The organism is Agrobacterium sp. MA01, assembly GCF_009650195.1.
In the GTDB taxonomy this organism is placed as follows: Bacteria; Pseudomonadota; Alphaproteobacteria; order Rhizobiales; family Rhizobiaceae; genus Allorhizobium.
In genome coordinates this window covers 2,542,521-2,598,562 of record NZ_CP045854.1, presented here as the reverse complement: position 1 = coordinate 2,598,562, position 56,042 = coordinate 2,542,521, and the positions used below count along the sequence as shown (strand labels likewise).

The window sequence follows — 56,042 nt, the reverse complement described above, 5'->3', positions numbered from 1 at the left end:
ACAGGATTCAAACTTGACCCTATGACCGAAAATACGCTCGTTAGTTGTCCGGGGTCTTTTATGCGCCGAGCTGCGGCTTTCCCCTTGGCGACCAAAAGAATGTCGTTGGCTTCCGCCTCTGTGATCATCTCCGTCGAGTGTGTTGCGAGTAGTATATCTGGCCCAATGGATTTCAATATTTCTAATAACTGCCTCTGCAGTTCCGCATGAAGGTAAATGTCTGGCTCATCGATGAGGAAAAGTGAAACGTCCTTTGATTGTATAATGTGGGTTAGCATCTGGCACCAAACTTGGAATCCGAAGCCTGCCCAAAACAGCTCTCGAGGTTTCCGTTCTTCGGGGCGGTACATATGAAGTCGCGGCTTTTGATGGGTCCTGTCAATTTCTGGTGGATTGATGTCCATCCCTGGCCACGTTTGTCGAAGTAAATCTCTAAACTCCTCAAATCGTTCTGGGTAATGGTGCCATATATTGCGAAAATTTCGCGCCGCTGTGTAGCTGAATAGCGCTAGGCGTGCGGCTTCCTTCTCGTATAGCTGTTCGTGGTGGTCTACAGGGCCAAGAATTGGAACAAAACTAATTGGGCAGTTAAATTGCTTCGGGAAATTTGTGGGAGATCCGTAGGGCTTGCCCTGGGCGTCGGGTATCAACAAGCATACACCCTGTTCAGGAAAGTATAACGTTAAAGCGTTTCCGTTGGATAATTGAAATGTAACTGTTGCTGCCTCATCATCATCATAATTGTAAAAAATGTTCTCTTCAGCCACGGATATTGTCGAAAGCTCTATGTCGTACCCTAGAGTCAGACCGCCGGGGCCCTTCACGGCTGTCGCCTTTCGGGCATTCGCTTTGCGCATCGCTGCCGCAAGTATACGGAAGGCCGCTAGTATCGTGGATTTCCCAGCGTTATTCGGGCCCACCAGTATATTGAAGTGCCCAAGTTTCAGCGTAAATCGTTTGAATGCTTTGAAACGGACGAAGTCAACTTGCGTGAACTGATGCATGTTTGAGCCACAGTTTGTTGCATTATCCGTCGAAGGTAGTCGATGCTCGATCTGACGACAACCTGCGGGCGTTGGATTCGAGTGACGTATCGAACCTGGAAATAGCGCAAATCTTCACTTCGTTCCCAAGTTGGTGCGGCCCAAGGCTTCAAGCTCCGTGGTTTGCCTATCAAGGAAGGACGGCTAGGGGCGGCCCTACCTCCCCCCATGCGGGGGAGGACGGAAAATCGAAGGCTTAGGCGAGCGTAAGTCGCCTAAACTTCAGATTTTCCTGGAGAGGGGCACAGTTTCGTTGGTACTGACATCACCGAGCCCCCCTCTTGCGATTTCAGATGTTTAGGCGGCTTGCGCTCGCCTAATTCATCGAAATCGCTTTCTCCCCCGCAAGGGGGGAGATAGGCGTCGCGCAAGACGCCATTGCCCCTTATCCCAATCACTTCAGCCCCTCATCCGCCCTTCGGGCACCTTCTCCCCGCATGCGGGGAGAAGGCCAGAACGGCCACCGCTTGCGCCTCCCTCTCCCCGCCTGCGGGGAGAGGGTAGGGTGAGGGGCAAAGCCACAAACTCGGCATTTCCCGCAAAAAGGGGGATGAATCTCGAAAATCCCTCAACAAAATCAACAAAACAAATTTTTTTCATCCCCGCCCATTTCCCCTGTTTTACCCTAGTCCCCGTCCCGCCCTCGGATACACCTGACGATGCGATGTCAGGCGAGGCGGGGCCTGCGCCGGGGTGGCGTGCTCTCGCAGGCACAAATCCCCGGCCCGCTGCAACGGTCTCCCTCCGGACGAAGGGGTGGAAGTGATGGCGGACGGTCGGATGCCCGACGCCTGAAACCCCTGATCGGAAGGACGTGCCTCAGAGGCACACAGACAAGGCGCCAATGCTGTCGCGAACATCCAGACAGCGGGGCGAATAAAACGGCGGGGATGCGAGCCGAGGTCGATGACCAAGGCTTCATCCCCCGGGCGAGGGTCCCGGTCGGAATGGTGCACCATCCGGCGGGAACCTCCCGGGCCACCGGCCAGGCTATGGCAGACATTCCCTTGGGAAGACGCTGCCAAAGCCGGACCCGCGCCCGGTCATTCCTCGGGACGCAAGTTCCAAGGACCGTCGCCGCCTTGCCAGAGAGACGCATGCAGCGGGAATAGACGCCGAACGAGGCGCCGGAAGGAGCCACATAAACTACTTAGACAGGTTGCTTCTGGCGCCTCGTCCGAGACAAGCATGACCGACCCGGAGGGAGTTGATCCCGACCGGTGGCCGAGCATGCGTATTTTGACAGTTCAGTTCCTGGAGGGGGGAGAGCGGGCCGCAAGCGCGGAGGCCATCTCCCCCTTGGTGGGGGAGAAAGCGATTTCGATGAATTAGGCGAGCGCAAGCCGCCTAAACATCTGAAATCGCAAGTGAGGGGGGCCGTTCGTCGTGCCACCATCACCGATCCCCTCACCAACAAAATCTGAGGTTTAGCCCTGATCGGGCTAAGCCCTCGATTTTATATCCTCTCCCACAAAGGGGAGAGGAGAATTCAAAAATCATTTGTTCTCCCTTGAACAAATGGGCGTAAACTGCCCATCTTGAGAGAGACGAAAAACGAGAGGAAACCGCCATGGACGGACAGGTATCGCCGAAATCCGAGATCGCGGATCCCGCCGCGCGTATCGCGTCCCTGCTTGCCGTCCAGAAGGCGGCCTGGGCGACGGATGTCACGCCTGATCATGCCACCCGCGACGATCGGCTAGTGCGGCTCGACCGGATGGTCGAGGCCTGGCAGGAGCGTTTTGCCGCGGCGATTTCTGAGGATTTCGGCAATCGGCCCGCCGTCGTTACCACGCTCACCGATATCGTGCCGGTGCGGGCCGCGATCCGCCATGCGCGCAGGCATCTGAAACGCTGGATGCGGCCGCGTCGCGTCTCGCTCGCCTGGACCGGCAAGCCGGCCTCGGCGGTCATCCTGCGCCAGCCGCTCGGCGTGGTCGGGATCGTCGCCCCCTGGAACTATCCGCTCAATCTGATGCTGTCGCCCTTGGTCGGCGCCCTTGCTGCCGGCAATCGGGCGATCCTGAAACCGTCCGAGTTGACGCCTGCCTTTTCCGAGGTGCTGGCAAAAGCCATCTCCGAGACGTTCTCCGAGGACGAGGTGGCTGTCGTGACAGGCGGGCCGGATGTAGCGACCGCCTTTACCGCTGCACCCTTCGACCATCTGATCTTTACCGGCTCGACCGCCGTCGGTCGCAAGGTGGCGGAAGCAGCGGCGAAGAACCTGACGCCTGTTACCCTCGAGCTCGGCGGCAAGTCGCCCGCCATCCTCGATCTCTCCGTGCAGTTCGACAAGGCCGTGCCGCGTCTCGTCTGGGGCAAGCTTCTGAATTCCGGCCAGACCTGTGTGGCGCCCGATTATGCGCTGGTGCCGCGCGAGCGGGTCCAGGATTTCCTCACCGCCGTGAAGGCAGAGGTTGCGCGGCAATACCCTGGTCTGCCTGCCAATGCCGATTACACCACGATCATCATCCCCCGGCATTACGAGCGGCTCACCCGCCTCGTCGAGGAGGCGCGCGAAACAGGCGCCGAGGTGGTCGAGCTTGCCGGTCCGCATGATCCTGACGCCCGCGTGTTTTCGCCGGTCGCGGTAATCGGTGCGCCGGATGAGACGGCGGTGATGTCGGAGGAGATCTTCGGGCCGATCCTGCCAATCGTTGCCTATGACACGCTGGACGATGCGATCGCCTATATCAACCACCGCGACCGGCCGCTGGCGCTCTACTGGTTCGGCGAAGACAAGGCGGCGCAGGAGCGGGTCTTGGCCGGCACGATTGCCGGTGGCGTCACGGTCAACGACACGATCCTGCATCTCGCCCAGGACGATCTGCCCTTTGGCGGCGTGGGTGCCTCCGGTTACGGCGCCTATCACGGCGAAGTGGGGTTCCTGGCGCTCAGCAAGGAGAAGCCGGTGCTGAAGCAGTCGGCGATCTCTGGCGTGAAGTTCCTCTATCCGCCTTATGGGCGGATGGCGCAATGGATGCTGAAACTGCTCGGGCGCTTCGGCTGACTGATCAGGCTTGTCGGTCAGCCGGCAGCAAGGCGGGGGGACTGCCGTTCGGGGGCAAGCGCCGGCTTCGGCTTCGGGGCCCGCACCGCAAGCTCGAAATCGGCGAGCGGCATAGGCCGGCCGAAGAGATAGCCCTGGAAGAACCGGCAGCCGGTCGTCTCGAGAAAGGCGAGCTGGGCCGGGGTTTCCACCCCTTCGGCCACGGTTTCGAGGCCGAGATCGGTGGCGATCGCCCTGATCGAGCGGACGAGGGCGGCATCGCGGTCGTTTTCGGCGACGGCTGCGACAAAGCTGCGGTCGATCTTGAGCTCGCTCACTGGCAGGCGGCGCAGATAGGCCAGCGAGGAAAAGCCGGTGCCGAAATCGTCGAGCGAGAAAGTGAGGCCGAGCCTCTTCAGGGACACCATTTTCTCCGCGACGGGTTCGAGCCCGGCGATCAAGACGCTTTCGGTGAGTTCAAGCCTCAGACGTGTTGGATCGATGCGGTGGCGGGCGAGCAAGTCCTGCAGCGTGGTTTCGAAATCGCCCTCGTTGAACTGGCTGGCGCTGACATTGACCGAAAGGGTGAGGCGCCCGAGCCTCGGATCGGCCTGCCAGCGACCAAGTGTCGCCAAGGCCTCTTCGAGCACGAAATTGCCGACGAGCGTCATCAGTCCGACTTCTTCGGCGGCTGGGATGAAGGTGGAAGGCGGTATCGGGCCCTTGGCTGGGTGGTGCCAGCGCAGCAGGGCTTCAGCACCCATGATCTCGCCCTTCGCATCGACCTGCGGCTGGTAGGCGAGGCTGAGCTCGCCATGCCGGAGGGCTGCCACCAGATCTCGGGCGATGCCGCCTGGCGCCGAGAGCCGTTGCTGCAGGGCGTAAATGGCAGTGCAGAAGATGAGGGCGGCCATGGTCGGATTGAGCCAGACGCCGATGCGGTGCAGATCCGGGGGAACCGGCTGGGCAAAGGGGAGCCTCAGATCGGCCGCATGCAGGACGACGAAGGAGACGAGGCTTGCGGCGATCACCGAAAGCTGGAGACGGGATGGTCGGCGCAGATAATTGATGTAGGCGAGCATGCCGAGCACAGGCAGGAAAAGATGCGTCACGCGCGGCGCGCCATTCTGCGGTACGTCGAACATCAGGCAAAAGCCGATGACAAAAATGAGAAAGCTGATCTGCGCGACAAGGAGGAAGAGATCGAGCCGGCGGCGGGTGACGAGCGCGAAGCAGACAAGGGCGGCGAGAACCGGAAAGAACTCGGCCAGCGCCAGCAAGGTGTAGCCCTTGACCAGAAATATCAGCGACCAGAACAGCGCGACGCCACCCACGGCAAGCGTCACGGTCTGATAGACCCGGATGACACGATCCGCCTTGTCCTCCTGATTGGCCTTGCCGAACATCATTCGCCAAATCGTCCCTTCGGGGCCCCGGTTAGGCCTCTCTGGCACGGTGATCCAAGTGCGTCCGGAGGCTGAAATTCAGAATACCCTAACTTAGCCCACTAAAGAAACCATGTATCTCGATCATCAAGTCTTTCTGTTCGTTGCGAAGCCTGTCGGGCCGTAGAAGGTGCGGGGCGGCCCATCTGCCGATGAACCGCCCCTTTGGACCTTAACGGTCCAACCTCCCCCCGGAGACTATTCAGCAGGATTGTTCAGCCCGCCTTGGCGACCTTCATCACGTCGGGATCGTAGACGCGGCCAAAGCGGTTGGCGAGGAAGGCGGGAAGGTCGATCTCTTCCTGGCGGACGAAGCCTGCCTGGGGCAGGGTGCCGTCGGCGAGCAGGTCAAGCACGGTGCAGATGCCCGCAGCCGTGGTGATCTGGATGGCGCTCATCTTCTTGGCAGCCACCACGCCGGCATAGACCTTGTTGGCATAGGTTTCCTGCAGGTAACGGCCATCCTTCCAGCCGCAGACCGTGACGAAGACGACAACCACGTCCTGCATGGTGGCCGGCAGGGCGTTTTCGAAGAGGTCCTTCAGTACGTCGCGGCGGTTCTTCAGGTTGAAGTCGTTGAGCAGTGCCTTGATGATCGCCTGGTGGCCGGGATAGCGGATGGTGCGGTAGTTCATCGTGCGCACCCGGCCTTCGAGCGTCTTGGCCAGCGTGCCGAGACCGCCGGAGGTGTTGAAGGCCTCGTAGGTGACGCCGTCGAGCGAGAATTCCTCGCGCTCTTCCATGGCCGGCACGACAGTCAGCTTGCCTTCGACGATCGCCTCGCAGGGCTCGATGTATTCGTTGATCAGCCCGTCGGTCGACCAGGTGAGATTGTAGTTCAGCGCATTGGACGGATATTGCGGCAGGGCGCCGACGCGCATGCGGACCGTATCCAGCGTGTCGAAATGCTTGGTCAGGTCGTTGGCGACGATCGAGATGAAACCGGGGGCAAGGCCGCATTGCGGAATGAAGGCGGAGCGTGCGCCGCGGGCGAGCTCTTCCACCTTGCGGGTCGTCGCCACGTCTTCCGTTAGGTCGAGGTAATGCGTCGCGGTGCGTGCGGCACTTTCGGCGATTGCGCCGGTCAGGTGGAAGGGAGCGGCGGAGAGGACGGCGAACTGGCCGGAAAGGGCCGCGTCGAGAGCGTTCGCGTCTGATATGTCGAGTTCGAGCGTCTTCACGGCCGTATGTGCATCGAGCTTTGTCAGCTGTTCGGCGCTGCGGTCCGCGACTGTGACCGCGTAGTCGCCGGTTTCAGCGAGCATCCGGGCAATTGCGCCGCCGATCTTGCCCGCGCCGATGATGGTGATGTTCTTCATGGTTGCCCCTCGCATGCCTGATGTCCGCAATTCGGACGAGATGTCATTTGTCAAAGCAGTTTGCGGGCGGAGCCTGTCGATTCCAAGTGACGATCTGATCAGATTGCGGTATCAATACGAACGTATTGACGAGCAAAGTGGACGAAATGCAGATCACGGACAAGGATCGGGAGTTGCTCTCGCTGCTCTCGGAGAATGCGCGGATGCCGGTGGCGGAACTCGCGCGGCGGCTCAATCTGTCACGCACCACGGTTCAGGCCCGGCTGGAGCGGCTGGAAGCGCAAGGGGTGATTGCCGGCTACCAGGTGCGGCTCTCCGATGCCTATCAAAGCGGGCTGATCCGGGCGCATGTGATGATCACCATCGCGCCGAAGGCGCTGACCGCGGTGACCGGAGAGTTGAACGCGATCCGCGAGGTGACCGCACTCTATTCGGTGAACGGTCCCTACGACCTGATCGCCATTGTCGCCGCCCCGTCGATTTCCGAGCTCGACCGATTGATCGACCGGATCGGCGAATTGTCCGGCGTCGAGCGGACACTGTCGTCGATCATTCTGTCGACGCGGATTTCGCGATGAAGACCGCAACCACTCTTTCATCTGTAAACCCTTAATAAACCATATTTCGTTATCTTGTCTTAATCGTTCTGGGGGTTGGGATGGGTATTGTTACACTTCTGCTTGCATCGGTTCTCTGGCAGACCGGCCTGCCTGCAGCGCGAGCCGCCGAGGAGGGCGCGCCCCTCGAGATTGCAGGGGGCACCTCGACATGGATCAGCCGACACGGTTCAGTATTGGTCCTCGATCGCGAGCGTGACGGGGTGTTGCAAGGCTATCTCATCAACAATTCACCGGGTAAGGGTTGTCGCGGCCTTCCTTACGCGCTTCACGGACGCATCATCGAGCGGACGATCACCTTTCAAGTTACCTGGCGAAACGGCGTTGAGGATTGTCCGAGACAGACCGAATGGCGTGCCGAGATCCGGTCGCTGGAGAATGGTAGCTTTGAGCTCCGTGCGGAGTGGGAGCAGTTTTCGACAGTCATCGCGATCGGGCTCAATCATGATGAGGCACGAAGAGGTAAAGACCTCTTCACCTTGCAGATGAGCAACGAGCCGCCGCAGAGCAATGGGTCAGAGGTTTCGGTAATTCCCTAACTGGGTTTTGGCTACGCCGCCTTCAGCTCCGCCCTTGCCAGTGCCCGTTCGAGTGCTGCGATGCAGGTTTCGTCATGGTGGCGGCCGGCCCCTTCCCAGAGGATGGCGAGTGCCTTTTCGACCGGCATGGCGGCGCGATAGGGGCGGTCGGCGGTCAGTGCATCGAAGACGTCGGCGGTGGCGACGATGCGTGTCTCGAAAGATATCTCGTCGCCCTTCAGGCCGCGCGGATAGCCGGAGCCATCGAGTTTTTCGTGATGGGTGCCGCCAATCAAGGCGAGATCGGCGAAAGCGGCGATGCGCGAGAGGATGGTCTCGGAGAATTCCGCGTGGCGCTTCATTTGCTCCCATTCCTCGCCTTCAAGGCGGCCGGGTTTGTCGAGCACGCTGTTGGAGACGCCCAGCTTGCCGATGTCATGCAGCAGGGCTGCACGCTTCAGGCGGCGTCGTTCCGGCAATGCCATGCCCATTTCCTCGGCGATCAGGTCGGTGAAGAGGGCGACGCGATCGCTGTGGCCTGACGTGTAGGGGCTCTTCGCATCGATGACGCGGGCAAAGCCTGCGGCGATATCATCGAGATAGCACTCGTCGGCCATCACCGCCTGGCGGCCCGGTTCGAGCGCCAACACATAGGCTTCGAGATTCTCGGAGCCGAGTTCGGCAAAGAACACCGGGGTGGCCAATGCTTCGAAGATAGTGACGAGTTCCGGATCGAACCAGCCACCGGCGCGCTTCTTTACCTCGATAAGAGCTGCTTCCGGGCCCTGATGGACGAAGAAGACGTCGATCACCTGCGCCATGAGAGCGATGCGAGCAAAAAGGTGGATTTCTTCGCCCTTCAAACCTTGAGGCAGGCCGCCGCCATCGACATGTTCGTCGAGATCCAGAATGCCGCGTGCTACCTCTTCGGAAAAGCGCATCTGGCGGGCGATTTCCGCGCCGCGCTGGCAGCGGGTCTGGATGAGGCTGGTCGAGATCTCGCCGCCATTCTTGAAGATGTTGAGAATGCCGCGGAAGCGTTCGGCAAGCCCCGCTTCCATGCCGGTGTGGGAGAGCACGAATTTCAGAATCTGCGGGAAGGAGCCGTCGACCAGTTTGAAGTCGTGTTTGAACTTCAGGTCATCGGCCAGATAGAGCTCGCAGATGCGGGCGGCATTGGACGAGCAGCCGAGATCCTTCAGGAGCAGGGTGTAATAGAGATCGCGCAGCGCCTCTTCGCCAAGACCGAGCGCCTGGCCGATCCGCGTGCCGATGAAGCAGCAGCGCACGCAATGGCCGGCGGGCTGACCTTCCGTCATGTCGAGCGCGTGACTGAGTGCCTCGATCAGTTCCGCAAGCCTGATGGTCTGGGTCATGGCGCCTTCTCCTCCCGTTAGACCAATTCCGGCGAAAACGGAGTAGCATCCATGCCCTATCCTCTTGTTTTCTTGCAATTCCGGAGGCAAAGCGCGCTTCGCGCTTTTGCTTTGACTGCTCCAGTCTGAAGGAATGGGATTAAGAACGGGTATCGCTGCGGCGGTCGCGCGATCACGCAGCCGCGAGGGCGTTGTCCCGGGCGACTGCGCGTTCGAGGGCGTCGACGCAGAGCGGGTCGTGATGCACCCCTGCGGTCTTGCGGATGACGGCGAGTGCTTCTGCCGGGGTGATCGGAGCCCGGTAGGGTCTTTCGGCCGTCAGGGCATCGAAGACATCGGCGGTGGCAACGATGCGGGTTGCGAGCGAGAGCTGGTCGCCAGTGAGCCCACGCGGATAGCCCCTGCCGTCGAGCCGCTCGTGATGGGCGCCGCCGACCTCCGCCAGTTCCGCGAAGGCGGGTATTTGCGAGAGGATGCGCTCGGAATGCGCTGCATGGGCCTGCATTTCCGTCCATTCCTCGGGATCGAGACCGGAGGGCTTGTTCAACACCCGGGCCGAGACGCCGAGCTTGCCGATGTCGTGCAGCAGGGCTGCCCGACGCAGGCTCCGGCATTCGGACGCAGAAAGGCCGAGTTCTTCGGCGATCTTCACGGTGATTTCCGCGACGCGGTCGCTATGGCCGGCGGTGTATGGGCTTTTTGCGTCGATGACGCGGGCGAAGCCCTCCACGATATCGTCGAGATAGTCGTCGTCTGCCAGGATGACCGTCTGACCCGGCTCTGCTGCCAGCACCTTCAGCTGGAGATCCGGCGCCTTCAAATCGTCCCAGACGCCAGGTTGTGCCAGCACGGCGAGGCAGGCATCGACGACTGCGGGATCGAGCCAGGTGCCCCGGCGGGCGCTGAGCTGACGCAATGCCTGTTCCGGGCTGCCATGGCTGGAATGAACATCGACCACCTGGGCTGCCAGTGCGATGCGGGCGAAAAGATGGATCTCTTGCCCTTTGAGGCCGTCTGGTCGGCCGGTGCCGTCATAATGCTCGTCGAGCTCGCGGATGCCGGCTGCGACATCCTCGGAGAACCGCATCTGGCGTGCGATTTCCGCACCCCTGTGGCAGCGGATGCCGACCAGTTCTCCCGCATGTTTGCCTGAACGCAGTGCCTTAATGACAGCCTTGACCTTGCCCGCAACACCGCGACGGGCGCCGGCGTGGCGGAAGACCTGTCGCAGCAAGCTGGGCAGCGTGCCATCGACGCGGCGGAAGTCGCCCTTGAAACTGGTATCGTCCGTATCGAAGATCTCACACATGCGCACCGCATTGGCCGAGCAGCCGAGATCCTTCAGCATCAGGGTGTAATAGAGATCGTGCAACTGCTCTTCCGGCAGGCCCAGGCGGCGACCTATGGCCGTACCGATATGGGCGGTGCGAATGCAGTGTCCGGCAATCTGTCCGCCGGTCAGGTCGAGTGCGTGGCTGAGGGCACCAATCAGTTCAGCGAGGCGTATCTGTGCGAGCATGTGTATCTCCGTCGCTGCCAGATTTAACCCTTAAGAGTTAAGGGGTCGTAGATAATTCGGATATCCTCACATACGAAACGCCTGTGATGGCAACCTCCTGTTCACTCCTTCCATGCTTGTCTTTTTCCCGCATTGTCTTAAGCCATGAGACGCACTATGTGCGGATAAGCCAAACCAACGAGGACTGTCCCCTGTGATGAACGAAGACGAAGACGACAAGAGCAAGGAACTGCCGATCGGCAAGGAAACGGAAGCGAACCTCTTCAAGTCGCGTTCGATCTTCATCTATGGCGGCATCACCATGGAGCTGGCGCAGAAGGTCTGCACGCAGCTCGTCGCGCTTGCTGCTGCCTCGGATGAAGACATCCGTGTGTTCGTCTGCTCGCCGGGCGGCCATGTCGAAGCCGGTGATGCGATCCACGACATGATTCGCTTCATCAAGCCGAAGGTCTTCATAATCGCGACCGGCTGGGCCGCCTCTGCCGGCTCGCTGATTTTCGTAGCGGTTCCGAAGGAGCGCCGTCTGGCCCTGCCGAACACCCGCTTCCTGATGCACCAGCCGTCTGGCGGCACCCGCGGCATGGCCTCCGACATCGAGATCCAGGCCCGCGAAATCATCAAGATGAACGAACGCCTGATCAAGATCTATGCGAAGGCCACCGGCCAGAGCCAGGAGAAGATCGCGAAAGACATTGACCGCGACTACTGGCTCTCGGCCGAAGACGCCGTCACCTATGGCCTGGTCGGCCGGATCATCGAGAGCCACGCCGACATCGGCTGAGGCTTTCGCCTGAGATTGACCTGAAAAAGCCGCCGGAGCGATCCGGCGGCTTTTGTCGTTTTAGGCTTTTCGATCAAATCAGCGGGCAACCGCGGCGATTGGCAAAACGCAGCTGTTCAGGCCCGCGACGGGTAAAGCCACGCACCGTGATGCTGCGATCGGTGACGCGCACCACTTCGGCGCGGCGCAGACCCTCTTCGGTCGCCGCACGCTGGGCTTCACGCGGGCTGCAGCCGCGATTGCGGTCGCGGCGGTCACGCTCGGGTTCGCGCTCGCGAATGATCGGGCGCACACCATCCGGGCCGATGCGCAGTTCAATCCCTTGCGCGGAAGCCGGGGCGGCAAAGGGGGCGGCGAGCGGAAGGCCGGCGAGGGCGAGCGTGGTGACGAGCGCTGCGCGCAGGAACTTGGCGGACATTATGGGGCTCCTTTGATGTCTTGGCGAGGAAAGTCGCACGGAGCCCGAAAGTTCCCTCGTCTCAGGCGGATGAGCCGGCTTTCAGCGCCACTCGTGCAGCCTGTCAGCCATCAGCGGCCTGGATGTCACCAGCGGCAGGGTACCCTCCGCACGCTCCGCATAGGCGATCGCATCTGCCTCGTCGTTGAAGCCGATAAAGATCATCGACAGCGACTTCGCCTTCGGCGCGCCCTTCTTGCGATAGGCGAGCTTCACCGCGCAATGCGGAAAAGCTTCGTCCAGCACAGCACCTTCGGGAAGCGCATCCGACAGCGCCAGATGGGCGCCGAGGCCGAGGAAACGATCGATGGCGGCAAAGGCGGTCGCGTCCGGCAGCTGCCTGTTCTCGGTCGAGCCGGGCGCGCGGCCCCAGAACAGGCTGTCGACCAGCCCCTTGGCCCGCTTCGACTTCACCACGACGAGACCGCCGGCCGCGACAAGCTCCAGATGGGCTTCCCAGGTCTGGAAGAGGCCCGGAGACTGGTGGAGTTCGGTGAGGAGAGGGCGGAGGGCGGCGGTGAGGTCGGTGTGGAGGGCAGGGGGCATGGGCGGGTGTCTCGGCGAGTGTGGGATGGTGTGTGGCGGCCTCGTAGCATGGTGAGGGCGGGGTGGATATGCTCAGTTCGGCTCTGGCGTCAGATCGACACGGCTTTCCTTGCCATCCGGCGTCTTGAGCACGAGTTCGACGCCGCCGCCGATGGAGCGCATGTAGCGGACCACGGAGGAGAGGAGCACGTCGTCGGCGCGTTCGATTTTCGACACGGTGTTCTGCGTCATACCGGCCCGGGCTGCGACATCCTGTTGGGTGGCCTGCATGGCCTTGCGGACCTCGGCCAGTGCCTTGCCCAGCCGCCGCTCGTTGCGCTTGGCGTCGAGGCGTGCGCGGACGTCGTGCGGCAGTTCGGCGCGCAGTGTTTTCCAGTCAGTGTCCATTGCGTTTCTCCTTCAGCCAGGCTGAAAACCGGGTATCGGCCTTGCGGATCAGGGACTTGTAAAACAGCGTCTGACTCATGCCCTGCTTGTCGCCGCCGCAGAGGATGATGGCGCTCTGGGACGGATCAAAGGCGAAGGCGAAACGCCAGACCTGTTTGCCGAACCGCACCCGGATTTCCTTCATACTAGTGCAACATGGGTATCTAGTTTTCAGATTGCATTCACTCTAGATTTGCAATCAAAAATCGATTTTGCAGATCCGAACAACAATCATTTCGTGGAGGGGGAATGCCAGTTCTCGATCAAAAGATTCTTATCCTCTGTAAAACTTATCCCTCGCCTAGCGGTAGGTACGCCGAACTGTCCTGTGTTGCCGGGATGCTTGAAAGTGGAGAGTTCATCCGACTTTTCCCAGTTCCTTTTCGCCATATTGCAGAAGAGCATCAGTTTCGTAAGTGGCAGTGGATTGACGCTAAAGTTGAAAAGGCGCGGAGTGATCATCGTCCGGAAAGTTACTCGATCAAAGTTGAAACTATCGTACCGGGCGCGACGGTGCCGACAAAAAATGAATGGGCTGCAAGACGTAACTTGCTTTCCCGTCTAAAGCTTTTCTCTTCTTTTGATGACGTTCGATCCCATCAGGCAGAAACAAAAAGCTCAATAGCTCTTTTGAAGCCATCCCGAATTTTGGGTCTCGATATCGAACCTGTTTCCGAACCGGACTGGACAAAAGATGAGATTGCTAAGCTCGAACAAGCGCAGAAACAAGCAAGCTTGTTCGATGAAGACAATCAATCGGTTCGGCGGCTAAGGAAGCTACCCTTCGACTTTTACTACCGATATGAATGCGCATTGCCGTCCGGAATTCTATCTTTTCGTCACAAATTGGTCGACTGGGAAGTCGGTGCCCTGTTTTGGACATGCAGGAAGAATTATGGGAACAATTGGGAGGAGAAATTCCGCAACAAGCTAGAGGTCTCTATTCCCTCAAGTGACCTTATGTTTCTGATGGGTAACCAGCATCGCTTTCAGGATCAGTGGCTTCTAATTAGCCTCATATACCCACCTCATGCAAAGCAAGGCCTTCTGCTTTAACCGCAAGTCGATCTCTGTTTCGAACGTACCGATTTGGATCGTCGGCATAGAGATGCATCATCTGATATCCAAACATCGCCATTTTCTCACCCACTATAAGGCGGTGGCATGTCTTAGGATCGCGCTCGAAGCAAAGTAGGCAGGTAATGCTGTCGTCAGCTTTGTCGGCTAAATCTTCAACTACGGAAATGACATTGGGTTGATCAATATAGGCAGAATAGATTTTCCGGAATAGCTCGTAGTTGCCAGCCTTTGCTGCTTCTCGCCCTGCTTTCGGATCTCCGAGATCTTGCATCGGCAAATACGCAATACCTTCTTGCGCAAGCCGATCTCGAAGAACGTTTTTTGAGAATCCTTTCTTTCTAGAGAGAGGGACAGCGCGAACGTCGGCAACGGATTGAACGCCGACCGCTTTAAGCGTCTGAACGAAGCGATCAATGTCGGTGCCCTCATAGCCGATGGTATACACGGTCTTCATGTTGATCTTTCCCATTTTGCATCACAGCATAACATGTGTGATCTGGCGTGACGCTTGCCATTTTGACGCCGCTAAACCCATTTGCGTAACTGCAGAAACTTGTAACCCCGCCGAATTTCTCCGGCGGGGTCCGCATTCCCTCAATCCTCAAGCGCTATCCGCGCTCTTAGAACTCCACAGCCCGATCGCCATCCTCGTCCTGAATGCGGGTCGGCAGGCCGATCTTGTTCAGGAGGTTGATGAAGGGCTTGGGCGGCAGTTCTTCGACGTTGGCCATCTTCTTCACGTCCCATTCGCCGGTTGCGACCAGCATGGCCGCAGCAACCGGCGGGACACCCGCCGTGTAGGAGATGCCCTGGCTTCCCACTTCGTTATAGGCTTCCTTGTGGTCGGCGACGTTGTAGATAAAGACGGTCTTTTCCTTGCCGTCCTTGAAGCCCTTCACGTAATCGCCGATGCAGGTCTTGCCTTCGTAGTTGGGGGCAAGCGAGGCGGGATCCGGCAGGCAGGCCTTGACGACCTTCAGCGGCACCACTTCGGAACCGTCGGCGAGCTTGATCGGCTGTTCGGAGAGGAGGCCGATCGACTTCAGGACGGTGAAGACGTTGATGTAGTGATCGCCGAAGCCCATCCAGAAGCGCACGTCGGCGCCGTCCATGTTCTTGGCCAGCGAATGCACTTCGTCATGGCCGCAGAGATAGGCGCGGCGCGTGCCGACGACCGGCAGGTCGTAGTCCTTGCCGATCTCGAACATCTTGTTGACCTGCCATTCGCCACCCTGCCAGGAATAGACGACGCCGGTGAATTCGCGGAAGTTGATTTCCGGGTCGAAGTTGGTGGCGAAGTACTTGCCGTGGCTGCCGGCATTGATGTCGACGATGTCGACATCGGTCACCTTGTCGAGATATTCGTCCTTGGCGAGACGCGCATAGGCGTTGACCACGCCCGGATCGAAGCCGGCGCCGAGGATGGCGGTGATGCCCTTTTCAGCGCATTCTTCCGCACGCTTCCACTCGTAGTTTCCGTACCACGGTGGGGTCTCGCAGATCTTGTTCGGCTCTTCATGGATCGCGGTGTCGATATAGGCCACACCTGTGTCCATGCAGGCGCGCAGCACCGACATGTTGAGGAAGGCAGTGCCGACATTGATGACGATCTCAGTGCCCAGCTTCTTGATCAGGGCCTTGGTGGCTTCGATGTCGAGGGCGTCGAGCGCATGGGCTTCGAGAACGCCCTCCTGCTTCATCGCCTTCTTTTCATGAACCGAAGCGATGATCGCGTCGCACTTCGCCTTGGTGCGTGAGGCGATGTGGATGTCGCCGAGCACGTCGTTGTTTTGCGCACATTTGTGGGCAACCACCTGCGCGACGCCGCCGGCGCCGATGATGAGCACGTTCTTCTTCATAATGGGACCAACTCCTATGTCCAATCGTCAGAACCTGGGCTTGAAGGATTTCAAGACAGGCTTTGTTCGTAGTCCGTGTAGTCGAACTCACGGACCGTCCTGAGGCTGCCATCCAGTTCGCGGATGGCGATTGCCGGCATTTGCACGCCGTTAAACCAGTTTTTCTTGACCATCGTGTAGCCGGCGGTGTCCTGCAGCGAGATGCGGTCGCCGATGTTCAATTCCTGTTCGAAATTGAACTCGCCGAAGATATCGCCAGCAAGGCAGGACTTGCCGCAGACCTGGTACCGGTGCGGTCCCTGGTTAGGGTGGACCTTTGCGCTTTCCCGGTAGATCAGGAGATCGAGGAGATGCGCTTCGATGGAGGAATCCACCACGACAAGGTCCTTGCCGTTATAGAGCTTGTCGAGCACGGTGACTTCGAGCGTGGTCGACTTGGTGATCGAGGCTTCGCCGGGCTCCAGATAGACCTGGACGCCGAACTCGCCGGAGAAGCGCTTGAGGCGCTCGGCGAACTTCTCCAGCGGATAGTTCTCGCCGGTGAAATGGATGCCGCCGCCGAGCGAGACCCATTCGGCCTTCTTCAGGAGGGGACCGAACTTCTGTTCGATATCGCCGAGCATCTGATCGAAAAGGTCGAAATCGCCGTTTTCGCAGTTGTTGTGGATCATGAAGCCGGAGATCAGGTCCATGACCGGCTCGACCTTCTTCAAATCCCATTCGCCCAGCCGCGAGAAGGGGCGGGCAGGGTCTGCGAGGTCGAAGGTCGAGGAGGAGACGCCGGGGTTCAGCCGCAGGCCGCGGATGATGCCGGAGGACTGGCTCTCGAAACGGGTCAGCTGGCCGATCGAGTTGAAGATGATCTTGTCGGCGTGGGAGACGACCTCGTCGATCTCGTAATCGGCGTAAGCGACCGAGTAGGCATGGGTTTCCTTGCCGAAACGCTCGTGGCCGAGGCGGACTTCGTTGAGCGAGGAGGAGGTCGTGCCGTCCATGTAATCGCGCATGAAATCGAAGACCGACCAGGTGGCGAAGCATTTCAGCGCCAGAAGCGCCTTGGCGCCGGAAAGTTCGCGCAAGGTCGCGATCTTTTCCATGTTCTGGAGCAGCTTGGACTTGTCGATCAGGTAATAAGGAGTCTGGATCAAGGCTCTATCCTTCGTGAACCCAGCCATATCTGGCGGAAGTGAACGGGACGCCCCGAATGCGTCGGAGGGGTCCCATAGGCAAAAGGGGGTCAAAAGGCAAGCATATGCTCAAGGGAATCTCCCCCGTTCCTCCTGTTTGCCTTGACATGGTGAAACGGCGATGACGATCAACCCGGCCGTTTCACAAGGCCGTCTTGCGTGGACGGGAATGCAGCCATGCGTGAGGCGGCGGGCTTCGTTCAGCAATCGGCAAGCTTTGCGTTGCTAAGCCAGGTTGTATCGGTTCTGCCTGGACGCCTCATGCATCTCGACCTCGCCACCATCCTGATCCTGCATCCGCTGTCGCTGACGGTCGGCGCGCTGTGTTTCCTTTATCTGCGCTTTGGCTCGCGGCGCGGCCATGGGCTCGGCAAGATGGCCGTCGCGTCCCTCGTGCTTGCTGTCGCCTCGGTACTGGCGGGCGCCTCCGAGCAGGGCTTCGTCGCTTACGAGACCTGGACCTATCTCACGACGATCGTCACCCCCGTTGCCTATGTTCTGATGCTTGTGGGGCTGAGCGACGTGATCACGGAAGACCGTGCGGGCAGGCTCTGGTGGGCGCTGCTCGTGCCTGCTGGCATCGCGGTCGCTGCCCTCGTGACCGCGTTTCCGCTGGAAAGGTTCTACCGCGGCGCAGTTTTCCTCACCTGCATGGGCGGCTTTTCGGCCGCCTCCGCTGCACTGGTGATGTGGGATCCGAAAAGGCAGAGGCTGACGAGCCGTTTCGGGCTTGCGGCAGCCTTCGGCGCCAAGGCCGTCACCGCTGCCGTAACCTTCGTGGCGCTCGTCGTGCCTGATAGCGTCCAGATGACGCCGGCGGCGGCATTTCTCGTGCTGATCCTCGCCCAGTTTGCCATCGCCATGTTTGTGCTGATTCTGGTGCAGGAGCGGGCAGAACAGAGACTGATCGCCCTCACCGAAACCGACAGCCTGACGGGCATCCGCAATCGCCACTGGATGATGGACCGTCTGCCGCGCGAGGCGCCGGTCGGCAGTGCCTATGTGATCATCGACATTGACCACTTCAAGCAGGTGAATGATCGTCTTGGTCATCTGGCGGGTGACGAGGTGCTGACATCGGTGGCGCAGGCGATGACACGACAGCTGGGGCGCAATGCCATCCTGGCGCGTATGGGGGGCGAGGAGTTCGGCCTCTATCTGCCGGCTGCCAACGAGGCTGATGCCATGCAAACGGCGCAGCAGTTGTGCGCCTCGATCGCCGCGCTGACCATTTTCCACGAGGGGACGAAGATTGCGGTGACCTTGAGTGCCGGCGTGGCTGTGGCGCCAACGGCAATGTCGATCATGCAGCTCATCGGCCGCGCCGACGAGGCGCTTTACGCCGCCAAACGCGGCGGCCGCAATCGGGTCGTTCTGGCGCGATTCGAGACCGCGGCACATGATATGCGCCTCCCGGAGGTCGATATGCCAATGGTGGCAAAACCCGTCTGAACCGCGGGAGGGCGAACGCTTTTGCCGTAGCGGCGGCTTGCCACAGCGACCGTAATTTGATTGGCCTTGGATCCATCCAGGTTCGTTTTTTGGCGAGTCCATCATGCTCAAAGACTTTTCTCCCCAGGCGGCCTTCATGGGCGTGCTCGTCGCCTTTGTCGGTTTTGCCAGTTCGTTTGCCGTCGTGCTCCAGGGGCTGAAAGGCGTCGGCGCGACGGATTACGAAGCGGCCTCCGGGCTGATGGCGCTGTCGGTCGCCATGGGGCTCTGCGGGATCGTCTTGAGTGTGTGGACGAAGCTGCCGGTCTCCGTTGCCTGGTCGACTCCGGGTGCTGCGCTGATGGTGACGGCGGGGATTCCGGTCGGCGGGTTTCCTGCGGCGGTCGGGGCGTTTCTGGTCTGTGCGGCGCTGATCGTGCTCGCCGGCCTCATCCGGCCCTTCGGGCGGGCGGTTGCCGCCATTCCGGCGCCGATTGCCAATGCCATGCTGGCGGGTGTCATTCTGAATTTGTGCTTCGCGCCGTTCAAGGCGGTCGCCTTCGATCCTTTGCTCGGTCTGCCGATACTCGTGGTCTGGGCGGTGGTCGCGGCCTTCAAGCGGCTTTACGCGGTGCCGGCTGCGCTTTTGACCTTTGTTGTTGTCATCGTCTTCGGCGTGGACTTGCCGGAGGGGGCTATGGCCAGCTGGGCGGCATCGCTTGCGCCGCCGGTGGAGTTCGTGTTGCCGGTCTTCACGCTGCCGGCGCTGGTGTCGATCGCACTGCCGCTGTTCATCGTCACCATGGCCTCGCAGAACATTCCTGGTATCGCGATCCTCAAGGTCAACAAATATGACCCGCAACCGGGGCCGATGTTTGCCGTGACCGGTCTTTTTTCGGCACTCGCGGCACCTCTCGGCGGCCATGCAGTGAACCTTGCGGCAATTACAGCGGCAATGTGTGCAGGCGAGGACGCGCACCAGGACCCGAAGCGGCGCTACTGGGCGGCGATCATTGCTGGGATCGGCTATGTGCTGCTCGGGCTGGCCGCCGGTGCCGTCACCGGCTTCGTGTCGCTGGCGCCCCCGATCCTCATCCAGTCGGTGGCGGGACTGGCGCTGATCGGGGCCTTTTCGGGGTCATCGGTTGCGGCGTTCCAGGTGCCGGAGACGCGGGAGGCGGCGGCGGTGACGTTTCTTGTCACGGCATCGGGGATTTCGATCCTCGGGATTTCGGGGGCATTCTGGGGGCTGATCGCCGGGGTGGCGATGCTGGGGCTGGTCAAGCTGGCGAGAAACCGCACGTGAGACGGCTGCGCATCAAAGCCATCATCTTTGTGCTCTTTGCCGGTTTCTTCGGCTATGTCTTCTACACGCGCTACTGGATCTGGCGGGACTGCATCGCGGCTTCGCAATCGAGTTGTGTCACGCCCGATGGCAGCAATGTTACCGATGGCGGGATGGTCTGGGGCGTGATCGCGCTCGCCTTCCTGGCTGCGGCCGTCATTGCCCAATTCGGGCGGCGGTGATCTGGGTGTGCCGGATCTGGTGCAGTCGTAAGGGTTGCGCTAGGTTTTGCGCATGGAGTTCGAATTCGATCCGGTCAAAAGCGAGGCGAACAAGGCGAAGCACGGAATCGATTTCGTGGCGGCGCAGGAGTTGCGGTATGATCCTTAGATTTGAATGCTGGGTATGCTGCCGAACCAAGGCGGATCCGAATAGGCCTGATCTTTGGTCTCTTGTGGGCAGGTATCTACGTTCTGCGTGACGAGCGCGTTCGGATCATTTCCGTTCGCCGGGCAAGAATTCAGGAAAGGCGTTTCTATGAAGACAATCAGCGCTGAAGAGCTGGATCGCCTGTTCGATGAGGGCGAAGAAGATGTGCTGCAGTACTTCAACCTGGCCACGGCCAGACGTCCCAATCTCGAACCGGTTGAGCTGACCGTGACGGTCATGTTGGGAACGAAGCTTAGGCTGGAGCGTCAAGCAAAGGAACTCGGCGTATCCGTTGACTCCTTGCTTGAAGACTGGCTGCGCGAAAAGCTGGACGAGGCAAGTCCATCCGCCGCCGAATAACACCCTTGCGCGATTCAATTCATCGCGTTATTCCTGACCCCATGAAGATCAACGGCACGACCATTGCTGCGACTGAAATGACGGCCCGCACTGCGGCCCGCTTCGTCGCGTCGGTGCCAAACTCGCTTCTTCTTCTCGGCCTTATCCGCGGTTGCCGGGTCCATTGAGGAGCGCCCGGCGGCCGGGTCAGCCGTTTGGCGATTGCTCCTCGAAATCCCCTTTTGTAATGCAATCCATCCCTTGAATAGGGCCTGTTCGGACGTGCCAAAGCTCCGCTGATTTGTTATCAGCCATGGCAGCCGCCAGGGACGAGAAGAGACGAAGACGATGATTTTGAAGACCCATACCGTGAAGCAGGGCATGCCGGACGCTTCGCAGAAGTACCGCGCCTATCCGCAAATCGCCATTCCGGACCGCACCTGGCCGTCGAAGGTGATCGACAAGGCACCGATCTGGTGCTCGGTCGACCTGCGCGACGGCAATCAGTCGCTGGTCAATCCGATGGGCCATGACCGCAAGGCGCGCATGTTCCAGCTGTTGCTCGACATGGGCTTCAAGGAAATCGAGATCGGCTTTCCCTCGGCCTCCCAGACGGACTTCGACTTCGCCCGCTGGTGCGTGGAAGAGGGCGGCGTGCCCGCCGATGTGTCGCTGCAGGTGCTGGTGCAGTGCCGGCCGGAGTTGATCACGCGGACGTTTGAGGCGCTGGAAGGTGCCAAGAACCCGATCATCCACTTCTACAACTCCACCTCCGAGCTGCAGCGCCGCGTGGTGTTCGGCAAGGACGTCGCTGGCATCAAGCAGATCGCGGTTGATGCGGCGAAGATGATCATGGACATGGCGGCGAAGGCTGGTGGCGGTTATCGCTTCGAATATTCGCCTGAGAGTTTCACCGGCACCGAGCTGGAAGTGGCTTTGGAGATCTGCAACGCCGTTATCGCCGAAGTGAAGCCGACGGCTGACAACAAGCTGATCCTGAACCTGCCTTCGACCGTCGAGATGGCGACGCCGAACATTTATGCCGACCAGATCGAATGGATGTGCCGCAACATCGACAACCGCGAAAACGTGCTGATCTCCTTGCATCCGCATAATGACCGCGGCACGGGCATCGCTGCGACCGAGCTGGGCCTGATGGCCGGTGCCGACCGCGTCGAAGGCACGCTGTTCGGCAATGGCGAGCGCACCGGCAATGTCGATATCGTGACGCTGGCGCTCAACATGTTTACGCAAGGCGTCGACCCGCAGCTGGATTGTTCCGACATCGAGCGGATCAAGGCGGTCTATGAATATTCCAACGAGATGGTCATTCCCGAGCGCCATCCGTATGTCGGTGAACTGGTCTATACGGCCTTTTCCGGCTCGCATCAGGATGCCATCAACAAGGGCATGAAGGCGATCAAGACCGCCAATCATCCGGTGTGGGAAGTGCCTTATCTGCCGATCGATCCGCAGGATGTCGGCCGCACCTATGAGGCGATCATCCGGATCAACTCGCAGTCGGGCAAGGGCGGCATCGCCTACATCCTGCAGGAGGATTACGGCATCAACCTGCCGCGCAACCTGCAGATCGAGTTCCGCGAGGACATTCAGCGGATCACCGACGAAGAAGGCAAGGAACTGCCGTCGAAGAAGATTTACGACCGCTTCATCGAACGGTACGTCGATCAGACCGGCGCGCGCATCAAGTTCGTCGATCACCACACCTATCCGGCCGGGACTGACCAGAAGGGTATTCGGGTGGTTGCCGCCGAGATTACCGACAATGGCGAGACAAAGCGGATCGAAGGCAAGGGAACGGGCCCGATCGACGGCTTCGTCAACGCGCTCTCGACCTATCTCGGCATCGACCTCTCGGTGCAGGATTATTCCGAGCACTCTTTGCAGCATGGCTCGAATGCAGCTGCCATCGCCTATGTCGAAATGACCCATGCTGGCGGCAAGTTGTTTGGGGCTGGCATCAACACCAACATCGTGACGGCCTCGCTGGAGGCGATCGTCTCGGCCGCCAACCGTGTGTTGGACGAGCAGAAGAAAGCCTGATGAGATGACGCTCTTCGCCGAGGTTCGACATCCGTCCTCGGCGAAGGCCCCACTTGCGTTGCTGCATGGTTTTGGCGGGATCGGCGCCTCCTGGGCGCCGGTCATCGAGCGGCTCGAGCCACACCAGCCGCTTGTCGTCTATGACCTGCCGGGGCATGGGCGCTCGCTTGATGCCGAGGGTGTCGGGCATGCCGGCGTGATGGCCAAGGCCATGCTGGCGGATCTCGACCGGCGCGGCATTTCGAGCTTTCATCTTTGCGGTCATTCCATGGGTGGGGCGATTGCCAGCCTGATTGCGCTCAGGGCGCGGGATCGGGTGGCATCCCTAACACTTGTGGCGCCAGGTGGCTTTGGTCCTGAGATCGATCATCAGGCCTTGCGGCGTTATGGTTTGGCCGTCGAACCAGACGAGTTGGCTGTCGGGTTGGCCGCAATGGCTGCCCAGGGTGTTGCGTCTGAGGCAGCGGCTCTCGATCGGCTCGCGACTGCTCGACGGATTGCCGGGGCGACGGATCGACTGATGGAGATCCTCCAATCCTTCCTCGTGGAAACCGACGAACGGATCGGGCAGGGGACGTTGCCGCTCTCTTCATTCTCCGATCTCGGCATTCCAACGCGATTGCTCTGGGGAACGGCCGATCCGATCCTGCCGGTCGCGCAGGCAAAAAACATCTGGGAGGGCGCGGAGGTCACGCTGATAGAGACTGCAGGCCACATGCTGATCGACGAGGCGCCGGATAGGGTGGCTGTGGCGATCCGGGCGGCGATGGCTGAAGGATAGAACATTTCCGGCGGAATTAGAATCGCCTGAAATGCTCTATCTCTTTGCTTTGACGCAATTCCGATCGCAAAACCGGTTCCCACTTTTGCTGGAATTGCTCTAGCGGCTCAACCGAGCAGCCGTTCGCTGTGATCGAGCTTGAGAGGGGCATCTTCGCTCTCGATCTTGTAACGTTGCCAGTCGAGACGCCAGTTTCCGGCTTCGCCATCCACCGAGAACAGATTGTAGCCGGCGGCCGGTTTCTTCGCGCCGGGGCCCTGACTTGCCGAGGCAATGCCGACGACGGGGACCTTCTTTTCGCGGTCCGTCAGCCAGTAGAGCGTGTTGAGATGGGTGTGGCCGTGCAGCACGAGCTCGGCGCCGCCGGTGCGGATCGCGGCGGCGAAACGGCGGATGCCGATCATCCGCTTGTGCTGGGGAGCCGCTCCCCGGATTGGCGGGTGGTGGATCATCACCACGCGGAAAAGACCTTCCTCGCCGGCGGCCTTTAGAAGTGCTGCGGTCTCGCGGGCCTGGCGACCGCTGAAATAGCCCTGGGCGGAGAAGGGTGGGGTGGCGATGGAGGTCGAGCAGCCGATCAGCGCGACCGGGCCACGCCGGCGGATATAGGGGAAGAGCTTGTGAACGTCCTGGAAGATCAGCGGATCGTCGTCGCCGCGCATGTAGTCGTACCAGGCCTGCACGACGCGCTCGTGGGCGCCAGGCACATAGGCGTCGTGATTTCCCGGCACAACGGATGTATCGAGCGGTGCACCGGCTTCCTTCAGCCATTCGGAAACGAGCTTGACCTCAAGCTTTGAGGCGAGGTTCACGAGGTCGCCCGTTATGGCAAGGTGATCCGGGTTTTCGGTACGAAGCGACTCCAGGACCATTTCCAACGCATTGGGGAAAAGGTGCTTGCGGCGGTTGCGATGCCAGTTCACATAGCCCGTAATCCGCTTAGAGGCCAGTTCCCGGATCGTCAGGTTCGGCAGCGGGCCGAGATGCACGTCGGAGATGTGGGCGAGCTTGAACATGGCGCTTCTCTTAACGACGCTGAAACCGAGGGGCAAGGAAAATGACGCCAGCGGGTGGTGCCGGGACGGGTGCCGATAGCGAAAGGCTCGGATGGCCGAAGAGGTTCCTTGTTCGCCTTCTGCATGTCTATTTCGCCATCAATCGTGGCATGACGCTTGGTGTTCGTGCCGCCTGTTTCGACGACGTGGGGCGGATCTTCCTGGTCCGCCACACCTATGTGCCCGGTTGGCATATGCCAGGCGGCGGGGTGGAGCGCGGCGAGACGGCGATCGAAGCGCTTTTGAAGGAAATGCGGGAGGAGGGTAATCTTGAACCCGTCGATGCTCCCGCACTCTTCCATGTCTACTTCAATGCCCGGATCAGCCGGCGTGACCATGTCTTGCTTTACCGTGTCAACGTGCGGCAGACGATGGTCCGCCCCGCAGACCGGGAGATTGCCGAGGCTGGCTTCTTCCACTTCGACGCTCTGCCGGAGGGCGTGACCCAGGCGACGCGGCGCCGGATCGCGGAACTGCGCGGGGAAATCTCCCCGGCGCATCACTGGTGAGGGTCAGGCGCCGAGCTTTTCTCGACCGTGCGGCGCCATCAGGTCCTCATGAGGGCCAACCGGCACGACCCCGGTCGGATTGATCATGGTGTGGCTGCGGTAATAGTGATGCTTGATGTGGCGCATCTCGACCGTCTCGGCCACGCCCGGCGTCTGGTAGAGGTCGCGCAGATAGGCCGACAGGGCAGGATAATCGGCGATGCGGCGGATGTTGCACTTGAAGTGGCCGACATAGACGGGGTCGAAGCGCACCAGCGTGGTGAACAGACGCCAGTCGGCTTCCGTCATGCCGCTACCGAAGAGGTAGCGCTGATCGGTCAGTCGCTTCTCCAGCCAGTCGAGTGTCTCGAAGAGCGGATAGACGGCGCTTTCATAGGCTTCCTGGGTTGTGGCGAAACCGGCCTTGTAGACGCCGTTATTGACCGTGTCGTAAATGCGGGCGTTCACCTCGTCGATCTCGGAATGGAGATCTTCGGGGTGCATGTCGAGGCCCGAGCCGGTCAGGCCGTCGAAGGCCGAATTCAACATGCGGATGATCTCGGAGCTCTCGTTCGAGACGATAGTGTTCTGATGCTTGTCCCAGAGGACCGGTACGGTCACGCGGCCCGAGAAGGTCGGGTCGGCTTTGACATAAACTTGCCAGAGGAAATTCGAGCCGAAGAGATGATCCGGCGTGGCGCCGTCGCGGTCGTGGAATTCCCAGCCGTTCGACAGCATCAGCGGATCGACCACGGAAACCGAGATCAGGTCTTCGAGGCCCTTCAGGGCGCGGAAGATCAGGGTGCGATGCGCCCAGGGGCAGGCATAGGAGACGTAGAGGTGGTAGCGACCTGCCTCTGCCTTGAAACCGCCCTTGCCGGAAGGGCCGGCGGAGCCGTCTGCGGTCACCCAGTTGCGGAAGCTCGAGTCAGCCCTCTTGAAGTGCCCCGAGGTCGATTTCGTGTCGTACCAGACGTCCTGCCAGACGCCATCCACCAGTCTACCCATGGTCGCTTCCTTCTCGTTTGAACTTGACCCGGAAGATACGGCTGTCGGCTGCAATTGCGAGGGGCGATGGGTTGAACAGTGCGTTTTCCGTTGGACGGACAGAAATTTTGCTGCTATCGGAACAACACTCAAGATTTAAAGGCCCCGATGACCCTCGCACGGAACCCACGACGACGCTGAAGCTCTCGAACGCACGATATTCGTGCGCGTGAACCCTATCGCTGTCTGTCTATTGGTTTCGGTCATCCATGTTTCACTCCGGCCTTGTCTACCTCACCGAGGATGCGTCGCACGACGCTGTCATTGAACTCATCAACGAAGAAGCTTTTGGTCCCGGCCGGCACACCCGTGCGGCAGCGCGCATCCGCGAGCAGGGGCCGCATGACCGGTCGCTTTCCTTCATCTGCGCGGATAATGGCGAGACGATTGCCTCCGTGCGCATGACGCCGGTTCTGGCCGGGGATGTGAAGGGGCATCTGCTGGGGCCGCTTGCGGTTCGTCCTTCCCACAAGAACCGGGGCATTGGCCGCGAACTCGTGCGGATCGCCATCGAGGCGGCGCGGCGCAAGGGGTCGGAAGGCGTCATCCTGATTGGTGATCCGCCCTATTACATGCCGCTCGGCTTCGAGAAGGTCGCCTACCAGGCGCTCGACTTTCCCGGTCCAGTCGATCCGAACCGGGTGCTGGTCGTGCCTTTGGTGGGCGACGTGCATGACCGTTTGAAGGGTGTGATCGCCTGGCGGGACGCAAGTCCCGTCGAGGCCGCGGATGCGGCCGACGGTTCGAAACGCTACGCCTCCGCCTGACGCGGCGACTGCTCCCAGGGAAGGCACGGCCGTTCGCGCATCGGGTGGACGCTTTCAACCTCACGTTCGAGACAGGCACGAATGTAGACCCGGTTCACCAGTTGCATCAGCAAGGCAGTGAGCGGTGTTGCCATGGCGAGCCCAATCAGGCCGAAGAGCGTTCCGAAGACAAGTTGCGACGAGATCACCAGGACGGGAGGAAGAGACACTTTCTGCTTCTGCACGATCGGCGTGACGACGTAACTCTCCAGTGTCTGGACGAACATATAGACGGCAAGCACCATCAGCACCGCATTTGTCCCATCGGGTACGGCGAGCAGCAAGCCTGGGATCGCGGCGAGGATGGGGCCGACATTCGGGATGAAGGCGAGCAAGCCGGCGATGAGGCCAAGCGCCAAGGCGAGCGGTATGCCGATCAGCCAGAGACCGAGACCGGTCAGAATGCCGACGACGGACATCGATATCAACTGTGCCGACAACCAGCTCTGCAGCGTCGCGATGCTCTCGTCGATCACGTTGCCGGCCTCAGGACGGAGCGACGGCGCAAACAGGCGCAGAAAGCCTCTTCTGTAGGTGCCGGGATCGAACGCGCCATAGAGCGCGATAAAGAGCAGCAGGACACTGTTGCCGAGATAGCCGAATGCGGAACCAAGCGCCTGCGTGGCGGCGCCGCCGAACGCGCCGGACCAGAGATCGGTCTGCTCCATGCGATCGAGGAGTTCGCGGCCCCAGGCATATTGCTCGATGCGCTCGGCAAGGCTCTGTGCCGCTTCGGGGAGCTGTCGCCACAGCTCGTCGATCTGCGTCGATACGGCGGGCGCTGCGACCGTGCCGCCAATTGCAAAGCCGCCGACGATCAGCAGGAGGAAGATCGCCACACCCCATGCCGGGCGCAGCGACAGATGCCGGGCAATCCAGAGCCCTCCAGCCCGAAAGAATACGGCGAGCAGGAGCCCGGCAAAGATCATCAGCAGCGTTGCGGGCAAAAGAACCAGGAAAAGGATGAGCGCCGCTGCGAGGACGCCGAGTGACAGGACGCGCATCGAGACGCCTCTATCCCGCGCTTGATTGCGGCCTGATGCTCTGTCCGTTCGGTTCATGTGAATTGCCCCTTGTTCGCCAAAAGTCGCTGGGGCCATGCCGGCACCCTAGACTGGGAACAGTGGGGAGGGCTCGATGTTCCGATCCATTCTTGGCCCGCATGTGCTGGCGGTGATCCGAACAATGGGCGATCGGGCGAAGCAGAAGCTCAGAAGCGCTTGATCAGCCAGCAGATATCATAGCCCTTGGCAAAATCCTCGATGCGGCCGAAGACGTGGTAGCCGGCACGTTCATAGGCACGGCAGGCAGCCGGGTTGATCGTGTCGATATAAGCGCCGATGCAACCGCGCGCCTTCGCCTCTTCTTCGGCGAGTGTCAACAATCTGCCGGCCATGCCCTGACCGCGCAGGCGCTCAGGGACCGAGAGCAATTCCACATAAAGCCAACCGCGACCGGTATAGCCGACGAGGCCACCGTCGACGGAGCCGTCGTCTGCCTGAATCGGAATGAAGAGATCGCGCCTATCGGATGGGCCGAGCAGGGTCTCGTTGTGGGCCTTGATGCTGGCGAGGATCGCGTCGCGGGCGGTTTCGGGGACGGTGTCGGCGGGAGGGAGTGATGGAGGCATGGGCGAAGGTTAGGCTGCGTTGGCTTCATTGTCCACGTGCTGGTCGGCTGGCCCACATCGGTCATGGGGGGATTCCGAGTGACCACAGCCGCAAAGTGCCTGTTTCCTCAGGGGGCTTGGTCGACGATGCATCGTTGGTCCGCCGTCGAATATGCTAGATCTGGTCCGCCCAGCTACCGATTTTGCAGTGAGAATTCCGATGCATCCGATACCGACATTCACAACAGGTCGCCTCGTTCTACGCGCCATGCGCAAGGAGGACTGGCCTTCGTACAAGCAGCTGATGGCGTCGGAACGGGCGCAATTCATGGGTGGCCCGTTCCTGGATGCTGCAGCCTGGGGCATGTTCTGCAGCGACCATGCCCAATGGGACCTGTTTGGTTGCGGGGCGCTGATGATCGACGATCGGGCGACCGGTGCCTGTGTGGGACAGGTGGGGATCAATGCGGGGCCGCTGTTCCCGGAGTTCGAGTTGGGATGGTTCGTATATCCTCAATTTGAAGGCAGGGGCTATGCCCATGAGGCGGCTGAAGCGCTGCTCCATTGGGCGAGAGAAGTGCGGCAGTTGCCGAGCCTCGTCAGCTATGTCGATCCTGAGAATGTGAGGTCAGGGAGCCTTGCCATGCGGCTCGGCGCCGTGCTGGACCGGACAGCGGCTCGGCCCGCGCCAGAGGATCTGGTGTATCGGCACTATCCAAAGAGAGAGGGTTAGGCGGCGTCAGCAAGTAGCAGAGGGCGGGTGGTGCTACCGCCCCTCGCGCCACCACATGGCCGAGACTGCCAACAGCAAGATCCCCAAGCCAGCAAAACCGGCAAACAGGGGCATTGTGTTGACGCCCTTGAGCACCGTTTCGTCCGTCAGCTTGATCAGCATGCGGCGGTCGTCGGCGACGCGGACTTCGCCGCGCACCGGCAGGATGTCGGGGATGCGGACGGAAGCGTCGCCGTCGTCGAGGCGGGCGGTCAGGCCGCGGGTTTCCTCGCTGATCGGCGACAGCGTGTCCGTGCTGGAGATCATTGCGCGGAATTCGGGGGCGTCAACGGCGCCGACATGGACGAGGCTCGAGAAGTCGCCATTGGTGATGGTGAACAGGCCGGTCTCGGTCATGCGGCGTTCGCCGCGATAGAGGCCGGGCTGGATCTCGTTTAGGTTCAACGCAATCGTTTCGCCTGAGGGCGTGGTGATCGTCGCGGGGCCGGGGGCGTCGCCGATGGTCTGGCGGGTCACTTCCAGCGTGCGACCGGTGGCGCGCGCCTTCAGTGCCTCTTCCTCGAGCTCCGGCTCCTTCATCAGCCAGTGGGCGATGCGGCGATAGAGCGACACATGCGGGCCGCCGCCTTCGAAGCCGCGGGCCCAGAGCCAGCCCTGATCGGAGAGCAGCATGGCGACGCGGCCCTCATTGGCGCGGTTGAGCACGAGCAGGGGACGGTCGCCGTCGCCCGTCATGACGGTTTCGCCATCGGTACGGCCGACATCGACGCTGCGGAACCAGCGGCCCCATTGTGGCGGCTCCACGGCGGAGCCATCGAGGCCACGGGTGACGGGGTGGCGTTTGCCCTGCTCCGAGATGCGGGGATAGAAGCCGGCCTGATGGACATCGCCGGTCGGGGTGGCCGGAAGCACTGACTCGAGCGGTGTGAGGGCGATCGAGTCCTGTCCGGCATGTTCCGGGCCGGCGGCGATCAGCAGCGCGCCGCCATTCCTGACATATTCGGCGATGTAGTCGTAATAGAGGATCGGCAGCACGCCGCGATGCTGGTAGCGGTCGAAGATGATCAGGTCGAAATCATTGATCTTTTCGACGAAGAGTTCGCGGGTCGGGAAGGCGATCAGCGACAATTCGTTGATCGGCGTGCCGTCTTGCTTTTCCGGCGGGCGCAGGATGGTGAAATGGACGAGGTCGACCGAGGCGTCTGATTTCAACAGGTTGCGCCAGGCGCGCTCGCCTGCATGCGGTTCGCCGGACACGAGCAGCACGCGCAGGTTCTGGCGGATGCCCTCGATCAGGTGGATGGCGCGGTTGTTGACGTCAGTGACTTCGCCCGGTGTGGCGGCGACGGAGAATTCGAGGACATTGTTGCCGCCACGGGGCACGCGGAAGGCAAAGGAGGTCTCGGCGCCGGGAACGGCCGGGACGACCCCCAAATCTTCGCCGTTCATCTTGACCGAAACATCCGCGGGCTGGTTCGAGGCTTCGCCGTCGTCGAAGACGCGGAAGGTCAGTTCCTGTTCCTCGTCGACGATTCCGAAGCGCGGAGCGCGGAGGACTTCGATACGGCGATCGAACTCGTCGGCCTTGCCGGTGATCAGCGAATGCACCGGAGCATCGAACGGGAGCGCCTGGTTTTCGGCGGGGATGTCATGCACCTGGCCGTCGGTGACGAAGATTGCGCCGCCGACACGGGCCGGCGGAACGTCCGTCGTTGCCGCAGCCAGCGCTTCGAAGAGCTTGGTGGACGGGGCGTCGCTGTCGCCGGGATCGGTGACCTCGATGATGCGCGGCTCGATATTGGGGAAGCGCCCGAGGCGGTCGCGGATGCCCTGCAGTGCCTGATCGGTCTGCTCGACACGGCCGGCGATCTGCTGGCTCTGGCTGCGGTCAACGATCACGGGCACGACTGTCGTCAGCGGATCGCGCTCTTCCTGAAGGAGGAGCGGGTTGGCAAGGGCTGCAAGTACGGCGATCGAAGCGGCCAGGCGGATGGCGGTGCCGCGTACGCCGCGCAGGAAACCGAGGACGGACAGCACCACGGCCAGCACGGCAAGGGTGGCGATGGCGATCCAGGGGATGAAGGGGGCGAATTCGAGCGTCATGGTCTCACTGCCCCAGTCGTTCGAGCAGCGCAGGCACGTGGACCTGGTCTGCCTTGTAGTTGCCGGTCAGCATATACATCATGATGTTGACGCCGGAGCGGAAGGACATTTCGCGCTGCATCTCATCGGCGGGGACGACAGGGAGCACGCTTGCGCCATTGGCATCGATTGCCCAGGCGCCCATGAGATCGTTGCCGGTGATCATGATCGGGCTCACGCCATCGCCGGAGGAGGCGACGCCGCTGTTGCTGGAGAGCGCTTCCTGGCGGGCCTCGACCCAGAGCGGGCTGCCGCTGTAGCGGCCGGGAAAGCCCTGCAGCAGATAGAAGGCGCGCGTCAGCACGTGGTCTGATGGAACCGGCTCCAGCGGCGGGATGTCGATATTGGCAAGGATCGCCTGCAGGCGTTCGCCGTTTGGAGAGGCCCCGACCTCGTTGCCGAGCGTCGAGCCCTGGTCACGCGTGTCGAAGAGCACGGTGCCGCCGGCGCGCATATAGGCGTCGATGCGGCTGATGGCAGCGGCAGAGGGCATAGGGGCGGAGGCCGAGATCGGCCAGAAGATGATCGGGTAGAAGGAGAGTTCGTCCTTCGAAATGTCGACACCTATGGGCGGGGCGGGCTCTAGCGTCGTGCGGTAGGTGAGGAAGTCGGTGAGGCCGGCGAGACCCTGCTCGGAAAGGCGATCAACCTCGGCTTCGCCGGTGATGACATAGGCGAGGTGGGTGTTGTCGAGCCGCTCAAGGATCTGCTCGTCGCCGGGCTTGGCATCAGTCGACTGGGCAAGCGCCTGACCGGGCATTGTTGCCGCAGCGAGCGCGACGGCAAGCGCCAGGATTGAGGCGGCAGCAGCCGGTGCGCGTTTCGGCATGCGGGAGAAGGCTCCGCCCATGAAGAGGACGATCAGGCTGTCGATGACGAGAAGCAGGAAGGCGAGCGTCAGCAGGGAGGGCTTCAGCGGGGTGGCGGCCGTGCCGGCCATCGGGTCGCGGGCGACGGTGAGGCCTGCCGGCGAGGGGAGCGGGCGCAGTGTGGCATCCGATGGCAGGAGGTTGAGTGCCGTGAAGCCGTCTTCCGTGCCGTAGAGGCCCGGCGGATTGTCGAGGGTCGCGGCTTCTGGACGGTCCGGGCCGAGCGACAGGGGCTTTGCGGTGCCCGCCTCGGCGGTGAGCGCGCCGCGTTCGGTCAGAAGACGGAAGGGCGGAAGCGACGGGGCGGTCGCCTGGCCGGCCTGAGCCTCAGCTGCGCCGACACGAGTGAGCTGGACGATACGGCGGAGCATGTCGACAAAGGTGCCGGAAATCGGCAGATCCGACCAGGTAGCCTCGGCGCTGACGTGGAAGAGCACGATGCGGCCGGCGCCGTTGTCCTCGACGGTGACGAGCGGCGTGCCGTCGGCAAGGCTTGCCCAGGTGCGGGCGGCGAGATCCGGTGTCGGTTCGGCGAGCACCTGTCGCTTGACGAGGATGCCCTCGGGGCGCGGCATGCCGGCAAAGGGGCCAAAGGTCGGGAAGTCGGCAAGCGGCTGCGGCTCGGCCCAGGAGAGTGCGCCGCCGAGCGCGCGTTCGCCCTGGCGCAGGATGACCGGCACGAGTGGGTCGTCTGCGGGGGCGGCGGCAAGGCGGGGGCCGGCAAAGCGGATCAGCGTGCCACCACGGTTGATCCAGGCCTGCAGCGGATCATAGACGTCGGCGGGCAGGCGCCCGACATCGGCAAGCACGAGGGCAGACGGGTTCTGGGCGAGGATTTCCGGAATGGCGACGGCAAGGTCGGTCTGGCCGGGCTTGACCACATCGGCATAGGGGCCAAGCGCGCGTTCGATGTAATAGAGCGGCGAGAGCAGCGGCTGGAAGCCGTCACCGCTGTCGCCGGAAACAAGCGCGACCTTGCGGCGGCGGAAGCCGTCGTCGAGCAGGTGGGTGGCGCCGGCCGAGGCGACGCCTGCGATCGAGAGGCGGGCGAAATCATTGCGCAGTTCGAAGGGCGCTGCGATCTCGCCGGACGCTTCCGTCGTGCCGGGGGCGAAATCGACCTGACCGGAGGCGATTATGCGACCCTGGCGGTCCTGAGCATCGATGATGAGGCTGCGAGGTTCCGAGGCGTTGAGGCGCGAGAGCGTGACGGTGAGCGCATCCGAGCCGTTGTTTGCTACGGTGATTGCGACGCTTGCTGCACCATCGCCCTCGACGATGCGGAATTCGGCGGGCGAGAGGCTGGCGAGATCCGACAGGAACGGATCTTCCGCGTCGCGGGCGATGCCGTCGGAGACATAGGCGAGCGTGCCGGGGCGTTCCGACGAGAAGGTGGTGCGGAGCGCTTCGATGGTCCTGATACGATCCGGGCGCTGCGGATGGGGTGTCGCGGCGGCGAGCTTCTCCAGCGCCACGGCTGCGGTGCCGGGGATCGCGTCATGGGTCGGATCGGCGGTGAAGACGATTGCGACGGGCAGGCTGCGGTCGGCGGCATCGCCGATCAGGGCGGTCGCGGTCTCGACGCGGCGATCCCAGTCGCCGACGGTTGCCCAGCCGTTGTCGACAACGAGCAGTAGAGGACCGTCGCCGGAGAGGGTGGCGTTGCGCGGGTTTAGTACCGGATCGGCCAGCGCGAAGATCACGATCGCGGCCATCAGCATGCGCAGCAGCGTCAGCCACCAGGGGCTTTTCGAGGGCGTTTCCTCGCGCTTCAAGACGCCGGCAAGGATCTTCAGCGGCGGGAAAACTTCCGCCTTGGGGCGCGGCGGCGTGAGCTTCAGCAGCCACCAGATCAGTGGCAGCGCGAGCAAGGCACCGAGAATGGCGGGAGCGCCGAAGGCCAGGGGGATGCCGAACATCAGCCCGCACTCCTGTTGACGGCGGGCGGCATGCCCGACAGGTGCATGTGGACAGCGACGAGGGCCTCCGAGGCGAGGCGATCGGTGCGGTTGTGGGTGAAGCTCCAGCCCATGCGGCGGAGCTGATCCGACATCGATCCTCGGCGAGCGAGATAGGCCTGCTGGTAGTCTTCGCGCAGGGTCTCGGCGCGGCCGGAGGTGAGCTTTTCGCCGGTTTCGGGATCGGTGAACTCGGTGCGGCCGGTATAGGGGAAGGTCTCTTCCGCCGGATCGGCGACCTCGAGCACGTGGCCGCGAAGACCGCGGCGGGCGAGCGGCGTGATGCGCTCCATCACCCGGTCGGCATCGTCGAGAAAGTCGCCGATCAGCACGATGTCGCTTGCGCCGCGGATCATGCGGGTGTCGGGCAGGCCTTCGGTCAGCGGCGCATGCATGATGGCGGTCGCAAGACGCTCGGCGGCGTTGCGGGCGGAGATCGGCTCCATGATACCAGGGCAACCTATGCGTTCGCCGGAGCGCGCGAGGATTTCGGCGAGTGCCAGCATCAGCACAAGCGCGCGGCTTTCCTTGGAAACAGAGGCAAGCGTCGACTTGTACATCATTGAGGGCGACATGTCGGCCCAGAGCCAGACCGTGTGGGCCGCTTCCCATTCGCGGTCACGGATATACATGTGGTCGTCGCGCGCAGAGCGGCGCCAATCGATGCGCGAGAAGCTCTCGCCATCTGCATAGGGGCGGAATTGCCAGAAGTTTTCGCCGATGCCGCGCTTGCGGCGGCCATGCCAGCCGGCAATCACGGTATTGGCGATGCGCTTTGCCTCGACCATGCAGTCAGGCACGAGCACGGCGCGCTGGCGGGCGCGCTTCAGCACTTCGCTGCCGGCTGTCTGCTCGACGATCTGGCCGATCGATGCCACGCGGTTAAGGCCTCCCTTACTTGCGCAGGTCGGAAACGAGACCCGCGATGACGTCGCGGACGGTCATGCCTTCGGCACGCGCCGCAAAGGTCAGTGCCATGCGGTGTTCGAGCACGGGTTCGGCGAGTGCGTATACGTCGTCGATGGAGGGGGCGAGGCGGCCTTCATAGAGGGCGCGGGCACGGGCGCAGAGCATCAGGGCCTGTCCGGCGCGGGGACCCGGACCCCAGGCGATGTTCTTGTCGGTCGTGTCGTTGCCGTGGCCCGGACGTGCCGAGCGGACGAGCGTCAGAATGGCGTCGACCACGGTGTCGGAGACCGGCATCTGGCGGATCAGCTTCTGGATCTCCAGCAGGCGGGCGCTGTTGATCACTGCACTGGCGCGGCGGTCACCGACGCCTGTCGTCTCCAGCAGGATCTGCCGTTCGGCGGCAAGTTCCGGATAGAGAACGTCCACCTGCAGCAGGAAGCGGTCAAGCTGGGCTTCGGGCAGCGGGTAGGTGCCTTCCTGCTCCAGCGGGTTCTGGGTTGCAAGCACGTGGAAGGGGGCGGGCAGCTGATAGGGCTGGCCGGCGATGGTGACGTGGTACTCCTGCATCGACTGCAGAAGAGCGGACTGAGTTCGCGGGCTTGCGCGGTTGATCTCATCGGCCATCAGCAGCTGGGCAAAGACCGGACCCTTGACGAAGCGGAAGGAGCGACGCCCCGTCTCGTCCTGGTCCATGACTTCCGTGCCGATGATGTCAGAGGGCATCAGGTCGGGCGTAAACTGGATGCGGTTGGCATCGAGGCCAAGGGCCGAGCCGAGCGTCGTCACGAGCTTGGTCTTGGCGAGACCGGGAACGCCGACCAGAAGAGCATGGCCACCGGAGAGAATGGCGAGGAGGGTGTTTTCGACGACCTTTTCCTGGCCGAAGATCACCTTGGCCACTTCCTGGCGGATCGCCGCGATATCTGCGAGCGCCTTCTCGGCCTCGGCGACGATCGCTTTCTCGTCCATTGCAACATCGGGATTTGGCATCATGCCCATGGTCTGCTCCAATTGGTTTTGGCCGAGTCCGGCGAATCGAACGGACGCGTAAGGTGCATGTTACTGAAACTAACTTATTGGCGAGAGGACGGCTGACAAGGACGTTTCGAATGACTATCTCGTGACTGTTATAAGCTAAAGACAAAACCGGGACGCAAAGATGGCAGGCGATACGCTGAAGGCGACTACAGATGCGGCGGGGCTCGCCGCGCTGATTTCGCGCGCGTCAGCGCAAACATCGGGCGGAAAGGCATCACTACCGCCGGTGGAACGCTGGGAACCGCCGTTCTGTGGGGATCTCGACATGGAAATCAGGGCTGACGGGACCTGGTTCTACATGGGCACGCCGATCGGTAGGGCGCCACTCGTCAGGCTGTTTTCGACGGTTCTGCGCAAGGATGAGTACGGCAAGACCTATCTCGTCACGCCTGTGGAAAAGGTCGGTATTCGTGTTCAGGACGCCCATTTCGTCGCGGTCGAGATGAGCGTGACGGAAGAGGCGGGTGAGTCGGTGCTGACATTCCGCACCAATGTCGGCGATGTGGTCGAGGCGGGGCCTGAGCATCCGCTGCGCTTCGAGATCGTTGGCGACAATCACGAGCTCAAGCCTTACCTGGCCGTCCGTGGCCGTCTGGAGGCGCTTGTCTCGCGAGCGGTCATGTATGAGCTCGTCGAGCGGGGAGAGGTGGTGGAGATCGAGGGCAAGGCGATGTTTGCCGTGCGCTCTCGCGGCGCGGTATTTCCGATCATGCCCGCCGAAGAACTCGATCGCCTGTCCCGATGACATCAATGACGTTTACCGCAGAGGACTTCCGTCGCCGGGCGCTGGAACAGGTGGGTGCACCGCTTGAGCATGCCTGGCGCGACCATGGCGACCATGCGCTGAACCCGGACACCATCCTGCAATACGAGCAGTTGAAGCTGAAAGACGCGGCGGTGCTGATCGGTGTGATCGACGATCCGGACGAGGCGCGCATCATCCTGACGCAGCGGACCAGCAAGCTCCGGCAACATGCCGGGCAGATCGCCTTTCCGGGCGGCGGTATCGATGCGACGGACACGTCGCCGGAAGAAGCGGCGCTGCGCGAGGCGGAGGAAGAGATCGGCCTCGACCGTCGTTTCGTCGAGACGGTCGGGCGGCTGCCGCAATATCTCTCGGGAACCGGTTTCCGCATCCAGCCGGTGCTTTCCGTCGTGCAACCCGGCTTCGAATTGACGCTCAATCCCGACGAGGTGGACAGCGTCTTCGAGGTGCCACTTTCCTTCCTGATGAACCCATCCAATCACCGGCAGGACAGCCGGATGTGGCAGGGCTCCGTCAGACATTTCTACGTGATGCCCTATCGGGAGCGGCATATCTGGGGCATTACGGCCGGCATCATCCGGACACTTTACGAAAGGCTCTATGCATGACCAATCTGGCCGATCGCGACTGGTTCCAGGAGCCTGCCCTCAAGAAACTGATGACGCTGCTCAACAGCGGTGGCGCGGAGACACGGGTGGTCGGCGGCGCGGTGCGCAACAGCCTGATGGGTTTGCCCGTGGGCGATATCGACCTTGCCACGACGCTGATGCCGGAAGAGGTGGGCGGCCGGGCGGCGGCGAAAGGCATCAAGGCGGTGCCGACGGGGATCGAGCACGGCACGGTGACGCTTGTTGTCGATGGCAAAGGTTATGAGGTGACGACGCTCCGGCGTGACGTCGAGACCAATGGTCGCCATGCCCAGGTCGCCTTTGGTGCGAGTTGGCAGGAAGATGCCGACCGGCGGGACCTGACGATCAACGCGCTTTATGTCGGTGTCGATGGTGAGGTGATCGATCTCGTCGGCGGCCTGAAGGACATCGAAACGAAGACAGTGCGCTTCATCGGCGATGCCGAGCAGCGGATTGCAGAAGACTACCTGCGCGTCCTGCGCTTCTTCCGCTTCTTCGCCCATTACGGCAGCGGCCGTCCCGATGCGGACGGGTTGAAGGCCTGTGCTAGGGCGCGGAGCCAGCTGAAATCGCTCTCCGCCGAGCGCGTCTGGAGCGAGATCAAGAAGCTCTTGTCCGCGCGGGATCCGGGGCGGGCGCTCCTCTGGATGCGCCAATCGGGCGTGCTGACCGAAATCCTGCCTGAAACGGAGAAATGGGGCATCGATGCGATCCCCGGTCTGATCGCAGCCGAACAGGCATTGGGCTGGGATCCTGATCCGTTGCTTCGTCTCTGCTCTATCGTGCCGAAGGATGCGGCGCGGCTTGTGACGCTGTCCGAGCGATTGCGGCTGTCGAATGCCGAGGCGCTGGCGCTCGACCGGTTCGCACGGGCGCCGAAGCCGCAGGAGACGGTGACCGACGTCGCCTTCGACCGCGATCTCTACCGCTTCGGCAAGGACGGCATGATCTCGATGCTGAAGCTCGAGCTTGCCTCCGCCCGGGCCCGTGCAGAGGGGGACCAGAAGGCGATGGCGCGGAGTGCGCGGCTGTTTTCGCTGTTGAAGCGTGCCGAGGGCTTTGTGCGGCCGGTGCTGCCGATCAAGGGCTCCGACGTGCTTGCCGCCGGTATCCCTGCCGGGCCGAAGGTCGGGGAAATTCTCGGCAAGCTCGAGGAAGGCTGGATCGCATCGCAGTTCAATCTCAGCCGCGAAGATCTGCTGGCCCGGCTGGAGACACTGGCGAAAGCTTGAGAGTTCGGCGCATCGAGGTAGGATGATACGCCCGAGAGCGGGTTCGGTTCATCAGGCCCCGCTCAACAAAGAGTGTCCATTTGTCCGCGATCCAGCGGCGATCCCTGGAGCGTATCTCTCCCGGCTTCAGATGATCGACATGACGTCGGTCTGGCCTTTCATAGGAGGGATTTCCATGACACGCATTGCCGTCGCATTTCTTGCCGCAGGCATGACCTTTGCCGCTTCTTCGGCGAATTCCGCCAACATTGTCGAGACCGCCCAGCAGGCGGGCAGCTTCAAAACTCTTTTGGCCGCCGCTCAGGCTGCCGGTCTCGTTGACGCGCTTTCGGGCGGCGGTCCGCTCACGGTCTTTGCCCCGACGGACGAGGCTTTCGCAGCGCTTCCGGCCGGTACGGTCGAAAACCTGCTCAAGCCGGAAAACAAGGATCAGCTGGCCGCGATCCTGAGCTACCACGTCGTCGGTCGTGAACTGACCTCGACGATGCTGCCGGGCCGCACCATCCATGTCCGCACGATCAAGAGCGGCGGTGACCGGACGCTCGCCGTGTCGAAGTCTGGCGCCGGCGTGACCGTCGATGGCGCAAACGTCGTATCCGCCGACATACGCACTGATAACGGCGTCATTCACGTGATCGACAAGGTCATGCTGCCGAGCAGCTAAGACACGCAGGTTCGTCCTGGACACGGAGCCCGCCTGTCGGGCTCCGTTGCCGTTCATGCCGTGTCGCCTGAGGTTTCAGGCCGTCTGGGACTGGTCGTTGCGGATCCGTTCCTTGATGTGGTCCACCATGGACGGACGGATGATCTCCTCGCCATGGGTGACCTTCAGGTGTTCCACGGCCCGTCTTACGACTTCTGCCTCCTCGTCGGCCCGCGTGTGCCAATCGCAGCCGGGGACAAGAGTTCCGCATTCGAAGCGTTTCATGATCGTCTCCTCCTTCGTCGTCTCAACTCTGCCGTAACCGCAGAATGCCACGATTGTTCGGCGGATAGCAAAAAAAATGGCCCGCACGAGGCGGGCCAAGGGTATCGACGCGGTGGATTCGGACTGATCAATCGGGCATGGCCCAGGCATGGAATACGGAGCGCGCGGGTTGGCGCTTGCCCCGATGGCTGCCAGTCTCGATGTCGTTTGCGGCAAGCCGGTCGGCGAGATCCTTGCCGGCCAGACCGAGGCGCACCTGCTCAACGAAATAAGAATGGGGCAAGTCGACATCACTCGACTGACGCATTTGCTCCGCCAGCCGATCGATCAATTCGGGTGCCTTGAGCGCACGATCGGTGGGGTCACTGACGCGGGATACGGATACTGAGCTGGATGGGGTCATCGCAATCTCCTCCTCGATACTGCGTGAGGCCGCAGAATGCCTCCCGTCCGGCGCGAGCGCAATGCAAACTGTCAAGTTCGCGACACACTTTGTCGTAAGCGGCGGGAATCACCGCTCATTCTTTTTCGTGAGTTGACGTGTGGATAACCGTGACAGCGGTAACCCGTGCGATCAGGGATATCGCACGAGCGGCGGGAGCGAGGAGAGGATTGATTCGACGTTACCGCCGGTCTTCAGGCCGAAGATCGTGCCGCGGTCGTAGAGCAGATTGAACTCCACATAGCGGCCGCGACGGACAAGCTGTTCCTCGCGGTCCTCGTCCGTCCAGGGATTGTTGAAATTGCCCCGGACGATCTTCGGATAGACGAGATTGAAGGCGCGGCCGACATCCTGGACGAAAGCAAAGTTGGCGGCCCAGCCGCCCTTGTCCTCGTCTGCCGTCAGCCAGTCGAAGAAGATGCCGCCGATGCCGCGCGCCTCGTTGCGGTGGGGCAGGAAGAAGTATTCATCGCACCACTTCTTGTAGGCGGGATAGTCGGCGACGGCGGGATGGCGTTCGCAGGTGACTTCCATCGCGCGGTGAAACAAACGAGTGTCCGGATCGTCCTGGCTGCGCCGACGGTCGAGCACCGGCGTCAGGTCGGCGCCGCCGCCGAACCACTGGCTCGATGTGACCACCATGCGGGTGTTCATGTGCACCGTCGGCACATGCGGGTTCACGGGATGGGCGATCAGCGAAATGCCTGAAGCCCAGAAGCGCGGGTCTTCCTCGGCGCCGGGCATCTGCTTGCGGAACTCGGGTGAAAACTCGCCATGTACCGTCGAGGTGTGCACGCCGACCTTCTCGAAGACGCGGCCATACATCATCGACATGCGGCCGCCGCCGCCCTTGCCCTCTTCGCGCTGCCAGTCCTTGGCCTGGAAACGACCCGGCTCGCGATCGGCCATCGGGCCGGTGAGCTCGTTTTCCAGCGTCTCGAAAGAAGCGCAGATCGTGTCGCGCAGGCTTTCGAACCAGGCGCGGGCGGCGTCCTTCTTCTCCTCGATATCCTCGGGCAAGCCTTTCGGCAGAACCGGTCGCTCCATGTCGTCCCCCTCAACTTCTTCAGGCAAACGAATATCAGGTGAAATCGCGGGCGGCCATATGGGGGCGGGGGTGTCCCCGTAAAATCGACTCGCCTTCCGGTTTTGCGTGGATTAATCTCTCGTCCATGCGAGGGATTTCATGACGAAGATACCTGGCCCGCCGCCATTTACAGGTCTCAGGAAGCGTATTGCCGATCACCGCGCCGGAACGGCCGGGCGTCTGGGCGGGCAGTTCGTGCGCGAGACCTATTGTCTGACCCGCGAAGAGGCCCGAGCCAAGGCGCGCGAGTGGTTCGACGCCTTTCCGAAGGCGGCTTACTGGACCGAGGTAGAAAGCTGGCGGCAGCTCGACGAAGACCAGATCGAGTTCACCATGCGCCGGCTGCCTTCGGCCGACTGACGCGCCCTGCTCAGGTGCGATCCGAAGGCGAAACCTCAATTCGCTAAAATTCTAACAATCTTCGAAAGCCAATCACAAAGCCTCGTCGCTAGGGTGATCCCTATACAGCCGGAATGATGCCGGCTTCGGATCGACATGACATGCGACACAAGGTTTTCCCATGACTGTAGCCTCGTTCAACCCATCCATTGCCAGTCAGGCTTCGATGGCGAGCGCTGCCGCGTCCGCCCTTGACCGGGCAACACCGCGCGCGGTGGCAGCGCCTGTCGCCGAGGTAGATGCGGCTGCATCGAGCTATTGGTCGATTTCCACCACCATGCGGCCCGGCAGCCTGTCGGCTGGCAGCGTGCAGGAAGCGAACGAGATTGCGGCCGCGGTCTCCGATACGGCTGCACTCGGCCTGGAGCAGGCGACGGATATCGTCGCACGCATCCAGCAGAAGCTCGTGCTTGCCAAGGCTATCGGCGCCGATCGCAATGCGATCAATGCCGATATCTCGCAGATGAAGGTCGATCTCGGTGCCGTCGTTGAGGACAGCACATTCAACGGCGACAACTGGCTGATGGTTGAGGCCGGCGGGCGGCCCAAGGTCGCCTCGCTCCTCGCCTCGGTCACCACCGGCGATGACGGTGGCCTGTCCATCAATATGGTCGATTTCGACACTGCCAAGTCGACGCTCGTCTCGCGCCAGGAGGCGCGCGACGGGGTGCTGACGCGGGCCTATGCCGGCACCAGCCTCGGCGGCGTGCCTTACAATTACTACCTGATGGATGCGCAATCGCGCGAACCGGCAGAGGCCGGGGCCCGCGAGATCAGGCTCGATAGCGGCACGACCAGCGACGAGATCGACGGGATGATCTCGACCCTCAATCGGGTCTTGATCGATATGGTGAGCGCCAGTGCCGAGGTGAGCAAGACGCGCAGCCAGGTGACGGGCGGCGGCGTGCTTCTGCAAGGCTTGCAGGGGATGTCCGAACTCGGTGTCAGCCGACTGGTCGATACGGAACTCAACGAGCAGCGGGTTCGGCTGACAGCAGAGAAGGTGCAGGACCAATTGCAGTCCTCCGCGCTCAACATGGCGAATGTTTCGATGACGTCGTGGTTGAAGCTCTGAGCTCAAGCTGCTGTTTGTGAATCGAAAAGGCCCGCTTTGAGCGGGCCTTTTGCTGTTCTCGGCAGCTGACCTGGTCTCGTTCAGCTCTTGGCGCGGGGACGCCTTGCCTTGCCGCGCGGCAGCGGGACCATGATGGGGGTCGCGGCTTTTCCGGCCTTCTTCGGCAAGTCCGTGTCCTTTTCCGGGGCGGCCGCTGTCGCAATAGGATCGACGGTCGGATCTGCCGCCTCCGGTGATGCCGAAGCCTCCGGCAAGGGCTCGTCTGGTACTGGTGGTTCAACGTCGACCACGGCTGGAAGTCGCGCCTCCGCGGCAAGCACGGGAATGGCTTCCGGCTCGACCGGTTCTGTTTGGATGGTGACCGGTTCTGCGACGGTGTCTTCGACGAGGCTGGCTGCGACCGTCTCGGGTGTTGCGGTTGTCGCCTCAACGGGTGCTTCTGCAGCGGGCGCTTCACCGCGCAGGATGTCGTTGATGATTTTGGTGACCTTCAAGGCCGTCGGCAGGTCGGTGTTGGTCGAATGGCCGCAGAAGGAGACCTTGATGTCGGTCGCAATCTTCGGGCGCGAATTGAGTTCGCCGAACCAGTCGAGTTCGCCGACGACGTCGATGACCTCGGTGAAGGCTTCCGGCATCTTGATCCGGCCACCGAAGGTGACGATCCGCGCGGTGTTGGCCAGCGTCTCTAACCGACCCGGGTCACTGGCCTTCAAGGCGTAGAGGGCGTCGGCAATGACGCGGTTGCCGCGGGAATGGCCAGCGATCAGGGTGAAGGACAGCGTGGGATCGGCAAGCAAGGTCGATACCGTATCGGCATCGAGGCCGGTGCGGCGATTGGTGTCGGTTTCCTCGTCACGCTTGCCATAGGCACCGAGCTTCGGCCGACCGACGACGTCGTCGATCACCTCGAGATTGCTTCTGACATGACCGAGCCAGCCGAAGAGGAAGGCGCCGCCGATGGCCTCGTTGACGATGTCGCCAAGGCCGTAGCCCGACACAACGGCTGCCACGGGGGCGTCGATCGCGTCGGCCACGTTGCGCGCGAAGGCGGCGGCACCGATCGCCGAGCCGCCGATGCCGGCGACTGCCATGGCGCGCACCTCGCGCCCACCGCGCAGGCGGAATTCCTCGACGCTGTCGCAGAGCGTCAGCATCCCGGCGCCTGTGGGCGGAACGATCATGATCAGGCCTTCAGAGGCCAAGCTGTCACTGATGTAGAAGGTCTCGTCGGCTGTGAGGGCCTTAACATCATAATAGAGCGCGTCCATGCCCGTATTGCGGAGACGCCAGGGCTCCAGGGCGGCGTTGCGGACCGGGCGCTGGCTCAAGCGCTCGGGGAAGCTCAAGGATCGGGCGAACTGGGTGAGACCCAGGGCGAATGCTGTCTCGAACATGACTCCATCTCCCTATTTTGCTGCAATGCAGCATAGCGCGACACGGTTGAATTAGCAATTGCCGTTGAAGCGGCGCATCGCTAACGTCTCGCTATCCTAGGCGAGGGCGACTGTGGGCGCCTTGATCTATGTCTGGTTCCTGCCGATCCGGAGTCAGAAGCCGGTCTGGCGCAGCGCTTCCCCGGTGATCATGGCCGCCGACATCGCGACATTGATCGAACGCTGGCCCTCGATCATGGGGATAATGATCCGGTGATCGGCCCGGTCATGCACCTGATCGGGGACACCGGCACTTTCGCGCCCGAAGAGAAGGATGTCGTTTCCGACGTAATCGAATTCGGTGTAGGGCAGGGCGGCTTTGGTCGAGGCGAGCACGAGGCGGCGTCCTTCCGAAAGCCGCCAGGTGTCGAAGCGCTCCCAGTTGACGTGGCGGGTCATGGCGACGCTCGCGAGATAATCCATGCCTGCGCGCTTCAGGTTCTTGTCGGAGAGCACGAAGCCGGCCGGCTCGATGATGTCGACCTTCATGCCGAGGCAGGCGGCGAGCCGGAGGATGGTTCCGGTGTTGCCGGGAATGTCTGGCTGGTAAAGGGCGATGCGCAAGTCGGTCATGGGCCGGTCTTATGCGATCGGGGCACGTCGCTCAAGGCGGTCGCTGTCTTGCTGACTGCCGGCTGTGATCGGTGTGCAACAGTTGCGGGCGAATGTCTCGATCGCCGCGAAAGCCGGCTGGAAAATTCCCCTGTCCGCCGATAGAAGGAAGCTCTACTTCAACACTAAAGCGGGAGGGCCATCGATGGATCTATTCGGTATTTCGCGCCATCCCCGATTTATGGCTGTTGCCGCCTGAGGGCGTCACCTCCGCCTCTTTTCCCAAACTGATTCATCCTGCGGCCATAAGTGGCCCCAATCATTGAATATTCGCGTCCTTGCGCCACCTTCGTCCGGTGTCGCGCGCGCCATTTCTGGAGACGTTTCATGTTCTCGTGGTTCGAAAGCCGCCTGAATCCGTACCCGGCCGATGACCCGGTCCTGCCGCCCAAGGGCCTTGTCGCCTTCTGCTGGCACTACACCAAGCCCGCCGGCTGGTGGCTGGCGTTGCTCGGCCTGTGCTCCGGCCTGATCGCGGTCGCCGAAGTGTTCCTGTACCAGTTCCTCGGCAATATCGTTGACTGGCTGTCGACGGCCGAACGTTCGACCTTCCTGCAGACGGAAGGCGGCACGCTTGCCTGGATGGCGGGCCTGCTGCTGATCGGCCTGCCGGTGCTCGGTGTGATGCACACGATCACCATGCATCAGGTGCTGGCTGGCAATTTCCCGATGATCGCGCGCTGGCAGATGCACCGCTTTCTGCTCCGGCACTCGATGACCTTCTTTGCCAACGAGTTCGCCGGTCGCGTCTCGACCAAGGTGATGCAGACGGCGCTGTCTGTCCGCGAAAGCGTGATGAAGATCATCGACGTCTTCATCTATGCGACGACCTTCTTCGTCTCGATGCTGGCGCTGGTTGCGTCCGTCGACTGGCGCCTCGGCGTGCCGCTCGTCCTCTGGCTGGCGATCTACGCGCTGATCCTGCGCAACTTCATTCCGAAGCTGCGCAAGCTCTCCAGCGAACAGGCCGATGCCCGCTCGATGATGACGGGCCGTATCGTCGACAGCTATACCAATATCGCGACGGTGAAGCTGTTCTCGCATGCCGGCCGGGAAGAGACCTACGCCAAGGAGGGCATGGATGCCTTTCTCGGCACGGTACATCGGCAGATGCGGCAGATTTCGCTGCTCAATATCTGCGTCGATATCAACAATGCCATCGTCCAGTTCTTCGTGGCGGCACTCGGCATCTGGTTCTGGCTGAACGGCACGGTGACCGTCGGTGCGATTGCGGTTGCCATCGGGCTTTCCATGCGCATCAACGGTATGTCGCAGTGGATCATGTGGGAGGTCGCAGCCCTCTTCGAAAACATCGGCACCGTCTATGACGGCATGGGCATGATGACCAAGGCCCACGACATCGTCGACAAGCCGGCTGCCAAGGCGCTCGCCGCACCGAAGGGCGAGATCGTCTATGACGGCGTGCGCTTCCACTATGGCAAGCAGAAGGGCGTGATCGAGGACTTCTCGCTGACCATCAAGGCGGGCGAGAAGGTCGGTCTCGTCGGGCGCTCCGGTGCTGGCAAGACGACGCTGATGAACCTGCTTCTGCGTTTCTACGACCTGGAGAAGGGCAGGATCCTTGTCGATGGCCAGGATATCTCTGATGTCAGTCAGGACAGTCTGCGGGCACTCGTCGGCGTTGTGACCCAGGATACGTCGCTTCTGCACCGCTCGATCCGCGACAACATCGCCTATGGTCGTCCCGACGCCACCGATGCCGAAATCATCGAAGCGGCGAAACGGGCCAATGCCTGGGAGTTCATCCAGGGGCTATCCGACATGCAGGAGCGGACGGGGCTCGACGCGCATGTCGGTGAGCGCGGCGTGAAACTCTCGGGCGGCCAGCGGCAGCGTATCGCGATCGCCCGCGTGTTCCTCAAGGATGCGCCGATCCTGGTGCTTGACGAGGCGACCTCGGCGCTCGATTCAGAAGTGGAGGCGGCGATCCAGGAAAGCCTGTTCAAACTTATCGAGGACAAGACGGTGATCGCGATTGCGCACCGGCTGTCGACGCTGACGCAGATGGACCGGCTGATCGTGCTCGACAAGGGCCGGATCGTCGAAGAGGGAACGCATCAGCAACTGGTGGCGAATGGCGGCATCTATGCCGATCTGTGGAACCGCCAGTCCGGTGGTTTCCTCGCCGATCAGGCCGATGGGGCGAACGAGGTCCAGGAAACGGCAGCCGAGTAACTCGCCGCAGGCGCGGTCAAGACGATTGCTGGAACACTGGCGGCGGCGGAGCAATCTGCCGCCGACCTTTTTTTGGCTGCAGCTATTCGGAAACTCCCCATTTTTGGCGCTATCAAAGGTTGTCTGCAATCTAAGTAAAATATTCATTTGTTGCATTCTAGAACGATTTCATCCCGACCTATCCGGACGATGTCTTGTCCTTACACCTGGCGACCTCCCACGCCCGGTTGGGAATGTGTTTTTCCTCCCCCCGGAGACATTCATGTCCAATCTCAAGATCAAAGTCGCGTTGCCGTTGCTGTTTGCCGTGGTGCTGACCTTCGGCATTGGCCAGGGCATTCTGGCCATCAATTTCATCGGAAACGTCAAGGAGCAGGTCGATGTCATCGGCCGTGAGCGCCTGCCGCGCACGCTGGCCGTCGCGCGCATGAACGCCTCCTTCGCCGAGGTGCGCCGAGACTACGCCATGCTGTTGAATGCGGAACCGGCAGAGCTGGATTCGGTCGTGTCTGCCACTCAGACGGCGCTTGCGGAACGCGATGCGGCATTCGCCGCCTATGAGCCGATGATCACCATGCCTGCAACCCGGGCACGTTTTGACAGCATGAAGGCAGCGCTCGCAGAATATGATCGCCTTGCCTTGCAGATGGTCGAATTGAAGCGCACGGGCAGTGAGGCTGCGGCCAAGGCCGTGTTCAACGGTGCCATGGCAACGAATGCGCGCTCGCTTGTTCAGCTCATGGACGAGACGATCAAGGCGAATATACAACTCAGCGACGCGGCGATCGCGACTGCCGACGATGTCTCCACGACCGCCATCAACACGACGATCACCGCCGTTCTGATCAGCGCGCTGATTGCCGCCGGTGCCGCCTTCTTCAGCTTTGCTCGGATCGTTCGTCCGATCTCGGCCATTACCGGTTCGATGCGCACGCTTGCTTCCGGCGACACACAGACCGAGATCCCGTTTGCCGGTCGTCAGGATGAAATCGGCGAGATGGCGGCTGCGGTCAGCGTGTTCCGCGACAATGCCATCGAGCGTGCCGCGCTCGAGCGTCAGGCGGAAGAAAACCGTTCGCTCAGAGAAACCGAACGACAGGCCCGCGAAGCCCAGAAGGCTCGCGAAGCGGCCGAAGTGCAGTTTGCCGTCGACCAGCTTGCCTCCGGTCTGAAGCGTCTGTCGGATGGTGATCTCGTCGCGCAGATCAACGAGCGCTTTGCCGATCATCTCGATCCGCTGCGTTTGAATTTCAACCAGTCCGTCTCCCGCCTGAAGGACGCAATGCGCGCCGTCAGCGAAAATGCCCGGACGATCGATGCCGGCGCCAACGAGATGCTGGCTGCCGCCGACGATCTGTCGAAGCGGACCGAGCAGCAGGCAGCCTCCGTCGAAGAGACGGCGGCAGCACTCGAGCAGGTGACGACTGCCGTCAAGGACAGCGCTGTGCGTGCCGACGAGGCCGGTCAGCTGGTCAGCCGCACGCGGGAAGGGGCCGAGCATTCGGGCGAGGTCGTGCGCCGTGCGGTTGCTGCGATGCAGGCAATCGAGAAATCCTCTTCGGAAATCTCGAACATCATCGGCGTGATCGACGACATCGCGTTCCAGACCAACCTTCTGGCGCTGAATGCCGGCGTCGAAGCGGCTCGCGCTGGTGAAGCCGGCAAGGGCTTCGCGGTCGTTGCCCAGGAAGTGCGTGAGCTTGCGCAGCGTTCGGCCAATGCGGCGAAGGAGATCAAGGCCCTGATCACCACGTCTGGCGAACAGGTCCGCAATGGTGTCAGCCTCGTGGATGAAACCGGCAGGGCGCTGGAGACCATCGTGCGCGAGGTGCAGGAGATCAACCAAAATGTTCTGGCGATCGTCACCTCCACCCGCGAGCAGTCGACCGGCCTCCAGGAAATCAACATGGCCGTCAATCAGATGGACCAGGGCACGCAGAAGAACGCCGCCATGGTGGAGCAGTCCACGGCTGCAAGCCATGGTCTGGCTCAGCAGGCCGGTCAGTTGATACAGCTGATGGCGCAGTTCAAGACGGGCGAGAGCGGCTATCAGGCATCGCCGCGGGTCGCCCCGGCAACGCCGGCCGCCCAGCCGCAGCCTTCGCCCGCACGGGCACTGGGCCGCAAGATCGCCAATGCCTTCAAGGGCAACACGGCGGTGGCGGCAGAGTGGTCCGAGTTCTAAGCACTGCATTCCAGAGGATGCGAAGAAGAGGGGCAGACATGCCCCTCTTTTTTTTGTCGGTGCTTGCGCACTGGATTGTGGATGAGGCGAGAACTGCCCTTCGGCGCGTAAGGCTTTGTTAGAATTCGGATTGGCATGGAAGTCTGCCGGCATTTTTTCCCGGTCGTCTCATTCCGTTTCAATCCAGGATTTCAGTCGTGAAAAATCTCAAGATCAAACTTCTGCTGCCGCTTCTCTTCGGTCTGATGGTGATCGTGTCGCTCGGGCAGGGTGCAATTGCCGTCCGCTCCGTGACCGACATGAGTGGTCAGATGGAAGCGCTGGGCGGGCGCCTCGATCGGTCCATGATGATTGCCGAGATCGATTCCGTCCTCGGCGACGTTCGCCGTCTCAACCTGATGATCCTGACGGCCGCCACCTCGGCCGACAAGAAGACGCTGGTCGAGGATCTCGCAGCCGCGCGCACGCGGCTGGATGCCGCGATCGCCGAGTTTGACGCCGCGATCGTTCTCCCCGATGCCCGGCAGCGTTTTGACAGTTTCAAGGCGACCGTCGTCCAGTTCAATGGCCTGGGCCAGAGCTTCGTCGAACAGGCCATGGCCTCGAAGCTCTATCAGGCGAAGGACACGCTGGCCCAGATGGTGCCGCTCGGCAGCGCCGCGGAACAGAGCCTGGGGGAAATCAAGGACATCAACCGGGCTGCCGGCGTGCAGGTTCGTCAGGATGCCGATGCGTCTGCGACGCTTGCCATGCGCCTGTCGCTGGCGGCCTTCGTGCTGGCCGCGCTGATGGCGCTCGGTGCAGCGGTCGTGTCGATCCTGCGGGTTGCGCGCCCCATCTCCGCGATTACCGGTTCGATGCGGACGCTTGCCGGCGGCGACACCGAAGCGGAGGTTCCTTTCGCGAATCGTCGGGACGAGATCGGTGAGATGGCGGCAGCCGTTTCCGTCTTCCGCGACAATGCGATCGAGCGTGCGGCCCTGGAGCGCCAGGCCCAGGAGAACCGTTCGATGAGCGAAACGGAGCGCCAGACGCGCGAAGCACAGAAGGCGCGCGAAGCGGCTGAGGTGCAGTTTGCCGTCGATCGTCTGGCCGGTGGACTGCAGAATCTTTCCGATGGTGACCTCGCGGTTGAAATCGGCGAACGCTTTGCCGATCACCTCGATCCGCTGCGTGTGAACTTCAACCACTCCGTCGAACGGCTCCGCGATGCCATGCGCGCCGTCGGCGAGAATGCCCAGGCAATCGACGCCGGTGCGAGCGAAATGCTGGCAGCAGCCGACGACCTGTCCAAGCGCACCGAGCAGCAGGCAGCTTCCGTCGAAGAAACGGCAGCAGCGCTCGAGCAGGTGACGACTGCGGTCAAGGACAGTGCCGTGCGGGCCGAGGAGGCTGGGGCGCTCGTATCGCGGACACGGGTCGGCGCCGAGCGTTCGGGCGAAGTCGTGCGTCGCGCGGTGGATGCGATGCATGCGATCGAAAAGTCGTCGAGCGAAATCTCCAACATCATCGGTGTGATCGACGAGATTGCGTTCCAGACCAATCTTCTGGCGCTGAACGCGGGTGTCGAAGCCGCGCGTGCCGGAGACGCCGGCAAGGGCTTTGCCGTCGTTGCCCAGGAAGTGCGTGAACTCGCCCAGCGTTCGGCCCATGCGGCGAAGGAAATCAAGGGACTTATCACGGCGTCCGGCGAGCAGGTCAGGAGCGGGGTCACGCTGGTCGGTGAGACCGGTCAGGCGCTCGAAGCCATCGTCCGGCAGGTGCAGGAGATCAACCAGAACGTCGCCGCGATCGTCACGTCTGCGCGCGAGCAGTCGACCGGTCTGGCCGAGATCAACGCGGCCGTAAACCAGATGGATCAGGGTACGCAGAAGAATGCGTCCATGGTTGAGCAGTCGACCTCCGCCTGCCATGGCCTGGCGCAGCAGGCGACGTCGCTGATGCAGTTGCTCGGTCAGTTCCGCCTTGGCCAGGAGGCTCAGCGCATGGCCGCCCCGCGGATTGCTCCGGCGCCAGGCGCAAGCCAGCCGCAGGCCTCACCGGCGCGCGCCCTCGGTCGTAAGCTTGCCAGTGCCTTCAAGGGCAATGCCGCTGTTGCAGTGGAGTGGTCGGAGTTCTGAGATCCCTGAATATCGGATCCGGAGGCCAAGAAACGGGGCAGGGATGCCCCGTTTTGCGTTTGTCGCAGGCGGTCGCCCCCAGGCATTCATTTGGCTGATCGGTTCATTTGCCGAATTGGCTTGTCGGCGGGATGGCGAGGCCGCTATGCGGTGACTTCGAACAGACGGGCCGATACCTTCACGCGCGCCCTCGCGTTCCACTCAGGAGCAACATGCTGAAACATATCGACTGGATCTGGGCGATCCTTGCCGGGGCCCTGCTCGCCGTCATGGTGACCATCAACAGCGGTCTTGCGGCTTTGACCACACCGTTCACCGCATCCTGGGTGGTGCACGGCGTCGGCGGCGTGGTCGCCTTTCTCCTGCTGGTGGCCAATGGTGCCGTCGCGCGTCGGGCGGGCCGCATTCCGGCCAATGGCAAGGCACCCCTCTGGTCCTATCTCGGCGGTGCGCCCGGCGCCTTTGCGGTGGCCTTGAGTTCGATCGCGGTCAATTCGGAACTGGCGCTGGCCGGCGGCCTGTCGCTTTTGCTTGTCGGGCAGATCCTGTTCGGGCTCCTTTCTGATCAGTTCGGGCTGTTCGGCACGCCGAAGCGCAGGCTCAACCGGTTCGACTTCCTGGCCACAGCATGCGTTATCGGCGGCAGCGCGCTGCTCATCTTCTCAAAGGGGGCGTGAATGCTGGGCGCTGTTCTCATCGCACTCGCCGGCGGTGCTGCCGTCGGAATGAGCCGGTCGATCAACGGGCGGCTGACCATGGACCGCGGCGCGTTTACGGCCTCGGCCTGGAACCACTGGATCGGCTTCCTGCTGTTGACGGTTTATGTGCTGCTTTTTCACCGCATCGGCCTGCCGCTTATCGCCGATGTCCCGGTCTTCTACCTGACGGGCGGCGTGATCGGAGCCTGTTTCGTGGTCATCAGCTCCTATGTCTTTCCGCGCATCGGTGCGGCGCGATCCGGGCTTCTGATCATCGGCGGGCAGATGATCACCGGCCTTCTTATCGATCTCGCACGCGGTACCGCCGAGTTCCACATCGGCCAGCCGGCCGGCGTGGCGTTGATCCTTCTCGGCATCTACCTCACCCGCTACACGCGCTGACGGCGAGCGCCTTTCCCGCAGCATGAGCGGACAGGCGCCGGCGCGATCGGGTCTGACCAAATTGTAATGGTCGAGATGCTGTTTGAGGCTTTGCCCTCCCGGGCAATCGGCCTATATCGCTTTCCATGTTTCAAGCTGTCGCCCGCCTCTTCGAAAACTGGCTCGATCCCTTCGCCCGATCGGACAATCTGCGTCCACCGGAAAAGATCTGGGCCTTCGTCTGGTTCTATGTCAGCCAGGCGAAGATGGCCTTCTTCCTGATGGCGATCTTCGGCGGTGCCGTGGCCATGCTCGAAGCCGGCCTGTTCTGGTTCGTCGGACGGCTTGTCGACCTGCTCGATACCGTGCCCAAGGATGCCGGGTGGGACGGGCTGATCGCAGCGCATGGCGGCGAGTTGTTAGCGATGGCGCTGATCGTGCTCATCGGTCGCTTTATCGTCGTGACGATCGGTGCCCTCGTCGAGGAACAGGTGATCGTCCTCAACTTCTTCAACCTGGTGCGCTGGCAGGCGCATGCGCATGTGGCGCGTCAGTCGCTCTCCTTCTTCCAGAACGATTTTGCCGGGCGCATCGTCACCAAGGTCTGGTCGGCGGGGCAATCGACCGGGGATCTGCTGACGTCGCTGCTGCAGGTCGTCTGGTTCATGGTGATCTATACCATTTCGACCATGGCGCTGGTTGCACAACTCGACTGGCGGCTGGCGGCGATCATCGGCGCCTGGGTGGCGATCTTCCTGGTGCTGGCCCGGTATTTCGTGCCGAAGATCCGCCACCACGCAAGAGAGACGGCGGAGGCATCGTCGATGCTGAACGGCCGTCTGGTCGACAGCTATTCGAACATCCAGACCCTGAAGCTTTTTGCCCGCGAGCGGCAGAACGACCATTATATCCGCGCTGGTTTCGACCGGTTCCAGGACACGCTGCGCCCCTTCGCGCGGCTGCTCACCGGTGTGCGGGCTTCGCTTTCGATTCTTTCCGGCTTCATGATTCTGATGGTGGCGCTTCTGTCCGTCGATCTCTGGTTTGCCGGGGCGGTGACCGCAGGTGGTGTGGCGTTCACGCTCGGTCTGGTGCTGCGCCTCAACATGCTGCTCGGCCGGATGATGACGCAGCTCAACGGCATCATGCGCAATATCGGCACGATCCAGAATTCGGCCGAACTGGTGGCGAAGCCCATCGGGCTCACCGACAAGCCGGATGCGGCGAAGCTTCAGGTGAAGTCGCCGGAGATCCGCTTCGAAGACGTGACGTTTCATTATGGCCGCAAGACCGGTGCGATCGACAATCTGACGCTGACCATTGAGCCCGGCGAGAAGGTCGGCATCGTCGGACGCTCAGGCGCGGGCAAGTCGACGCTGGTCAATCTGCTCCTGCGTTTCTACGACCTGGAAGGTGGCCGTATCCTGATCGACGGACAGGATATCTCGACCGTCACGCAGGAAAGCCTGCGGTCCCAGATCGGGATGGTCACGCAGGATACGGCGCTTCTGCACCGCTCGATCCGCGACAACATTCTCTTCGGTCGCGAGGATGCGAGTGACGAGATGCTGTTGAAGGCCGCCGAGCGCGCCGAAGCACTCGACTTCATCCAGCGGCTGGAAGATCAGCGTGGGCGGAAGGGTTTCGACGCCCATGTCGGCGAGCGGGGTGTCAAGCTCTCCGGTGGCCAGCGGCAGCGCATCGCGATCGCCCGCGTGATGCTCAAGGACGCGCCGATCCTCGTGCTCGATGAGGCGACATCGGCACTGGACTCGGAAGTGGAGGCGGCGATCCAGTCCAATCTCGACCGGCTGATGCAGGGCAAGACGGTGCTGGCGATCGCCCACCGTTTGTCGACCATTGCCGCCCTCGACCGACTTGTTGTGATGGACAAGGGGCGGATCATCGAGCAGGGCACCCACCAGGAACTGGTGGCGCAAGGCGGGCTCTATTCCGAGCTCTGGGCGCGGCAATCGGGCGGCTTCCTCGATACGCGGGACCAGCTGGTAACGGCTTGATGCCTGCGGCCGTGTTTTCCTGGACGTCCAACGCGCTGCATTGCTTGATAAACTGTCGCTCACACTTGCGTTAAATCAAGCTTTTGGGGATGGTATCCCGGAAATCCGCGACAACGTGGCTCCTTGTCCGACGAAGACTGGACAGAATAGAATATCGGGCTTAGAACGCGCCAATCTGGCGGGGAATCTGTGGCTGCACAGTGGCCGGATTGTGATTCCCGCTGCGGGGGCAAATGCGGTGTGTCGCAGGATTGCGAGAGGAAAAAGTGACCGTGAGCGAACACGAGACAACGACAGAACATGCGGGCGAGCCTACGCGCCGCGACTTTCTCTACATGGTGACCGGTATTGCCGGCGCGGTTGGTGCGGCTTCGTTCGCCTGGCCTTTCATCGACCAGATGCGTCCGGATGCATCGACGCTCGCGCTCGCTTCGATCGAAGTGGACGTGTCTGCGCTTGAGCCGGGCATGTCGCTGACCGTCAAGTGGCGCGGCAAGCCGGTCTTCATCCGCAACCGTACGGAACAGGAAGTCGCGGAAGCCAACGCCGTTGCGCTTGCTGACCTCAAGGATCCGGTTGCCCGCAACGACAACGTCGATGCGACAGCCGAAGCGACCGACCTCGCGCGATCGGCCGGCGAAGGCAAGGAAAACTGGATCGTCATGATCGGCTCCTGCACCCATCTGGGCTGCGTGCCGCTTGGCCAGGCCGGTGATTTCGGTGGCTGGTTCTGTCCCTGCCACGGCTCGCACTACGATACGGCGGGCCGTATTCGCAAGGGTCCTGCGCCGACGAACCTTCCGGTGCCGACCTTCGCATTCACATCCGACACTGTCATCACGATCGGCTGAGGGGATAAGACACAATGAGTGGCCATTCGAGTTACCAGCCGTCCACCGGCGTCGAGAAGTGGATCGATGCGCGCCTGCCGCTGCCGCGTCTGATGTATGACAGCTTTGTTTCCTACCCGGTTCCGCGCAATCTGAACTATGCCTACACCTTCGGTGGCATGCTCACCGTCATGCTGCTCGTGCAGATCCTGACCGGTGTCGTGCTTGCCATGCACTATGCTGCTGAGACGACCGTCGCCTTCAACTCGGTCGAGAAGATCATGCGCGACGTCAACAACGGCTGGCTGTTGCGCTACATGCATGCCAACGGCGCATCGTTCTTCTTCATCGCCGTCTACCTGCACATTGCCCGTGGTCTCTACTACGGCTCCTACAAGGCGCCGCGCGAAATCCTATGGATCCTCGGCGTGGTGATCTTCCTTCTGATGATGGCAACCGCCTTCATGGGTTACGTTCTTCCCTGGGGCCAGATGTCTTTCTGGGGTGCGACCGTCATCACCGGCTTCTTCACCGCCTTCCCGTTTGTCGGTGAAACCATCCAGCAGTTCCTGCTCGGCGGCTTTGCGGTCGACAATCCGACGCTGAACCGCTTCTTCGCGCTGCACTACCTGCTGCCGTTCATGATCGCCGGCGTGGTCATCCTGCACGTCTGGGCGCTGCACGTCACCGGTCAGACCAATCCGACCGGCGTTGAAGTCAAGTCGAAGACCGATACCGTTCCCTTCACGCCCTATGCGACGCTGAAGGATGCGCTCGGCCTCTCGGTCTTCCTGCTCGTGTTTGCCTATTTCGTCTTCTACATGCCGAACTATCTCGGCCATCCGGACAACTACATCCCGGCTGAC

At 61.8% G+C, this 56,042-nt stretch carries 53 protein-coding genes (2 of these 53 cut by a window edge); 28 read left to right on the top strand and 25 right to left on the bottom strand.

The window, feature by feature from the left end:
* Positions 1-1,004, bottom strand: the 5' portion of a protein-coding gene (locus tag GH983_RS12650; RefSeq protein WP_153762561.1) for an ATP-dependent endonuclease. 778 nt of this gene lie to the left of the window's left edge; the window shows 1,004 of its 1,782 coding nt (coding positions 1-1,004); the start codon lies at positions 1,002-1,004; its stop codon lies beyond the left edge, outside the window.
* A gap of 1,609 nt (positions 1,005-2,613) precedes the next feature.
* Between GH983_RS12650 and GH983_RS12645 the strand changes: the two genes are divergently transcribed.
* Entirely contained in the window at positions 2,614-4,053 is a 1,440-nt protein-coding gene (locus tag GH983_RS12645; protein WP_153762560.1) for a coniferyl aldehyde dehydrogenase, read from the top strand.
* Between the two features lie 17 nt (positions 4,054-4,070).
* Here GH983_RS12645 and GH983_RS12640 read toward each other — a convergent pair whose 3' ends face one another.
* Both GH983_RS12640 and GH983_RS12635 read right to left on the bottom strand, forming a co-directional pair.
* Entirely contained in the window at positions 4,071-5,441 is a 1,371-nt protein-coding gene (locus tag GH983_RS12640) for a bifunctional diguanylate cyclase/phosphodiesterase (protein WP_153762559.1), read from the bottom strand.
* Positions 5,442-5,692: 251 nt separating this feature from the next.
* Positions 5,693-6,796: a saccharopine dehydrogenase family protein gene (locus GH983_RS12635; RefSeq protein ID WP_069043651.1), complete on the bottom strand. Its 1,104-nt coding sequence runs from the start codon at positions 6,794-6,796 to the stop codon at positions 5,693-5,695.
* A 146-nt stretch (positions 6,797-6,942) separates the two neighbouring features.
* On the opposite strand from GH983_RS12635, the gene GH983_RS12630 reads away from it, so the two are divergent.
* On the top strand, positions 6,943-7,374 hold the full coding sequence (locus tag GH983_RS12630; RefSeq protein ID WP_054151446.1) for an Lrp/AsnC family transcriptional regulator: 432 nt from the start codon (positions 6,943-6,945) through the stop codon (positions 7,372-7,374).
* Positions 7,375-7,454: 80 nt separating this feature from the next.
* Positions 7,455-7,952 carry an avidin/streptavidin family protein gene (locus GH983_RS12625; RefSeq protein WP_153762558.1) on the top strand — a complete coding sequence of 166 codons (498 nt, stop codon included), beginning with the start codon at positions 7,455-7,457 and terminating at the stop codon, positions 7,950-7,952.
* 11 nt (positions 7,953-7,963) lie between these two features.
* Here the strand turns inward: GH983_RS12625 and GH983_RS12620 are convergent, their stop codons facing one another.
* Both GH983_RS12620 and GH983_RS12615 read right to left on the bottom strand, forming a co-directional pair.
* Complete coding sequence (locus GH983_RS12620; protein ID WP_069043653.1) at positions 7,964-9,307, bottom strand: HD-GYP domain-containing protein; 1,344 nt, start codon at positions 9,305-9,307, stop codon at positions 7,964-7,966.
* Between the two features lie 172 nt (positions 9,308-9,479).
* The gene (locus GH983_RS12615; RefSeq protein ID WP_153762557.1) at positions 9,480-10,826 is read right to left on the bottom strand and encodes an HD-GYP domain-containing protein; all 1,347 of its coding nucleotides are present in this window, start codon (positions 10,824-10,826) and stop codon (positions 9,480-9,482) included.
* Between the two features lie 196 nt (positions 10,827-11,022).
* Here GH983_RS12615 and GH983_RS12610 point away from each other — a divergent pair, with 196 nt between their 5' ends.
* Entirely contained in the window at positions 11,023-11,607 is a 585-nt protein-coding gene (locus GH983_RS12610; protein WP_054151449.1) for an ATP-dependent Clp protease proteolytic subunit, read from the top strand.
* A gap of 73 nt (positions 11,608-11,680) precedes the next feature.
* Here GH983_RS12610 and GH983_RS12605 read toward each other — a convergent pair whose 3' ends face one another.
* The 4 genes from GH983_RS12605 to GH983_RS12590 all read right to left on the bottom strand — a co-directional run bounded on the left by GH983_RS12605 (position 11,681) and on the right by GH983_RS12590 (position 13,166).
* Positions 11,681-12,025, bottom strand: a complete 345-nt coding sequence (locus tag GH983_RS12605; RefSeq protein ID WP_153762556.1) for a hypothetical protein — start codon at positions 12,023-12,025, stop codon at positions 11,681-11,683.
* A gap of 81 nt (positions 12,026-12,106) precedes the next feature.
* A complete protein-coding gene (locus GH983_RS12600) occupies positions 12,107-12,610 on the bottom strand; it encodes a hypothetical protein (RefSeq protein ID WP_153762555.1) in 504 nt (167 codons plus the stop codon).
* Positions 12,611-12,682: 72 nt separating this feature from the next.
* On the bottom strand, positions 12,683-12,997 hold the full coding sequence (locus GH983_RS12595) for a helix-turn-helix domain-containing protein (protein ID WP_153762554.1): 315 nt from the start codon (positions 12,995-12,997) through the stop codon (positions 12,683-12,685).
* Entirely contained in the window at positions 12,987-13,166 is a 180-nt protein-coding gene (locus GH983_RS12590; RefSeq protein WP_246727399.1) for a type II toxin-antitoxin system RelE/ParE family toxin, read from the bottom strand. The genes GH983_RS12595 and GH983_RS12590 overlap by 11 nt, the downstream gene beginning before the upstream one ends.
* 119 nt (positions 13,167-13,285) lie before the next feature.
* Between GH983_RS12590 and GH983_RS12585 the strand changes: the two genes are divergently transcribed.
* Positions 13,286-14,092, top strand: coding sequence for a hypothetical protein (locus tag GH983_RS12585; protein WP_153762552.1), 807 nt, complete (start codon positions 13,286-13,288; stop codon positions 14,090-14,092).
* On the opposite strand, the gene GH983_RS12580 is transcribed toward GH983_RS12585, so the two are convergent.
* The 3 genes from GH983_RS12580 to GH983_RS12570 form a co-directional block, all read right to left on the bottom strand.
* A complete protein-coding gene (locus GH983_RS12580; protein ID WP_153762551.1) occupies positions 14,052-14,570 on the bottom strand; it encodes a DUF488 family protein in 519 nt (172 codons plus the stop codon). The two genes, GH983_RS12585 and GH983_RS12580, sit on opposite strands and share 41 nt — an antisense overlap.
* A 166-nt stretch (positions 14,571-14,736) precedes the next feature.
* A complete protein-coding gene (locus tag GH983_RS12575; protein ID WP_153762550.1) occupies positions 14,737-15,975 on the bottom strand; it encodes a saccharopine dehydrogenase family protein in 1,239 nt (412 codons plus the stop codon).
* A 50-nt stretch (positions 15,976-16,025) separates the two neighbouring features.
* Positions 16,026-17,123, bottom strand: a complete 1,098-nt coding sequence (locus GH983_RS12570) for a carboxynorspermidine decarboxylase (RefSeq protein ID WP_153762549.1) — start codon at positions 17,121-17,123, stop codon at positions 16,026-16,028.
* Positions 17,124-17,339: 216 nt separating this feature from the next.
* Here GH983_RS12570 and GH983_RS12565 point away from each other — a divergent pair, with 216 nt between their 5' ends.
* The 6 genes from GH983_RS12565 (at position 17,340) to GH983_RS12535 (ending at position 23,491) form a co-directional block, all read left to right on the top strand.
* Positions 17,340-18,614 carry a diguanylate cyclase gene (locus GH983_RS12565; protein WP_153762548.1) on the top strand — a complete coding sequence of 425 codons (1,275 nt, stop codon included), beginning with the start codon at positions 17,340-17,342 and terminating at the stop codon, positions 18,612-18,614.
* Between the two features lie 103 nt (positions 18,615-18,717).
* On the top strand, positions 18,718-19,899 hold the full coding sequence (locus GH983_RS12560) for a benzoate/H(+) symporter BenE family transporter (RefSeq protein ID WP_069043661.1): 1,182 nt from the start codon (positions 18,718-18,720) through the stop codon (positions 19,897-19,899).
* Positions 19,896-20,120 (top strand): hypothetical protein, encoded by a 225-nt coding sequence (locus GH983_RS12555; protein ID WP_069043662.1) that lies wholly within the window; start codon positions 19,896-19,898, stop codon positions 20,118-20,120. Before GH983_RS12560 ends, GH983_RS12555 begins: the two co-directional genes overlap by 4 nt.
* Before the next feature lie 295 nt (positions 20,121-20,415).
* Positions 20,416-20,667 (top strand): type II toxin-antitoxin system BrnA family antitoxin, encoded by a 252-nt coding sequence (gene brnA, locus GH983_RS12545; protein ID WP_153762547.1) that lies wholly within the window; start codon positions 20,416-20,418, stop codon positions 20,665-20,667.
* A gap of 327 nt (positions 20,668-20,994) precedes the next feature.
* Complete coding sequence (leuA, locus tag GH983_RS12540) at positions 20,995-22,710, top strand: 2-isopropylmalate synthase (protein WP_153762546.1); 1,716 nt, start codon at positions 20,995-20,997, stop codon at positions 22,708-22,710.
* Positions 22,711-22,714: 4 nt separating this feature from the next.
* Complete coding sequence (locus GH983_RS12535; protein WP_153762545.1) at positions 22,715-23,491, top strand: alpha/beta fold hydrolase; 777 nt, start codon at positions 22,715-22,717, stop codon at positions 23,489-23,491.
* Between the two features lie 107 nt (positions 23,492-23,598).
* On the opposite strand, the gene GH983_RS12530 is transcribed toward GH983_RS12535, so the two are convergent.
* Positions 23,599-24,507 carry a metallophosphoesterase gene (locus GH983_RS12530; RefSeq protein ID WP_153762544.1) on the bottom strand — a complete coding sequence of 303 codons (909 nt, stop codon included), beginning with the start codon at positions 24,505-24,507 and terminating at the stop codon, positions 23,599-23,601.
* Positions 24,508-24,548: 41 nt separating this feature from the next.
* Between GH983_RS12530 and GH983_RS12525 the strand changes: the two genes are divergently transcribed.
* Entirely contained in the window at positions 24,549-25,055 is a 507-nt protein-coding gene (locus GH983_RS12525) for an NUDIX domain-containing protein (protein ID WP_153762543.1), read from the top strand.
* Between the two features lie 3 nt (positions 25,056-25,058).
* Here GH983_RS12525 and GH983_RS12520 read toward each other — a convergent pair whose 3' ends face one another.
* The gene (locus GH983_RS12520; protein ID WP_153762542.1) at positions 25,059-26,042 is read right to left on the bottom strand and encodes a glutathione S-transferase family protein; all 984 of its coding nucleotides are present in this window, start codon (positions 26,040-26,042) and stop codon (positions 25,059-25,061) included.
* A gap of 248 nt (positions 26,043-26,290) precedes the next feature.
* Here GH983_RS12520 and GH983_RS12515 point away from each other — a divergent pair, with 248 nt between their 5' ends.
* Positions 26,291-26,848, top strand: a complete 558-nt coding sequence (locus tag GH983_RS12515; RefSeq protein ID WP_153762541.1) for a GNAT family N-acetyltransferase — start codon at positions 26,291-26,293, stop codon at positions 26,846-26,848.
* On the opposite strand, the gene GH983_RS12510 is transcribed toward GH983_RS12515, so the two are convergent.
* Positions 26,833-27,891: an AI-2E family transporter gene (locus tag GH983_RS12510; protein ID WP_054151465.1), complete on the bottom strand. Its 1,059-nt coding sequence runs from the start codon at positions 27,889-27,891 to the stop codon at positions 26,833-26,835. The two genes, GH983_RS12515 and GH983_RS12510, sit on opposite strands and share 16 nt — an antisense overlap.
* 206 nt (positions 27,892-28,097) lie before the next feature.
* Entirely contained in the window at positions 28,098-28,517 is a 420-nt protein-coding gene (locus GH983_RS12505) for an N-acetyltransferase (protein WP_054151466.1), read from the bottom strand.
* Between the two features lie 199 nt (positions 28,518-28,716).
* Between GH983_RS12505 and GH983_RS12500 the strand changes: the two genes are divergently transcribed.
* Entirely contained in the window at positions 28,717-29,229 is a 513-nt protein-coding gene (locus GH983_RS12500; RefSeq protein WP_153762539.1) for a GNAT family N-acetyltransferase, read from the top strand.
* A gap of 33 nt (positions 29,230-29,262) precedes the next feature.
* On the opposite strand, the gene GH983_RS12495 is transcribed toward GH983_RS12500, so the two are convergent.
* From GH983_RS12495 to GH983_RS12480, 4 genes are read right to left on the bottom strand one after another with little or no spacing between them, the layout of a single operon-like run.
* Positions 29,263-31,332 (bottom strand): hypothetical protein, encoded by a 2,070-nt coding sequence (locus GH983_RS12495; protein WP_153762538.1) that lies wholly within the window; start codon positions 31,330-31,332, stop codon positions 29,263-29,265.
* Positions 31,333-31,336: 4 nt separating this feature from the next.
* Entirely contained in the window at positions 31,337-34,159 is a 2,823-nt protein-coding gene (locus tag GH983_RS12490) for a DUF4159 domain-containing protein (protein WP_153762537.1), read from the bottom strand.
* The gene (locus GH983_RS12485) at positions 34,159-35,076 is read right to left on the bottom strand and encodes a DUF58 domain-containing protein (RefSeq protein WP_054151470.1); all 918 of its coding nucleotides are present in this window, start codon (positions 35,074-35,076) and stop codon (positions 34,159-34,161) included. Before GH983_RS12485 ends, GH983_RS12490 begins: the two co-directional genes overlap by 1 nt.
* A 16-nt stretch (positions 35,077-35,092) precedes the next feature.
* On the bottom strand, positions 35,093-36,106 hold the full coding sequence (locus GH983_RS12480; protein WP_069043673.1) for a MoxR family ATPase: 1,014 nt from the start codon (positions 36,104-36,106) through the stop codon (positions 35,093-35,095).
* A gap of 160 nt (positions 36,107-36,266) precedes the next feature.
* On the opposite strand from GH983_RS12480, the gene GH983_RS12475 reads away from it, so the two are divergent.
* The 4 genes from GH983_RS12475 (at position 36,267) to GH983_RS12460 (ending at position 39,436) form a co-directional block, all read left to right on the top strand.
* Complete coding sequence (locus GH983_RS12475) at positions 36,267-36,890, top strand: DUF1285 domain-containing protein (protein WP_153762536.1); 624 nt, start codon at positions 36,267-36,269, stop codon at positions 36,888-36,890.
* Positions 36,887-37,519: a CoA pyrophosphatase gene (locus tag GH983_RS12470; protein ID WP_153762535.1), complete on the top strand. Its 633-nt coding sequence runs from the start codon at positions 36,887-36,889 to the stop codon at positions 37,517-37,519. Before GH983_RS12475 ends, GH983_RS12470 begins: the two co-directional genes overlap by 4 nt.
* Entirely contained in the window at positions 37,516-38,772 is a 1,257-nt protein-coding gene (locus tag GH983_RS12465; protein ID WP_153762534.1) for a CCA tRNA nucleotidyltransferase, read from the top strand. Before GH983_RS12470 ends, GH983_RS12465 begins: the two co-directional genes overlap by 4 nt.
* A 175-nt stretch (positions 38,773-38,947) precedes the next feature.
* Positions 38,948-39,436, top strand: a complete 489-nt coding sequence (locus GH983_RS12460) for a fasciclin domain-containing protein (RefSeq protein WP_153762533.1) — start codon at positions 38,948-38,950, stop codon at positions 39,434-39,436.
* Positions 39,437-39,511: 75 nt separating this feature from the next.
* On the opposite strand, the gene GH983_RS12455 is transcribed toward GH983_RS12460, so the two are convergent.
* The 3 genes from GH983_RS12455 to hemF all read right to left on the bottom strand — a co-directional run bounded on the left by GH983_RS12455 (position 39,512) and on the right by hemF (position 41,189).
* Positions 39,512-39,700: a DUF1059 domain-containing protein gene (locus GH983_RS12455; protein ID WP_054151476.1), complete on the bottom strand. Its 189-nt coding sequence runs from the start codon at positions 39,698-39,700 to the stop codon at positions 39,512-39,514.
* A gap of 127 nt (positions 39,701-39,827) precedes the next feature.
* A complete protein-coding gene (locus GH983_RS12450; protein WP_054151477.1) occupies positions 39,828-40,103 on the bottom strand; it encodes a hypothetical protein in 276 nt (91 codons plus the stop codon).
* Between the two features lie 171 nt (positions 40,104-40,274).
* Positions 40,275-41,189, bottom strand: coding sequence for an oxygen-dependent coproporphyrinogen oxidase (gene hemF, locus GH983_RS12445; protein WP_069043678.1), 915 nt, complete (start codon positions 41,187-41,189; stop codon positions 40,275-40,277).
* 139 nt (positions 41,190-41,328) lie between these two features.
* On the opposite strand from hemF, the gene GH983_RS12440 reads away from it, so the two are divergent.
* Both GH983_RS12440 and GH983_RS12435 read left to right on the top strand, forming a co-directional pair.
* Entirely contained in the window at positions 41,329-41,589 is a 261-nt protein-coding gene (locus tag GH983_RS12440; RefSeq protein ID WP_054151479.1) for a hypothetical protein, read from the top strand.
* 160 nt (positions 41,590-41,749) lie between these two features.
* Positions 41,750-42,703, top strand: a complete 954-nt coding sequence (locus tag GH983_RS12435; RefSeq protein ID WP_153762532.1) for a flagellar hook associated protein — start codon at positions 41,750-41,752, stop codon at positions 42,701-42,703.
* An 80-nt stretch (positions 42,704-42,783) separates the two neighbouring features.
* On the opposite strand, the gene GH983_RS12430 is transcribed toward GH983_RS12435, so the two are convergent.
* Both GH983_RS12430 and GH983_RS12425 read right to left on the bottom strand, forming a co-directional pair.
* Positions 42,784-44,097, bottom strand: a complete 1,314-nt coding sequence (locus GH983_RS12430) for a cell envelope biogenesis protein OmpA (RefSeq protein WP_153762531.1) — start codon at positions 44,095-44,097, stop codon at positions 42,784-42,786.
* A 153-nt stretch (positions 44,098-44,250) separates the two neighbouring features.
* Positions 44,251-44,709: a tRNA (cytidine(34)-2'-O)-methyltransferase gene (locus GH983_RS12425; protein WP_069043681.1), complete on the bottom strand. Its 459-nt coding sequence runs from the start codon at positions 44,707-44,709 to the stop codon at positions 44,251-44,253.
* Positions 44,710-45,075: 366 nt separating this feature from the next.
* Between GH983_RS12425 and GH983_RS12420 the strand changes: the two genes are divergently transcribed.
* From GH983_RS12420 to GH983_RS12385, 8 genes are all read left to right on the top strand, one after another.
* Positions 45,076-46,944 (top strand): ABC transporter ATP-binding protein, encoded by a 1,869-nt coding sequence (locus GH983_RS12420; protein WP_153762530.1) that lies wholly within the window; start codon positions 45,076-45,078, stop codon positions 46,942-46,944.
* 262 nt (positions 46,945-47,206) lie between these two features.
* Positions 47,207-49,129 (top strand): methyl-accepting chemotaxis protein, encoded by a 1,923-nt coding sequence (locus GH983_RS12415; RefSeq protein WP_153762529.1) that lies wholly within the window; start codon positions 47,207-47,209, stop codon positions 49,127-49,129.
* 197 nt (positions 49,130-49,326) lie between these two features.
* Positions 49,327-51,249: a methyl-accepting chemotaxis protein gene (locus GH983_RS12410; protein ID WP_153762528.1), complete on the top strand. Its 1,923-nt coding sequence runs from the start codon at positions 49,327-49,329 to the stop codon at positions 51,247-51,249.
* A 212-nt stretch (positions 51,250-51,461) separates the two neighbouring features.
* Complete coding sequence (locus GH983_RS12405; RefSeq protein WP_153762527.1) at positions 51,462-51,926, top strand: DMT family transporter; 465 nt, start codon at positions 51,462-51,464, stop codon at positions 51,924-51,926.
* The gene (locus tag GH983_RS12400) at positions 51,927-52,349 is read left to right on the top strand and encodes a DMT family transporter (protein ID WP_153762526.1); all 423 of its coding nucleotides are present in this window, start codon (positions 51,927-51,929) and stop codon (positions 52,347-52,349) included.
* A 125-nt stretch (positions 52,350-52,474) separates the two neighbouring features.
* Complete coding sequence (locus tag GH983_RS12395; RefSeq protein ID WP_153762525.1) at positions 52,475-54,346, top strand: ABC transporter ATP-binding protein; 1,872 nt, start codon at positions 52,475-52,477, stop codon at positions 54,344-54,346.
* Positions 54,347-54,618: 272 nt separating this feature from the next.
* The gene (petA, locus tag GH983_RS12390) at positions 54,619-55,197 is read left to right on the top strand and encodes a ubiquinol-cytochrome c reductase iron-sulfur subunit (RefSeq protein WP_054151489.1); all 579 of its coding nucleotides are present in this window, start codon (positions 54,619-54,621) and stop codon (positions 55,195-55,197) included.
* 14 nt (positions 55,198-55,211) lie between these two features.
* Positions 55,212-56,042, top strand: the 5' portion of a protein-coding gene (locus GH983_RS12385; RefSeq protein ID WP_054151490.1) for a cytochrome b N-terminal domain-containing protein. 438 nt of this gene lie beyond the right edge of the window; 831 of the gene's 1,269 nt are visible here — the first part of the coding sequence; its start codon is at positions 55,212-55,214; its stop codon lies beyond the right edge, outside the window.

Coding starts and splice junctions, on each gene's coding strand:
- GH983_RS12645 (WP_153762560.1), top strand. CDS start 2,614: ATGGACGGACAGGTATCGCCGAAATCCGAGATCGCGGATCCCGCCGCG.
- GH983_RS12640 (WP_153762559.1), bottom strand. CDS start 5,441: ATGATGTTCGGCAAGGCCAATCAGGAGGACAAGGCGGATCGTGTCATC.
- GH983_RS12635 (WP_069043651.1), bottom strand. CDS start 6,796: ATGAAGAACATCACCATCATCGGCGCGGGCAAGATCGGCGGCGCAATT.
- GH983_RS12630 (WP_054151446.1), top strand. CDS start 6,943: ATGCAGATCACGGACAAGGATCGGGAGTTGCTCTCGCTGCTCTCGGAG.
- GH983_RS12625 (WP_153762558.1), top strand. CDS start 7,455: ATGGGTATTGTTACACTTCTGCTTGCATCGGTTCTCTGGCAGACCGGC.
- GH983_RS12620 (WP_069043653.1), bottom strand. CDS start 9,307: ATGACCCAGACCATCAGGCTTGCGGAACTGATCGAGGCACTCAGTCAC.
- GH983_RS12615 (WP_153762557.1), bottom strand. CDS start 10,826: ATGCTCGCACAGATACGCCTCGCTGAACTGATTGGTGCCCTCAGCCAC.
- GH983_RS12610 (WP_054151449.1), top strand. CDS start 11,023: ATGAACGAAGACGAAGACGACAAGAGCAAGGAACTGCCGATCGGCAAG.
- GH983_RS12605 (WP_153762556.1), bottom strand. CDS start 12,025: ATGTCCGCCAAGTTCCTGCGCGCAGCGCTCGTCACCACGCTCGCCCTC.
- GH983_RS12600 (WP_153762555.1), bottom strand. CDS start 12,610: ATGCCCCCTGCCCTCCACACCGACCTCACCGCCGCCCTCCGCCCTCTC.
- GH983_RS12595 (WP_153762554.1), bottom strand. CDS start 12,997: ATGGACACTGACTGGAAAACACTGCGCGCCGAACTGCCGCACGACGTC.
- GH983_RS12585 (WP_153762552.1), top strand. CDS start 13,286: ATGCCAGTTCTCGATCAAAAGATTCTTATCCTCTGTAAAACTTATCCC.
- GH983_RS12580 (WP_153762551.1), bottom strand. CDS start 14,570: ATGAAGACCGTGTATACCATCGGCTATGAGGGCACCGACATTGATCGC.
- GH983_RS12575 (WP_153762550.1), bottom strand. CDS start 15,975: ATGAAGAAGAACGTGCTCATCATCGGCGCCGGCGGCGTCGCGCAGGTG.
- GH983_RS12565 (WP_153762548.1), top strand. CDS start 17,340: ATGCGTGAGGCGGCGGGCTTCGTTCAGCAATCGGCAAGCTTTGCGTTG.
- GH983_RS12560 (WP_069043661.1), top strand. CDS start 18,718: ATGCTCAAAGACTTTTCTCCCCAGGCGGCCTTCATGGGCGTGCTCGTC.
- brnA (WP_153762547.1), top strand. CDS start 20,416: ATGAAGACAATCAGCGCTGAAGAGCTGGATCGCCTGTTCGATGAGGGC.
- leuA (WP_153762546.1), top strand. CDS start 20,995: ATGATTTTGAAGACCCATACCGTGAAGCAGGGCATGCCGGACGCTTCG.
- GH983_RS12535 (WP_153762545.1), top strand. CDS start 22,715: ATGACGCTCTTCGCCGAGGTTCGACATCCGTCCTCGGCGAAGGCCCCA.
- GH983_RS12530 (WP_153762544.1), bottom strand. CDS start 24,507: ATGTTCAAGCTCGCCCACATCTCCGACGTGCATCTCGGCCCGCTGCCG.
- GH983_RS12525 (WP_153762543.1), top strand. CDS start 24,549: ATGACGCCAGCGGGTGGTGCCGGGACGGGTGCCGATAGCGAAAGGCTC.
- GH983_RS12520 (WP_153762542.1), bottom strand. CDS start 26,042: ATGGGTAGACTGGTGGATGGCGTCTGGCAGGACGTCTGGTACGACACG.
- GH983_RS12515 (WP_153762541.1), top strand. CDS start 26,291: ATGTTTCACTCCGGCCTTGTCTACCTCACCGAGGATGCGTCGCACGAC.
- GH983_RS12510 (WP_054151465.1), bottom strand. CDS start 27,891: ATGCGCGTCCTGTCACTCGGCGTCCTCGCAGCGGCGCTCATCCTTTTC.
- GH983_RS12505 (WP_054151466.1), bottom strand. CDS start 28,517: ATGCCTCCATCACTCCCTCCCGCCGACACCGTCCCCGAAACCGCCCGC.
- GH983_RS12500 (WP_153762539.1), top strand. CDS start 28,717: ATGCATCCGATACCGACATTCACAACAGGTCGCCTCGTTCTACGCGCC.
- GH983_RS12495 (WP_153762538.1), bottom strand. CDS start 31,332: ATGACGCTCGAATTCGCCCCCTTCATCCCCTGGATCGCCATCGCCACC.
- GH983_RS12490 (WP_153762537.1), bottom strand. CDS start 34,159: ATGTTCGGCATCCCCCTGGCCTTCGGCGCTCCCGCCATTCTCGGTGCC.
- GH983_RS12480 (WP_069043673.1), bottom strand. CDS start 36,106: ATGGGCATGATGCCAAATCCCGATGTTGCAATGGACGAGAAAGCGATC.
- GH983_RS12475 (WP_153762536.1), top strand. CDS start 36,267: ATGGCAGGCGATACGCTGAAGGCGACTACAGATGCGGCGGGGCTCGCC.
- GH983_RS12470 (WP_153762535.1), top strand. CDS start 36,887: ATGACATCAATGACGTTTACCGCAGAGGACTTCCGTCGCCGGGCGCTG.
- GH983_RS12465 (WP_153762534.1), top strand. CDS start 37,516: ATGACCAATCTGGCCGATCGCGACTGGTTCCAGGAGCCTGCCCTCAAG.
- GH983_RS12460 (WP_153762533.1), top strand. CDS start 38,948: ATGACACGCATTGCCGTCGCATTTCTTGCCGCAGGCATGACCTTTGCC.
- GH983_RS12455 (WP_054151476.1), bottom strand. CDS start 39,700: ATGAAACGCTTCGAATGCGGAACTCTTGTCCCCGGCTGCGATTGGCAC.
- GH983_RS12450 (WP_054151477.1), bottom strand. CDS start 40,103: ATGACCCCATCCAGCTCAGTATCCGTATCCCGCGTCAGTGACCCCACC.
- hemF (WP_069043678.1), bottom strand. CDS start 41,189: ATGGAGCGACCGGTTCTGCCGAAAGGCTTGCCCGAGGATATCGAGGAG.
- GH983_RS12440 (WP_054151479.1), top strand. CDS start 41,329: ATGACGAAGATACCTGGCCCGCCGCCATTTACAGGTCTCAGGAAGCGT.
- GH983_RS12435 (WP_153762532.1), top strand. CDS start 41,750: ATGACTGTAGCCTCGTTCAACCCATCCATTGCCAGTCAGGCTTCGATG.
- GH983_RS12430 (WP_153762531.1), bottom strand. CDS start 44,097: ATGTTCGAGACAGCATTCGCCCTGGGTCTCACCCAGTTCGCCCGATCC.
- GH983_RS12425 (WP_069043681.1), bottom strand. CDS start 44,709: ATGACCGACTTGCGCATCGCCCTTTACCAGCCAGACATTCCCGGCAAC.
- GH983_RS12420 (WP_153762530.1), top strand. CDS start 45,076: ATGTTCTCGTGGTTCGAAAGCCGCCTGAATCCGTACCCGGCCGATGAC.
- GH983_RS12415 (WP_153762529.1), top strand. CDS start 47,207: ATGTCCAATCTCAAGATCAAAGTCGCGTTGCCGTTGCTGTTTGCCGTG.
- GH983_RS12405 (WP_153762527.1), top strand. CDS start 51,462: ATGCTGAAACATATCGACTGGATCTGGGCGATCCTTGCCGGGGCCCTG.
- GH983_RS12400 (WP_153762526.1), top strand. CDS start 51,927: ATGCTGGGCGCTGTTCTCATCGCACTCGCCGGCGGTGCTGCCGTCGGA.
- GH983_RS12395 (WP_153762525.1), top strand. CDS start 52,475: ATGTTTCAAGCTGTCGCCCGCCTCTTCGAAAACTGGCTCGATCCCTTC.